General features: G+C 73.8%; 63 protein-coding genes and 5 tRNA genes (1 of these 68 only partly in view). 22 read left to right on the forward strand and 46 right to left on the reverse strand.

The window, feature by feature from the left end; all coding sequences use genetic code 11:
• Positions 1–594 precede the first annotated feature (594 nt).
• The 11 genes from ABTW95_RS15830 to ABTW95_RS15880 form a co-directional block, all read right to left on the reverse strand.
• Positions 595–792 (reverse strand): hypothetical protein, encoded by a 198-nt coding sequence (locus ABTW95_RS15830; RefSeq protein WP_021598747.1) that lies wholly within the window; start codon positions 790–792, stop codon positions 595–597.
• 178 nt (positions 793–970) lie between these two features.
• The gene (locus ABTW95_RS15835; protein ID WP_396445961.1) at positions 971–1,273 is read right to left on the reverse strand and encodes an acylphosphatase; all 303 of its coding nucleotides are present in this window, start codon (positions 1,271–1,273) and stop codon (positions 971–973) included.
• A 14-nt stretch (positions 1,274–1,287) separates the two neighbouring features.
• Positions 1,288–2,166, reverse strand: a complete 879-nt coding sequence (gene mutM / locus ABTW95_RS15840; protein ID WP_396445890.1) for a bifunctional DNA-formamidopyrimidine glycosylase/DNA-(apurinic or apyrimidinic site) lyase — start codon at positions 2,164–2,166, stop codon at positions 1,288–1,290.
• Positions 2,159–2,923, reverse strand: coding sequence for a ribonuclease III (gene rnc, locus ABTW95_RS15845; protein ID WP_396445888.1), 765 nt, complete (start codon positions 2,921–2,923; stop codon positions 2,159–2,161). The genes mutM and rnc overlap by 8 nt, the downstream gene beginning before the upstream one ends.
• A gap of 280 nt (positions 2,924–3,203) precedes the next feature.
• The gene (gene rpmF, locus ABTW95_RS15850; RefSeq protein ID WP_396445886.1) at positions 3,204–3,383 is read right to left on the reverse strand and encodes a 50S ribosomal protein L32; all 180 of its coding nucleotides are present in this window, start codon (positions 3,381–3,383) and stop codon (positions 3,204–3,206) included.
• Position 3,384: 1 nt separating this feature from the next.
• Positions 3,385–4,029, reverse strand: coding sequence for a YceD family protein (locus ABTW95_RS15855; protein ID WP_396445885.1), 645 nt, complete (start codon positions 4,027–4,029; stop codon positions 3,385–3,387).
• 89 nt (positions 4,030–4,118) lie between these two features.
• Complete coding sequence (gene coaD, locus ABTW95_RS15860; RefSeq protein ID WP_396445884.1) at positions 4,119–4,601, reverse strand: pantetheine-phosphate adenylyltransferase; 483 nt, start codon at positions 4,599–4,601, stop codon at positions 4,119–4,121.
• A 132-nt stretch (positions 4,602–4,733) separates the two neighbouring features.
• Positions 4,734–6,185 carry a penicillin-binding transpeptidase domain-containing protein gene (locus ABTW95_RS15865; protein ID WP_396445883.1) on the reverse strand — a complete coding sequence of 484 codons (1,452 nt, stop codon included), beginning with the start codon at positions 6,183–6,185 and terminating at the stop codon, positions 4,734–4,736.
• Between the two features lie 30 nt (positions 6,186–6,215).
• Positions 6,216–6,782, reverse strand: a complete 567-nt coding sequence (gene rsmD, locus ABTW95_RS15870) for a 16S rRNA (guanine(966)-N(2))-methyltransferase RsmD (protein WP_396445882.1) — start codon at positions 6,780–6,782, stop codon at positions 6,216–6,218.
• 180 nt (positions 6,783–6,962) lie between these two features.
• Positions 6,963–9,152 carry an ATP-dependent DNA helicase RecG gene (gene recG / locus ABTW95_RS15875; RefSeq protein WP_396445881.1) on the reverse strand — a complete coding sequence of 730 codons (2,190 nt, stop codon included), beginning with the start codon at positions 9,150–9,152 and terminating at the stop codon, positions 6,963–6,965.
• Positions 9,153–9,185: 33 nt separating this feature from the next.
• On the reverse strand, positions 9,186–10,769 hold the full coding sequence (locus ABTW95_RS15880; protein ID WP_500226631.1) for a DAK2 domain-containing protein: 1,584 nt from the start codon (positions 10,767–10,769) through the stop codon (positions 9,186–9,188).
• 180 nt (positions 10,770–10,949) lie between these two features.
• Between ABTW95_RS15880 and rpmB the strand changes: the two genes are divergently transcribed.
• Positions 10,950–11,144, forward strand: coding sequence for a 50S ribosomal protein L28 (gene rpmB, locus ABTW95_RS15885; RefSeq protein ID WP_030164391.1), 195 nt, complete (start codon positions 10,950–10,952; stop codon positions 11,142–11,144).
• Positions 11,145–11,267: 123 nt separating this feature from the next.
• Here the strand turns inward: rpmB and thiD are convergent, their stop codons facing one another.
• The 3 genes from thiD to ABTW95_RS15900 form a co-directional block, all read right to left on the reverse strand.
• A complete protein-coding gene (thiD, locus tag ABTW95_RS15890) occupies positions 11,268–12,080 on the reverse strand; it encodes a bifunctional hydroxymethylpyrimidine kinase/phosphomethylpyrimidine kinase (protein ID WP_396445878.1) in 813 nt (270 codons plus the stop codon).
• 43 nt (positions 12,081–12,123) lie between these two features.
• Positions 12,124–12,987: a cellulose binding domain-containing protein gene (locus ABTW95_RS15895; RefSeq protein WP_396445877.1), complete on the reverse strand. Its 864-nt coding sequence runs from the start codon at positions 12,985–12,987 to the stop codon at positions 12,124–12,126.
• Positions 12,988–13,088: 101 nt separating this feature from the next.
• Positions 13,089–14,003, reverse strand: coding sequence for a thiamine-phosphate kinase (locus tag ABTW95_RS15900; RefSeq protein WP_500226632.1), 915 nt, complete (start codon positions 14,001–14,003; stop codon positions 13,089–13,091).
• Positions 14,004–14,138: 135 nt separating this feature from the next.
• Here ABTW95_RS15900 and ABTW95_RS15905 point away from each other — a divergent pair, with 135 nt between their 5' ends.
• Together ABTW95_RS15905 and ABTW95_RS15910 are read left to right on the forward strand one after the other, a co-directional pair.
• A complete protein-coding gene (locus tag ABTW95_RS15905; RefSeq protein ID WP_396445875.1) occupies positions 14,139–14,372 on the forward strand; it encodes an Lrp/AsnC ligand binding domain-containing protein in 234 nt (77 codons plus the stop codon).
• A gap of 7 nt (positions 14,373–14,379) precedes the next feature.
• On the forward strand, positions 14,380–14,865 hold the full coding sequence (locus tag ABTW95_RS15910) for a DUF3515 domain-containing protein (RefSeq protein ID WP_396445874.1): 486 nt from the start codon (positions 14,380–14,382) through the stop codon (positions 14,863–14,865).
• On the opposite strand, the gene ABTW95_RS15915 is transcribed toward ABTW95_RS15910, so the two are convergent.
• The 9 genes from ABTW95_RS15915 to ABTW95_RS15955 all read right to left on the reverse strand — a co-directional run bounded on the left by ABTW95_RS15915 (position 14,866) and on the right by ABTW95_RS15955 (position 19,865).
• Complete coding sequence (locus tag ABTW95_RS15915) at positions 14,866–15,417, reverse strand: nuclear transport factor 2-like protein (RefSeq protein WP_500226633.1); 552 nt, start codon at positions 15,415–15,417, stop codon at positions 14,866–14,868.
• Positions 15,417–15,611 (reverse strand): ferredoxin, encoded by a 195-nt coding sequence (locus ABTW95_RS15920; RefSeq protein ID WP_396445872.1) that lies wholly within the window; start codon positions 15,609–15,611, stop codon positions 15,417–15,419. The genes ABTW95_RS15915 and ABTW95_RS15920 overlap by 1 nt, the downstream gene beginning before the upstream one ends.
• Positions 15,608–16,948 (reverse strand): lanosterol 14-alpha demethylase, encoded by a 1,341-nt coding sequence (gene cyp51 / locus ABTW95_RS15925; protein ID WP_396445870.1) that lies wholly within the window; start codon positions 16,946–16,948, stop codon positions 15,608–15,610. The genes ABTW95_RS15920 and cyp51 overlap by 4 nt, the downstream gene beginning before the upstream one ends.
• Complete coding sequence (locus ABTW95_RS15930) at positions 16,945–17,724, reverse strand: SDR family oxidoreductase (RefSeq protein WP_396445869.1); 780 nt, start codon at positions 17,722–17,724, stop codon at positions 16,945–16,947. Before ABTW95_RS15930 ends, cyp51 begins: the two co-directional genes overlap by 4 nt.
• Complete coding sequence (locus ABTW95_RS15935; protein ID WP_500226634.1) at positions 17,725–18,921, reverse strand: cytochrome P450; 1,197 nt, start codon at positions 18,919–18,921, stop codon at positions 17,725–17,727.
• Between the two features lie 10 nt (positions 18,922–18,931).
• On the reverse strand, positions 18,932–19,519 hold the full coding sequence (locus tag ABTW95_RS15940; protein WP_396445867.1) for a TetR/AcrR family transcriptional regulator: 588 nt from the start codon (positions 19,517–19,519) through the stop codon (positions 18,932–18,934).
• A gap of 104 nt (positions 19,520–19,623) precedes the next feature.
• Positions 19,624–19,707 (reverse strand) — tRNA-Tyr (locus ABTW95_RS15945).
• A gap of 6 nt (positions 19,708–19,713) precedes the next feature.
• Positions 19,714–19,786: transfer RNA gene (locus tag ABTW95_RS15950), tRNA-Leu, on the reverse strand.
• Between the two features lie 5 nt (positions 19,787–19,791).
• A tRNA-Leu gene (locus ABTW95_RS15955) sits at positions 19,792–19,865 on the reverse strand.
• 130 nt (positions 19,866–19,995) lie between these two features.
• On the opposite strand from ABTW95_RS15955, the gene ABTW95_RS15960 reads away from it, so the two are divergent.
• The 4 genes from ABTW95_RS15960 to ABTW95_RS15975 are packed head-to-tail and all read left to right on the forward strand — an operon-like array spanning position 19,996 to position 23,438.
• On the forward strand, positions 19,996–21,456 hold the full coding sequence (locus tag ABTW95_RS15960) for an aldehyde dehydrogenase (RefSeq protein WP_500226635.1): 1,461 nt from the start codon (positions 19,996–19,998) through the stop codon (positions 21,454–21,456).
• On the forward strand, positions 21,453–22,187 hold the full coding sequence (locus ABTW95_RS15965; RefSeq protein ID WP_500226636.1) for an SDR family oxidoreductase: 735 nt from the start codon (positions 21,453–21,455) through the stop codon (positions 22,185–22,187). Before ABTW95_RS15960 ends, ABTW95_RS15965 begins: the two co-directional genes overlap by 4 nt.
• On the forward strand, positions 22,184–23,023 hold the full coding sequence (locus ABTW95_RS15970; RefSeq protein ID WP_500226637.1) for an NAD(P)-dependent oxidoreductase: 840 nt from the start codon (positions 22,184–22,186) through the stop codon (positions 23,021–23,023). The genes ABTW95_RS15965 and ABTW95_RS15970 overlap by 4 nt, the downstream gene beginning before the upstream one ends.
• Positions 23,016–23,438 carry a carboxymuconolactone decarboxylase family protein gene (locus tag ABTW95_RS15975; RefSeq protein ID WP_500226638.1) on the forward strand — a complete coding sequence of 141 codons (423 nt, stop codon included), beginning with the start codon at positions 23,016–23,018 and terminating at the stop codon, positions 23,436–23,438. Before ABTW95_RS15970 ends, ABTW95_RS15975 begins: the two co-directional genes overlap by 8 nt.
• Here ABTW95_RS15975 and ABTW95_RS15980 read toward each other — a convergent pair.
• A complete protein-coding gene (locus ABTW95_RS15980; RefSeq protein ID WP_500226639.1) occupies positions 23,435–23,998 on the reverse strand; it encodes an acetamidase/formamidase family protein in 564 nt (187 codons plus the stop codon). The two genes, ABTW95_RS15975 and ABTW95_RS15980, sit on opposite strands and share 4 nt — an antisense overlap.
• A gap of 153 nt (positions 23,999–24,151) precedes the next feature.
• Between ABTW95_RS15980 and ABTW95_RS15985 the strand changes: the two genes are divergently transcribed.
• Positions 24,152–24,436 (forward strand): hypothetical protein, encoded by a 285-nt coding sequence (locus ABTW95_RS15985; protein ID WP_500226640.1) that lies wholly within the window; start codon positions 24,152–24,154, stop codon positions 24,434–24,436.
• A gap of 126 nt (positions 24,437–24,562) precedes the next feature.
• On the opposite strand, the gene ABTW95_RS15990 is transcribed toward ABTW95_RS15985, so the two are convergent.
• The 3 genes from ABTW95_RS15990 to ABTW95_RS16000 all read right to left on the reverse strand — a co-directional run bounded on the left by ABTW95_RS15990 (position 24,563) and on the right by ABTW95_RS16000 (position 27,603).
• On the reverse strand, positions 24,563–25,684 hold the full coding sequence (locus ABTW95_RS15990; protein WP_396445860.1) for a D-alanine--D-alanine ligase family protein: 1,122 nt from the start codon (positions 25,682–25,684) through the stop codon (positions 24,563–24,565).
• Positions 25,685–25,747: 63 nt separating this feature from the next.
• Entirely contained in the window at positions 25,748–26,737 is a 990-nt protein-coding gene (locus tag ABTW95_RS15995; protein WP_396445960.1) for an NAD(P)H-dependent glycerol-3-phosphate dehydrogenase, read from the reverse strand.
• A 17-nt stretch (positions 26,738–26,754) separates the two neighbouring features.
• Positions 26,755–27,603: a lysophospholipid acyltransferase family protein gene (locus ABTW95_RS16000; protein WP_396445859.1), complete on the reverse strand. Its 849-nt coding sequence runs from the start codon at positions 27,601–27,603 to the stop codon at positions 26,755–26,757.
• A 101-nt stretch (positions 27,604–27,704) separates the two neighbouring features.
• Here ABTW95_RS16000 and cofC point away from each other — a divergent pair, with 101 nt between their 5' ends.
• Positions 27,705–28,382, forward strand: coding sequence for a 2-phospho-L-lactate guanylyltransferase (cofC, locus tag ABTW95_RS16005; protein ID WP_396445858.1), 678 nt, complete (start codon positions 27,705–27,707; stop codon positions 28,380–28,382).
• A 10-nt stretch (positions 28,383–28,392) separates the two neighbouring features.
• A complete protein-coding gene (locus tag ABTW95_RS16010) occupies positions 28,393–28,632 on the forward strand; it encodes a hypothetical protein (RefSeq protein ID WP_500226641.1) in 240 nt (79 codons plus the stop codon).
• Between the two features lie 50 nt (positions 28,633–28,682).
• Here the strand turns inward: ABTW95_RS16010 and ABTW95_RS16015 are convergent, their stop codons facing one another.
• The 4 genes from ABTW95_RS16015 to leuC form a co-directional block, all read right to left on the reverse strand.
• Entirely contained in the window at positions 28,683–28,961 is a 279-nt protein-coding gene (locus ABTW95_RS16015) for an HU family DNA-binding protein (protein WP_026403810.1), read from the reverse strand.
• 157 nt (positions 28,962–29,118) lie between these two features.
• A complete protein-coding gene (locus ABTW95_RS16020; RefSeq protein WP_500226642.1) occupies positions 29,119–29,352 on the reverse strand; it encodes an SCO5555 family protein in 234 nt (77 codons plus the stop codon).
• A gap of 101 nt (positions 29,353–29,453) precedes the next feature.
• On the reverse strand, positions 29,454–30,041 hold the full coding sequence (leuD, locus tag ABTW95_RS16025; RefSeq protein WP_396445855.1) for a 3-isopropylmalate dehydratase small subunit: 588 nt from the start codon (positions 30,039–30,041) through the stop codon (positions 29,454–29,456).
• Positions 30,042–30,055: 14 nt separating this feature from the next.
• On the reverse strand, positions 30,056–31,453 hold the full coding sequence (gene leuC / locus ABTW95_RS16030; RefSeq protein ID WP_396445854.1) for a 3-isopropylmalate dehydratase large subunit: 1,398 nt from the start codon (positions 31,451–31,453) through the stop codon (positions 30,056–30,058).
• A 98-nt stretch (positions 31,454–31,551) separates the two neighbouring features.
• Between leuC and ABTW95_RS16035 the strand changes: the two genes are divergently transcribed.
• The 6 genes from ABTW95_RS16035 to ABTW95_RS16060 all read left to right on the forward strand — a co-directional run bounded on the left by ABTW95_RS16035 (position 31,552) and on the right by ABTW95_RS16060 (position 37,454).
• The gene (locus tag ABTW95_RS16035) at positions 31,552–32,271 is read left to right on the forward strand and encodes an IclR family transcriptional regulator (RefSeq protein WP_396445853.1); all 720 of its coding nucleotides are present in this window, start codon (positions 31,552–31,554) and stop codon (positions 32,269–32,271) included.
• 39 nt (positions 32,272–32,310) lie between these two features.
• Positions 32,311–34,671, forward strand: a complete 2,361-nt coding sequence (locus tag ABTW95_RS16040; RefSeq protein WP_500226643.1) for a beta-glucosidase — start codon at positions 32,311–32,313, stop codon at positions 34,669–34,671.
• A 42-nt stretch (positions 34,672–34,713) separates the two neighbouring features.
• Positions 34,714–35,361, forward strand: a complete 648-nt coding sequence (locus ABTW95_RS16045) for a MerR family transcriptional regulator (protein ID WP_396445852.1) — start codon at positions 34,714–34,716, stop codon at positions 35,359–35,361.
• A 98-nt stretch (positions 35,362–35,459) separates the two neighbouring features.
• Positions 35,460–35,846 carry a YidH family protein gene (locus ABTW95_RS16050; protein WP_396445851.1) on the forward strand — a complete coding sequence of 129 codons (387 nt, stop codon included), beginning with the start codon at positions 35,460–35,462 and terminating at the stop codon, positions 35,844–35,846.
• Complete coding sequence (locus ABTW95_RS16055; protein ID WP_396445850.1) at positions 35,843–36,148, forward strand: DUF202 domain-containing protein; 306 nt, start codon at positions 35,843–35,845, stop codon at positions 36,146–36,148. Before ABTW95_RS16050 ends, ABTW95_RS16055 begins: the two co-directional genes overlap by 4 nt.
• A gap of 79 nt (positions 36,149–36,227) precedes the next feature.
• On the forward strand, positions 36,228–37,454 hold the full coding sequence (locus ABTW95_RS16060) for an NAD(P)-binding domain-containing protein (RefSeq protein WP_500226644.1): 1,227 nt from the start codon (positions 36,228–36,230) through the stop codon (positions 37,452–37,454).
• Between the two features lie 17 nt (positions 37,455–37,471).
• Here the strand turns inward: ABTW95_RS16060 and ABTW95_RS16065 are convergent, their stop codons facing one another.
• The gene (locus ABTW95_RS16065; protein ID WP_500226645.1) at positions 37,472–38,383 is read right to left on the reverse strand and encodes a LysR family transcriptional regulator; all 912 of its coding nucleotides are present in this window, start codon (positions 38,381–38,383) and stop codon (positions 37,472–37,474) included.
• A 39-nt stretch (positions 38,384–38,422) separates the two neighbouring features.
• On the opposite strand from ABTW95_RS16065, the gene ABTW95_RS16070 reads away from it, so the two are divergent.
• Both ABTW95_RS16070 and ABTW95_RS16075 read left to right on the forward strand, forming a co-directional pair.
• Positions 38,423–39,244 (forward strand): SAM hydrolase/SAM-dependent halogenase family protein, encoded by an 822-nt coding sequence (locus ABTW95_RS16070; protein ID WP_500226646.1) that lies wholly within the window; start codon positions 38,423–38,425, stop codon positions 39,242–39,244.
• A gap of 5 nt (positions 39,245–39,249) precedes the next feature.
• The gene (locus tag ABTW95_RS16075; RefSeq protein ID WP_500226647.1) at positions 39,250–39,651 is read left to right on the forward strand and encodes an NUDIX hydrolase; all 402 of its coding nucleotides are present in this window, start codon (positions 39,250–39,252) and stop codon (positions 39,649–39,651) included.
• Here ABTW95_RS16075 and ABTW95_RS16080 read toward each other — a convergent pair.
• From ABTW95_RS16080 to ABTW95_RS16120, 9 genes are all read right to left on the reverse strand, one after another.
• The gene (locus ABTW95_RS16080) at positions 39,641–41,014 is read right to left on the reverse strand and encodes an NADH-quinone oxidoreductase subunit N (protein ID WP_500226648.1); all 1,374 of its coding nucleotides are present in this window, start codon (positions 41,012–41,014) and stop codon (positions 39,641–39,643) included. The two genes, ABTW95_RS16075 and ABTW95_RS16080, sit on opposite strands and share 11 nt — an antisense overlap.
• Positions 41,014–42,495: a complex I subunit 4 family protein gene (locus ABTW95_RS16085; protein WP_500226649.1), complete on the reverse strand. Its 1,482-nt coding sequence runs from the start codon at positions 42,493–42,495 to the stop codon at positions 41,014–41,016. Before ABTW95_RS16085 ends, ABTW95_RS16080 begins: the two co-directional genes overlap by 1 nt.
• Before the next feature lie 5 nt (positions 42,496–42,500).
• Positions 42,501–44,117 carry a proton-conducting transporter transmembrane domain-containing protein gene (locus ABTW95_RS16090; RefSeq protein WP_396445844.1) on the reverse strand — a complete coding sequence of 539 codons (1,617 nt, stop codon included), beginning with the start codon at positions 44,115–44,117 and terminating at the stop codon, positions 42,501–42,503.
• Between the two features lie 52 nt (positions 44,118–44,169).
• The gene (gene nuoK / locus ABTW95_RS16095) at positions 44,170–44,475 is read right to left on the reverse strand and encodes an NADH-quinone oxidoreductase subunit NuoK (protein WP_500226650.1); all 306 of its coding nucleotides are present in this window, start codon (positions 44,473–44,475) and stop codon (positions 44,170–44,172) included.
• Positions 44,465–44,971 (reverse strand): NADH-quinone oxidoreductase subunit J, encoded by a 507-nt coding sequence (locus ABTW95_RS16100; protein ID WP_396445842.1) that lies wholly within the window; start codon positions 44,969–44,971, stop codon positions 44,465–44,467. The genes nuoK and ABTW95_RS16100 overlap by 11 nt, the downstream gene beginning before the upstream one ends.
• Positions 44,972–44,984: 13 nt before the next feature.
• Complete coding sequence (locus ABTW95_RS16105) at positions 44,985–45,848, reverse strand: complex I subunit 1 family protein (protein ID WP_500226651.1); 864 nt, start codon at positions 45,846–45,848, stop codon at positions 44,985–44,987.
• Positions 45,841–46,653 (reverse strand): hypothetical protein, encoded by an 813-nt coding sequence (locus ABTW95_RS16110; protein WP_500226652.1) that lies wholly within the window; start codon positions 46,651–46,653, stop codon positions 45,841–45,843. Before ABTW95_RS16110 ends, ABTW95_RS16105 begins: the two co-directional genes overlap by 8 nt.
• Positions 46,644–46,988 (reverse strand): NADH-quinone oxidoreductase subunit A, encoded by a 345-nt coding sequence (locus ABTW95_RS16115; protein WP_396445839.1) that lies wholly within the window; start codon positions 46,986–46,988, stop codon positions 46,644–46,646. The genes ABTW95_RS16110 and ABTW95_RS16115 overlap by 10 nt, the downstream gene beginning before the upstream one ends.
• Before the next feature lie 63 nt (positions 46,989–47,051).
• Positions 47,052–47,360, reverse strand: coding sequence for a hypothetical protein (locus ABTW95_RS16120; protein WP_396445838.1), 309 nt, complete (start codon positions 47,358–47,360; stop codon positions 47,052–47,054).
• Positions 47,361–47,470: 110 nt separating this feature from the next.
• Between ABTW95_RS16120 and ABTW95_RS16125 the strand changes: the two genes are divergently transcribed.
• Both ABTW95_RS16125 and ABTW95_RS16130 read left to right on the forward strand, forming a co-directional pair.
• Positions 47,471–47,686, forward strand: coding sequence for a hypothetical protein (locus ABTW95_RS16125; protein WP_500226653.1), 216 nt, complete (start codon positions 47,471–47,473; stop codon positions 47,684–47,686).
• On the forward strand, positions 47,665–47,913 hold the full coding sequence (locus ABTW95_RS16130) for a response regulator (protein WP_500226654.1): 249 nt from the start codon (positions 47,665–47,667) through the stop codon (positions 47,911–47,913). The genes ABTW95_RS16125 and ABTW95_RS16130 overlap by 22 nt, the downstream gene beginning before the upstream one ends.
• A 15-nt stretch (positions 47,914–47,928) precedes the next feature.
• On the opposite strand, the gene ABTW95_RS16135 is transcribed toward ABTW95_RS16130, so the two are convergent.
• Positions 47,929–48,390 carry a helix-turn-helix domain-containing protein gene (locus tag ABTW95_RS16135; protein WP_396452504.1) on the reverse strand — a complete coding sequence of 154 codons (462 nt, stop codon included), beginning with the start codon at positions 48,388–48,390 and terminating at the stop codon, positions 47,929–47,931.
• Between the two features lie 133 nt (positions 48,391–48,523).
• Between ABTW95_RS16135 and ABTW95_RS16140 the strand changes: the two genes are divergently transcribed.
• A complete protein-coding gene (locus ABTW95_RS16140; RefSeq protein WP_500226655.1) occupies positions 48,524–49,183 on the forward strand; it encodes a hypothetical protein in 660 nt (219 codons plus the stop codon).
• Between the two features lie 99 nt (positions 49,184–49,282).
• The gene (locus ABTW95_RS16145) at positions 49,283–50,113 is read left to right on the forward strand and encodes a DUF6416 domain-containing protein (RefSeq protein WP_500226656.1); all 831 of its coding nucleotides are present in this window, start codon (positions 49,283–49,285) and stop codon (positions 50,111–50,113) included.
• On the opposite strand, the gene ABTW95_RS16150 is transcribed toward ABTW95_RS16145, so the two are convergent.
• The 4 genes from ABTW95_RS16150 to ABTW95_RS16165 form a co-directional block, all read right to left on the reverse strand.
• Positions 50,088–50,729 carry a phosphatase PAP2 family protein gene (locus ABTW95_RS16150; RefSeq protein ID WP_500226657.1) on the reverse strand — a complete coding sequence of 214 codons (642 nt, stop codon included), beginning with the start codon at positions 50,727–50,729 and terminating at the stop codon, positions 50,088–50,090. The genes ABTW95_RS16145 and ABTW95_RS16150 overlap by 26 nt on opposite strands.
• Positions 50,730–50,766: 37 nt before the next feature.
• Entirely contained in the window at positions 50,767–51,789 is a 1,023-nt protein-coding gene (locus ABTW95_RS16155; RefSeq protein ID WP_500226658.1) for an NAD(P)-dependent alcohol dehydrogenase, read from the reverse strand.
• 117 nt (positions 51,790–51,906) lie between these two features.
• Positions 51,907–51,979, reverse strand: a tRNA-Glu gene (locus ABTW95_RS16160).
• Positions 51,980–52,492: 513 nt separating this feature from the next.
• Positions 52,493–52,531 (reverse strand) — tRNA-Glu (locus ABTW95_RS16165); it runs 34 nt beyond the window's last position.

The raw sequence follows: 52,531 nt of genomic DNA on the forward strand, positions 1-52,531 counted from the left end.
GGCGACCCGAAAACGGTCAAACCTTTACCGCATCTTGAACCGGCGGCACTCCCGCCGTCCAACGGACGCTCCGCCACCGCAACTGCGCGGAACGAGCAAATGGCGACGGTCTCCGGAACCGCGGCCAATGCCCGCAGGCTTCTGACCAGCAATTCAGCGCCGGACCGGCAATGGATAAGACCTGTCTGCGACGCCCCATCGGCGACGGTTCGGTTCACTTGGCCGCCGAACGATCCGAGGGGCTCGGACGCCGGCACGCCGCGCCCGCCGCCGGTGCCGAGCGCGACGGAGCGAACGCCTCGGCCGTGGGCGTCGGAGACCCGCCGCCTGTGCGGCGGTGCGCCCGCGGCCGGGCACGTCAGAGGCCCAGCGCCACCATGCGGCGGCGTCTGGGCCTGGTGGGTTCTGAGCCCCGCTCTGCGGCGACCTCAGCGCCGCGATCGCGTCCGGAGGCCGGTGTGATCCTCCGGGAACTTGATCGCGCGGCGGGCGCCGGGCGAGTCACGCGATGCCGGCGAACGCCGCTTTGCCCGCTGATGGGAGGGCCCGCGGGGCCCGACCGCCGAGAGCGAAGCGATACACACAGCGCCGAAGTCAGGTCAGCGCGGGTTCGCGGTCCTTCACCGCGAGGGACATCACATCGTCGTCCGTCGCCGTCGCAAGCGCGTCGTTCTCCGCCTGAAGCCGTACCAGCTCGGCTTCCAGATCACGTACGCGCTGCTGCAGGCGCCGCATCTCCGCGACCATCCGGGGGTCGGGACCGCCGACGTGGCCGAGTAGAGCCTTCGCCATGACTAAGGGTCCTCCACGCTGAGTAACCAGCAGGGATCGCGCACGATTATCAGCTGAAGTCGGTGCGCGTATCGTCTAGAGTCGCACCGGCCAGTGTCCTGGTCAAGACGCACATCACGGGCCGGTAACAACCTTCCTCTACTAGTTTAGCAGGTGCGAACCGGAACGCCCTACCCGGTCAGCGCTCCAGAAAACCGGCGGCCTCGCCGCGCGGCGGGCTCCACCGCTCGGTCACGCCGGTGACCTTGCCCGGGCGCCCGGCGGCGTCGCCGCGGAGCATGCCGAGCAGGCGCAGGCACTTGCCGCGCGGCCCCTCCGCCACGACCTCGACGCGGCCGTCGCTCAGGTTCGTCGCGCTGCCGGCCAGGCCGAGTTCCAGCGCCCGCGACCGCACCCACCAGCGGAACCCGACGCCCTGGACGCGCCCGCGCACCCAGGCCGTGAGCCGCACGATCTCCTCGTCGCCGTCTTCGCCGTCCATCACGCTCCGGAACCCTAGCGGCGGGCGCGCCGGGGGCGCGGCTGGCACACCGGGCAGCTGTAGGACGAGCGGTTCATGAACTCGTCGCGGCGGATCGCCGTCCCGCAGCGCCGGCACGGCTCGCCGCGGCGGCCGTAGACGTCCAGGGAGCGCTCGAAGTAGCCGCTCTCGCCGTTCACGTTGACGTACAGGCTGTCGAAGGACGTGCCGCCGACGGCGAGTGCGGCGCCCATGACGTCCCGCGCGGCCTCCAGCAGGCGCGCGGCCTCGGCCCGGGTCATCGTCTCGGTGGGGCGCGCCCAGTGCAGCCTCGCCCGCCACAGCGCCTCGTCGGCGTAGATGTTGCCGACCCCGCTGATCAGCGACTGGTCGAGCAGCGCGCGCTTGATCCCGGTCCTGCGGCGGCGCAGCGCGCGGAAGAACGCCTCCGCGTCGAAGGCGTCCTCCAGCGGGTCGGCGGCGATGTGCACGATCGGCTCGGGGACGAGCGAACCGGCGGCGAACGCGTCCGGGACGAGGTCGGCGAGCATCAGGTGCCCGAACGTCCGCTGGTCGACGAAGCGCAGGTCGAGGCCGCCGTCCTCGAAGGCCATCCGGACCCGCAGGTGCTTCTCCCGCTCGCGGCCGGGCTCGCCGACGAGCAGCTGCCCGCTCATCCCGAGGTGCGCGAGCAGCGCCTCGGACTTGTCGTCGAGGGGTATCCACAGGTACTTGCCGCGCCGGCGCGGGGCCTGCATCGTGCGGCCGGCGAGGCGGGCGGCGAAGTCGGCCGGGCCTGCCTCGTGGCGGCGCACCGAGCGGGGGTGCAGGACCTCGGCGGACGCGACGGTCCGGCCGGTGGTCCAGCGGTCCAGACCGCGGCGGACGACCTCGACCTCCGGCAGCTCAGGCACCGGTCTGCGCCTCCTGGACGCCGCCGCCCTGCTCCTCGGCCTCCCGCCGCACGACGATCGCCCGGATCTCGTTCCAGGCGGCCTCGGCGGCGTGCTGCTCGGCCTCCTTCTTGCTGCGCCCCTCACCCGACCCGTAGGTCTTCCCGCCGACCCGCACCGACGCGCGGAACGTCTTCTGGTGGTCGGGGCCGCTCTCGGCGACGTGGTACTCGGGGACGCCGAGCTCCTCGACGGCGGTCAGCTCCTGCAGGGAGGTCTTCCAGTCGAGCCCGGCGCCGAGGCCCGCCGACCGGGTGATCAGCGCGTCGAAGAGGCGGTGCACGAGGGCGGACGCCTCGTCCAGGCCGCGGTCCAGGTAGACGGCGCCGATCAGCGCCTCCAGGGTGTCGGCCAGTATCGACGCCTTGTCGCGGCCGCCGGTGCCCTCCTCCCCGCGGCCGAGCCGGATGTGGGCGCCGACGCCGAGACCGCGGGCGACGCCCGCGAGGGCGCGCATGTTGACCACGGCGGCGCGCAGCTTGGCCAGCTGCCCCTCGGGCAGGTCGGGGTGGCCCCGGAACAGGGTGTCGGTGACGACGAGGCCCAGCACCGAGTCGCCGAGGAACTCCAGGCGCTCGTTGGTGGGCAGGCCGCCGTTCTCGTAGGCGTACGACCGGTGCGTCAGCGCGCGTTCCAGCAGTTCGCCGTCCACGTCGACGCCGAGCGCGGCGGTCAGTTCCGCGCGGTCCGGCTGGGGTGCGCTCTTCCTGGCGCTCACGGGCCCTCCTCGCAGGCCGTGCACCGCGCATGGCGCGGTCGCTGGTGCGGCGCGCGGCCGGGAGGCCGGGACGGCGAGGACGCGCGGCGAGGAGGATGTCCGCGAAGACGAGGTGCGCGCCGGTCTGCCTGTTCCCGGCGTGCACCACGGCTCCGGGCGCACTCTCCCACCGGTCACCACGCCGACGTCGCGCCGGGGTGGTCGGGGTGGAACGTCGGTCCCGCACCTCGGGGGGCGGGCCGCGCCGTGCGCGGATCCGCCCCCCGGGATGCGAGAAGACTCAGGCCGACGGGGTGATGACCTGCCGCCGGTCGTAGGTTCCGCATGTCGCGCACGCGGTGTGCGGCAGCTTGTGGTCGCGGCACGTCGGGCACTCGACCAGGTTCGGCGCCGCGGCCTTCCACTGCGCGCGCCGGTGCCGCGTGTTGCTGCGCGACTTCTTCCGCTTGGGGACGGCCACGTCAGCCCTCCTGCTTTCCTTCTCGTCGGTCGAATCCACGGGAGCCGGAGCTCCCGTTCCCCCGTTCGGGGGAGGCCGGCGCCATGCCGCCGGCGAGGTCCTTCAGCGCCGCCCACCGGGGGTCGGCGACGTCGTGGCGGTGCCCCGGCTCGACGTCCGCGAGCCGTGCGCCGCAGTCCGGGCAGAGGCCCGGGCAGTCGTCCCGGCACAGCGGGGACAGCGGCAGCGCGAGCACCACCGAGTCCCGCAGGACCGGTTCGAGGTCGATGAGGTCGCCCTCGAGGCGGAGCTCGTCGTCGTCGGCGTTCCCGCCCGAGCGGGTGTCGTCGTAGACGAAGAGCTCCTGGAAGTCCGCCTCGAAGGACGAGGCGATCGGGTCGAGGCAGCGGGAGCACTCCCCCGTGAGGGAGACCGTCGCCGTGCCGGTGACGAGCACCCCCTCCAGGACCGCTTCGAGCCGGAGGTCCAGCCCGATCGCGGCGCCCTCGGGGACGCCCACCATCTCGACGCCGAAATTCTCCGGTGCCGGCACGGTCAGGCGCTCCTCCCGCGACGACCCGGGTTGCCTGCCCAGAGCTCGGGTGTCGAGCACGAGAGGGGCGTTGGGGTCGAGGCGAGTCAGCGGATTCCTGCTTTCGTGAGGCATGGTGAACGGCGGCCGCCTGTGATGGCCGATGTCCCAGGGTACCGCCCCCGGAGCACTGGCCCAACTCGCGCGCCCCGGCCGGGCGGGGGTCAGCCCTGCCGCTGGAGGCGCTCGACCAGCCGGTCGTGGACGATGTCGGGCACGAGGCCGGAGATGTCCCCGCCGAACTTCACGACCTCCTTCATGAGGCTGGACGACAGGAACGCGTACTCCGGGTTCGTCGCCATGAACAGCGTCTCCACGCCGGCGATCCGGTGGTTCATCTGGGCCATCTGCAGCTCGTACTCGTAGTCGCTGACGGCCCGCAGCCCCCGGACGATGACCGGGATGTCCTGCTCCTTGCAGTAGTCGACGGTCAGCCCGTAGAACGTGTCGACCTTGACGTTGCCGTACTCCCGGGTGACCTCGGTGATCATGTCGGCCCGCTCGTCCACGGTGAACAGGCTCTTCTTGTTCTTGTTGATCAGCACCGCGACGACCACCTCGTCGTACAGACGGGAGGCGCGGCTGATGATGTCGAGATGCCCGTTGGTCACGGGGTCGAACGATCCCGGACAGACGACACGGCGCACGACGCGAACCCCCTCGGTCCCGGTTTCTGACCTGCGGCGGTGAACGTACCAAATCCCATTCGGCCCGGTTTCACCCGGGATCGGCAAACCGCTCCCGGTCCATTCCCGATGCGTTCCCGCCCGGCCCCCGGTTCAGTCGCCCAGCGCGTCGATGATCCTGGCGGCGATCGGGCCGGACTCGATGCCGTAGCCGGGCGCCTCGGTCATCACCGCGACCGCGTACTTCGGGTCGTTCCGCGGCCCGAACCCGATGAACCAGCGGTCGTTGTAGGAGGCGCCCTCGACGTCGGCGGTGCCGGTCTTGCCGCCGAGGACGGACGTGCCCCGCAGCGACTTGCCCGTGCCCCTGTCGACGACGGCCTTCATCATGTCCCGCATCTGCTTCGCCTGGCCGGACGTCAGCGCACGCGACAGGCGCTTCGGCGAGATGGTGTCCACGGTGACGCCGCTCGGGGCGCGCAGCTTGTCGACGATGTGCGGCCGCATGACCTCCCCGCCGTTGAGGACGCCCGCGGCGACCATCGCCATCTGCAGCGGGGTCGCGACCGTGCTGCCCTGCCCGATCGAGCCGAGCGCGCTGAGCACCGGCTGGTCCGTCGTGGGGAACGAGCTCGGCGCGCTCCGCAGTCCCTCGGCGTACTCGATCCGGTCGCCGAACCCGAACCCGGCGGCCTCCTTGCGGACGGCGGCGTTCCCGGGCTCCTCGGCGCCCATGTACGCGAACGTGGTGTTGCACGACTGGGCGTACGCCTCGATCAGCGGGATCCGGCCGAGGTCGCAGGAGCCGCCGATGTCGCCCGCGTCGTTGCTGATCGGCTGCCCTCCCCGCGGCGGCTGGTAGGTGCGCCCCGCCCTGACCCTCGTGTCCGCGCTCGCACCGGCCTCCAGCGCCGACGCCGCGACGATGGTCTTGAACGTGGAGCCGGGCGGGAACAGCTCCCGCGTGGCCTTGTCGAGCAGCGGCTTGAGCTTCTCGCGGTTGAGCCGCTCGAACGCCTTCTCCGCCTTCTCCCCGTCGAGCATCGACACGTCCCCGGGGTCGTAGGACGGCGTCGAGGCCAGCACCAGCACCGCGCCGGTCTCCGCGTCCAGGACCACCGCCGCCCCGCGGCGGGCGCCGCTGGACGCCAGCGCCCGGTAGGCGACGCGCTGCGCCTCGGGGTCGACGGTCGCCTCGACCGTCCCGCCGGGGACGTGCTTGCCGATGAGCTTGTCGACGAGGTTCGTGGTGGCGAGGCGGGGGTCGGTGCCGTCCAGGAAGTGGTTCTCGGCGTCCTCGATGCCGGTCTGGGAGAACACCGAGAAGTAGCCGGTGATCGGCGCGAACACCTTGCCGTCCTTGTACCGGCGCTGGTAGCGGTCGTCGCCGGTCTTCTCCGACCAGGCGAGCCGTTCGCCGTCCGCGGTGATCGGCCCGCGGTCGACCTTGAAGCGGTCCTGCAGCCGGCGCGCGTTGAGCGAATCGTCGCGCAGGTCCTGCGCCTCGAAGCCCTGGACGTAGGTGATGTTCGCCATCAGCCCCACGGCCATCACCAGGGCGACGACCCAGGTACGTCCCACCGCGCGGTCGATCCCGGGCTTCATGCGCATGCGTCTACCCGATCTCCTCTCGTGTCAACGGCCTTCCGCCCGTCCGTACCAGAAAATCGCCTCGCCGTAGCGGCGGTCGCGCTCCGCCTCGTACCCGTCCGGCCACCGCAGCGCGGGCCCGCGCGCCGCCCGCTCCACGACGACCAGGGCGCCGGGCGCGGCCCAGCCCTGGTCGCGCAGGGCCTCCAGGAGGCCGGTGACGGACGCGTCCGCCAGCGCGTACGGCGGGTCGGCGAAGATCAGGTCGTACGGCTCGCCCGGCTTCCTGCGGACGAGCCGCTCGACCTTCTCCGGGCACGGGACGGCGCCGGGCAGCCCGAGCGCCTCGGCGTTCCGCCGGATCACCCGCATCGCGCGCGGATGCGACTCGACCAGCAGCGCGTGCGCGGCGCCGCGGGACAGCGCCTCGAACCCGACCGCGCCCGACCCGGCGTACAGGTCGGCGACGCGCAGCCCGTCCAGCGGGCCGAGGAGGGCCAGGACGGTGGAGAACAGCCCCTCCCTGGCGCGGTCGCTGGTCGGCCTGGTGTCCCGTCCCGGAGGGACGGCCAGCCGCCGCCCGCCCGCGCTGCCCGCGATGACCCTGCTCACCCTCCAAGTATCGGGGCCCTCCCCGGCTCGACGCGCACGGGTCGGCCCCGCCGGCGCCCCGCGCGCGCGTCAGGTGAGCGCGGCGTCAACCTCCGTTCCCGGAGCGGCGCCGACCCCCGCGCGCTCGACCGGACGGTGCGGAACGCCCTGGAATCGCTCAAGGCATAGCGCGTCGGCGGGTCAGCCCTTCTCCAGGAAGTCGGCGCGCTCGTCGTCCAGGAGCGAGGCCAGCACGGTCGCCAGGCCGGGGTGGTCCGCCAGCTCGGGATCGTCCTCGACCAGCGCCGTCGCCTCCTCGCGGGCGTCGCGGATCACGTCCTCGTCGCGCTGCAGGGTCAGCAGCCGCAGGCTGGACGCGCGGCCGGCCTGCGCCGCGCCCAGCACGTCGCCCTCCCGGCGCTGCTCCAGGTCGAGGCGCGACAGCTCGAACCCGTCGGTGGTGGACGCGACGGCGTCCAGCCGCTCGCGGGCCTTGCTGCCGGGCTCGGCCTCGGTGACGAGCAGGCACAGGCCGGGCAGCGACCCGCGCCCGACGCGTCCGCGCAGCTGGTGGAGCTGGGAGACGCCGAACCGGTCCGCGTCCATGATGACCATGACGGTGGCGTTGGGGACGTCCACGCCGACCTCGATGACCGTCGTGGCGAGCAGGACGTCCAGCTCCTTCTCGGTGAAGCGGCGCATCACCGCGTCCTTCTCGTCGGGGTGGAGCTTGCCGTGCAGGACGCCGATGCGCAGGCCGGACAGGAGCTCCTCCAGCTTGGGCAGCACCTCCATGATGCCGAGCGGCGACCTGCGCTCCCCCTCCTCGACGGCCACGGCGTCGCCCTCGTCGCCCTCCTGCTCGCCGATGCGCGGGCACACGATGTAGACCTGCCGGCCCTGCGCGGCCTCCTCCTTGATGCGCTCCCAGATGCGGGCGAAGAACGCGGGCTTCTCGGGCGGCACCACGTGGGTCTGGATCTCCGACCGCCCCGCCGGGAGCTGCCCGAGGACCGAGGTCTCCAGGTCGCCGAAGACGGTCATCGCGACCGTGCGCGGGATCGGCGTCGCCGTCATGACCAGCACGTGGGGGCGCCCGCCGCCGGTCTTCTCGCGCAGCGCGTCCCGCTGCTCGACTCCGAAGCGGTGCTGCTCGTCCACCACGACGAGGCCGAGGTCGGCGAACTGGACGCTCTCCTGCAGCAGCGCGTGGGTGCCGACGACGATCCCGGCCGCGCCGGACGCGGCGTCCAGCAGCGCCTCCTTGCGCGCCCTGGCCCCCTGCGACCCGGTCAGCAGCGCGACGCGGGTCGCGTGCTCGGCGCCGCCGAGCTGCCCCGCCTGCGCGAGGTCGCCGAGCATCCCGGTGATCGACCGGTAGTGCTGCTGCGCGAGCACCTCGGTCGGCGCCAGCAGCGCCGCCTGCCCGCCGCCGTCCACGACCTGCAGCATGGCCCGCAGCGCGACGACCGTCTTGCCGGCTCCGACGTCGCCCTGCAGCAGGCGGTGCATGGGGTGCTCTCCGGACAGGTCCGCGGAGATCTCCTCGCCCACCTCGCGCTGGCCCTTGGTCAGCTCGAAGGGGAGGCGCGCGTCGAACTCCGCCTGGATGCCGCCGAAGACCGGCGGGCGCGGCTTGGCCGGGAGCGCGGCGGCGGCGAGGCGGCGCTGGGCCAGGGCGGCCTGGACGACGAACGCCTCGTCCCACTTGAGGCGCTTGCGGGCGCGGCCCAGCTCGTCCCAGCTCTTCGGGCGGTGGATGCCCTCGTACGCCTCGCGCAGGCCGATCAGGCCGCGGCGGCGCAGGATCGCCGCGGGCATCGGGTCGGCGGGCAGGTCGAGCTGCGACAGGACGGTCGCGACGGACGTGCCGATCGTCTCGATGGGCAGCGTCTTCGTGGACGGGTAGATCGGGATGATCTCATCGGCCCACTCCTGCGCGGCCTGCTCGGCGCTCCGCTCGTGGACGACCTTGTACTGCGGGTGGGTCAGCTGCCGGACGGCGCTCCCGCTGCGCGGCCGGTAGGTGCTGATCTTCCCGGCGAACAGCCCGCGGGTGCCGGGCGACAGCTCCTTCTCCGCCTTGTAGGAGCCCTTGCGGCCGAAGAAGCTCAGCTTGAGCTGCCCCGTCCCGTCGGTGACGGTGATCTCCAGGACGTAGCCGGGGCTGCGGGTCAGGGTGCGGCCCTGCACCTTCACGACCTCGGCCATGACCGTGACGTGCTCGCCGTCCTGCAGCCCGCTCAGCTGGGTCAGCTCGCCGCGGTGGGCGTAGCGGCGCGGGTAGTGGTGCAGCAGGTCGCCCACCGTGCCCAGGCCGAGGCCCTTCTCCAGCGCCTTGGCCGTCTTGTCGCCGAGAACCCTGCGCAACGGCTCGTCGAGGTTCGCCACGCACTCTTTTCTAGCCCATGGGGACGACGGGAATCACTCGACGCCGATGAGCAGGGGGTACCGCTCCTGCCCGCCGTCGTAGACGCCGACCTCCACATCGGGGTGCTCCCGCCGGAGGTGCTCTTCGAGGGCCTCCGCCAGGCCGGGCGGGGCGTGCGCGCCGGCGATCAGCGTGACGAGTTCGCCGCCGCCGGAGAGCATCCGGTCCAGGACGCGGCGGGCCACGTCCGCGACGTCCGCGCCGATCGTCGCGACATCGCCCTCGATGAGGCCGAGGACGTCGCCCGGCTGGCACAGCCCGACGCTCGTCACCGCCTCCTGCGCGGCGATCTCCAGATGGCCGAAGCGCGTCGCGCCGGCGGCCCGGGTCATCTCGATGACGTCCTCGCCGAAGCGGCGCAGCGGGTCGTGCACCGCCAGCGCCGCCATCCCCTGGACCGACGCCTTCGTCGGCACGACCGCGATCCGCGCGCCGCCCTCCCGCGCGCGCTCCGCGGCGGCCTCGGCGAGCGCCAGCACCCCCGGCTCGTTCGGCAGGACGGCCACCTCGTCGCCCGCGGCGAGGATCGCCTCCGCCAGCACCGCGAGCGGCGGCGCCGCGCCCGGCTCCCGGCGGACGACCCGCGCGCCGCACTCCTCGAACAGCGCGGCCAGCCCGTCGGCGGCGGTCACCGCGATCACCGCGCGGCCGATGTGCGGCGCGTGCGGCCCCTCCGGGGCCGCGTGCAGGCAGCCGACCCGGATCCGGTGCGGGCGGCCCGCCGCCATGCCCGCCTCGATCGCGGCGCCGGCGTCGTCCACGTGGACGTGGACGTTCCACAGCCCGTCGCCGCCCACCACGACGAGCGAGTCCCCGAGGCGGTCGAGCGTCTCCCGCAGCGCGTGGACGGCGCCGTCCGGCGCGTCCAGCAGGTACATGACCTCGTAGCCGGGCCCCTGCGGCGCCGGGCGCGCCGGCGCGGCCGCGGGCGTCCCCGCCGCGCGGGCGGGCACCTCGTACCGCTCGGGGTACTCGTCGGTGATCACGGCGGTCAGGGCGTCCAGCACCACGCACAGCCCGGCCGCGCCCGCGTCGACGACGCCGCTGCGGGCGAGCACGTCGAGCTGCCCGGTGGTGCGGCGCAGCGCCCGCCGGGCGCCCGCGGCGGCGGTCCGGCACGCGTCGGCGAGCCCGGATCCCGCGCTCGACGCGGCGGCCTCGGCGACCACGCTCAGGATGGTCCCCTCCACGGGATGCTCGACGGCGCCCCGGGCCAGCCCGGACGCGTGCCGCAGCGCCCCCGCGAACGCCGCGCCGTCCGGCGGCGCCTCCAGCGGGCCGAGGACGTCGGCGAGGCCGCGGAGCACCTGGCTGAGGATCACGCCCGAGTTGCCGCGCGCGCCGAGCAGCGCGCCCTGCGCGAGCGCCCGCCACGTCTCGGCGGGGCCCGCGACGTCCGGCAGCTCGTCCAGCGCGTCCGCCGCCGCGATCACGGTGAGGTGCAGGTTGGTGCCGGTGTCGCCGTCGGGGACGGGGAACACGTTGAGCGCGTCGATCTCGCCCCGGGTGCGGCCGAGCGCCTCCGCCGCCAGCCTGCACCAGCGCCGCACCGCCGCGCCGTCGAGCACCTCGCCCACAGACCCGCTCCCCTGCTCGTCCGGCCGCCGGCGATTCGCCTACCGGCGGGCTGTCGGCTAGTCTGGTCCGCGCGCCTCTTCCCGGGGCGCCCATCAGTGAGCACCCATGATGCCCGGCCCGCCCGCCGGCGGCACCGGGCGGCGCTCCGGCCAGAGCATCGACACCACTTGGAGTTTCCCGTGGCTTCCGTCTGCGACGTCTGCGGCAAGGGACCCGGTTTCGGCATGCGCGTCTCCCACTCGCACCGCCGCACCCCGCGCCGCTGGAACCCCAACATCCAGCGCGTCCGCGCCGTCGTGAACGGCAGCACCAAGCGCATCAACGCCTGCACGTCCTGCATCAAGGCCGGCAAGGTCGTCAAGCCCACGGTCTGACCTCCCGGGCCGCCGCCGGAGCGGCACGCCCCGCTGGACTCCGAGTCGGCTCATCGGTTCGCTCCGATGGGCCGGCTTTCGCATGTCCGGGCCTTCCCCCGCGATCGCGGACGCGCGCGTTGATCAGGAGCGGTGGCGCCAGGCGTGGTCGACCGGGCCGATGCCGGCCCCGAGGGGGAACCCCGCGGCGATCGCGCCCGTCACGTATTCCTTGGCCTTGGCGACGGCCGTCGGCACGTCGTCGCCCAGGGCCAGGTTGGACGCGATGGCGGAGGCCAGGGTGCAGCCGGTGCCGTGGGTGTGGCGGTTGTCGTGCCGGGGGGCCGTGTAGTGGTGCTCGTTCTCCCCGTCGAACAGGAGGTCGGCGGGCTCGCCCGGCAGGTGGCCGCCCTTGATCAGCACCCACTCCGGGCCGAGCGCCTTGACGGCCTCGGCGGCCTCGCGCAGGCCGGCCTCGTCCACGACCTTGACGCCGGTCAGCTGCTCCACCTCGTAGAGGTTGGGCGTGACGACGGTCGCGGCCGGGACGAGGGCCGAGCGGACGGCGTGCACGGCCTCGGGGGCGAGCAGCGAGTCGCCGTGCTTGGAGACGCCCACCGGGTCGACGACGGCCGGCGCGTCCGACGCGGCGATGGCCTCGGCGGCGATTTCCACCAGCACCGTGGACGCGAGCATCCCGGTCTTGATCGCGTGCACGCCGATGTCGGACAGCACCGAGTCGAGCTGCGCGCGCACCGCCTCGGGCGGCAGCTCCCAGTAGCCCTGGACGCCGAGGGAGTTCTGCGCGGTGACGGCGGCGATGACGCTCATTCCGTGGACGCCGTGGGCGAGCATGGTCTTCAGATCGGCCTGGATGCCGGCGCCGCCGCCGGAGTCCGAGCCCGCGATCGTGAGGACGAGGGGCGGGGTCGTGGACGAGGACGGAATACGCGACATACCGCCCACTTTAGGGTGATCCGACCGGCTCGGCGATCCAGCCTCAGACCAGCGCGCAGGGAAGCTTGTTGAGGATGCAGGACGACGGCCGGGACGCGGTGCCGCGCGCGGTGAACACGATGCGGACCTTGTCGCCGGGCGCGATGCCGCTGCGGCCCCGGACGAAGGCGACGCTGCCGGTGCGGACGACGGCGGCGCCGCTGATCGCGGTGACCGAGGCGTTCGGGATCTTGAAGGCGAGCGCCCACGCGGTGACGGGCCGCGGGCCCTTGTTGGCGATGGTGGCGGTGGCCTTGAAACCGCCGGGCGTCCTCGACGCGACCCGGAAGGCGATGATGAGGCCGTCGTCGCGGGCGGCGCCGCGGCCCGCGCGCTCGCCGGGGCCGCGCTGGGAGACCTGGCTGTCGCGCGGGTTGGTGACGGTGTCCCGGGGAGTGCCGCCCGCGAAGTTGAGCGAGATCTGCTGCGTGCTCAGCGCGTAGGAGACGATGCCGACGGCGACGACGAGCGCGACGATCGGCAGCATCGGGAGCGGCAGCATCGAGATGAACTTCGTCCAGCCGCGCCCGTCGGACGGTTCGGTGCGGGGGTCCGGCCGGTCGCGCGGGCGTTCCGGGGGCTTCTCGGGGGCCGGGGCGGCGGAGGGGGCGCCGGGGTAGTCGCCCGGATAGTCGCCGGGGAGCGGGTCGAACCGGTAGCCGCGGGGAGGGCCGTGCTGGCGCTCGGCGGGCGGCGGCGGCCCCGGCCGGGGGCGCTCGTACGACGACACGAACACGCGGTCGTCGGTCGGCCCGGAGAAGGCGTCGTAGGACGGGTCGGCGGGAGCGCCGTAGTACGGACCCTGGGACGCGGGGACGCCCGGCAGGGGTTCGTCGTCCGGGTGCTCGTGCCTCGTGTGTCGTCCCATCCCATCCCTCTTCGATCACAGGATGTATACCAAACCCGTACCAAACCTGCCTACCGGATGCTTCAACGCACTCGGCTGTACGCGGTCCGTGAGGGCGCCGTTCAGACGGCGAAGTGATCCCATGCGCCGGGCGGCGGTTCGCGTCCGTCCACGCGCACCCCCGAACCCGCTGCCACGACGCCGATCCGCGACCAGGACGGCGGCGGCGCGCCGGGGAACGTGCCGGCGAACGCGTGGTCCTCGCCGCCGGTGAGCGCGTGCCGCAGCCCGTCCGGGCCGAGGACGTCCGGGACGGGGACGGCCGCGGAGTCGATCTCGATCCGGACGCCGCTCGCGTCCGCGATGTGCCCGAGGTCCTGGACGAGCCCGTCGCTCACGTCCAGCAGCGCGGTGGCGCCGTGCGCCCGCGCCTCGTCCCCCGCGCCGTAGGGCGGCTCCGGGCGCCGGTGCGCCGCGATCAGCTCTGCGGGCCCGTCGCGCCCCTCGGTGAGCAGGGCGAGCCCGGCGGAGGCGAACCCGAGCCTGCCCCGCACGGCCACGACGTCTCCGGGCCGGGCCCCGGACCGCAGCAGCGGCGCCGCGCCCCCCAGGTCGCCGAGCGCGGTGACCGCGAGCGTGACCTGCGGTGCGGAGACGACGTCGCCGCCGGCGACGGACGCCCCGGCGGCGCGGCACTCGTCCGCGAACCCGTCGTAGAGCCGCTCGGCCCAGCCGGCGCCGGTCTCGGCCGGCGCCGCGAACCCGATGAGGAGGGCGGTCGGCCGCGCGCCCATCGCGACGACGTCGGCGAGGTTCTGCGCGGCGGCCTTGCGTCCGATGTCGTAGGGGCCGGACCAGTCGCGGCGGAAGTGGCGCCCCTCCACCAGCAGGTCGGTGGTCGCGACGACGCGGCCGTCCGGCGCGGCGACCACGGCGGCGTCGTCGCCCGGGCCGAGCCGGACCGCCGGACCCGGCGGCAGCCGCCGCGTCAGCCGGCCGATCAACCCGAACTCGCCAAGCTCGCCGATCGTGCCCATCCGCGCCCGTTCCCCCGTGTTCCGCCTGATCCGCACGCGTCGCGGCGGCACCCGGCACCCCGGGGGCCCCGCGACGGCGCGTAACACGATACGGTGAACCGTCCGACGGTTGATTCTCCGCTTGGGGAGGACGTGATGGTGCAGGCCTACATCCTCATCCAGACCGAAGTCGGTAAGGCCGCCGAGGTGGCGGGCCACATCCGCGGCGTGACCGGCGTCACCTTGGCTGAGGACGTCACGGGGCCTTACGACGTCATCGTCCGGGCGGAGGCGCGCAACGTCGACGAGCTGGGCAAGCTCGTCGTGGCGCAGATCCAGGCGGTCGAAGGCATCACCCGCACCCTCACCTGTCCGATTGTCCACATCTAGAGGGCTCGTGCCGGGAGGTCGTTCCCGCGGGCGGGGCGCGCGGTTCCTCGCGCTGGTCTGGGCGGCGGCGCTGGCCGCGCCGGCGGCGGGGTGCGGCGACGGGGCCGTGCAGGTGCCCGTGCCGAGCCCGGACGCGGCGGGCGCGCGGCTCTGCGCGGGCCTGCGGCTGCCCGAGAAGGTGCACGGCCAGGAGCGCCGCGACACCTCCCCGGACTCGCCGCTGACCGCCGCGTGGGGGTCGCCCCCGATCGCGCTGCGCTGCGGCGTGCCGCGGCCCGCCGCGCTCCGGCCCACGTCGGAGCTGGTGACCATCAACGGGATCGACTGGTTCGGCACGCCCGCCGACCGGCCGGTGACCTGGACGGCGGTGGGACGGCAGGCGTACGTCGAGGTGACGGTGCCGCCGAAGTACAACCCGGCCGGGGACGTGCTGATCGAGCTGGGGCCGTCGATCGAGGCGACGATCCCGGCGAAGCCCGAGGGCCAGATCTGATCACCAGATGGGGACGGGGCTCTCCCCGCGCGGGTAGTAGCCGGGGACCGGCTCGCCGGACGAGGCCCGCTCCAGGCGGCGCTTCATCCCGTCCGACAGCACGTCCGCCTTCATCATCTCGACGAACACCGACGTGACGTTGCCGAGGTCGAACCAGTCGCGCTGCCACGACCACTGCCGGTTCCCCGCGTACCGGAACCAGGACCCGCCGATGCCGGGCACCTCGTAGGGCGTCCCGTCGGGGCGCACGGCGTCGGCGACCTGCTTCCAGAACCCGACGACCTCGCCCTTGACATCGTCGACGAGGATGCTCTGGTACGGGTACGTCCAGCCGTCGAGGCCGCCCATCTCCAGGCCGAGCGCGATGTCGCGGATCTCGTCGCGGCCGACGGCCATGAAGTCCTGGTTCGGGCCGATGTTCCAACCGTAGGTGGCGTCCTCGGTGTAGAGGTCGGCGAGCGGGCGCCAGTCGCCGAGCTCCTCGCACCGGCGGTTCTCCGCCAGCCAGTGCTCCACCATCGCGTCGAGCTCTTCTCGGGGGAAGGACGGCATCACGTCTCCAGCAGTCTGAGGGCCTGGGTGGGGCAGTAGCGGACGGCGGCGGCCACCTCGGCGCGCGCGTCCTCGGGCGGCTCGGGGTCGAGGACGCGCACCTTGCCCTTGCGCGGTACCTCGAAGACGTCGGGGGCCTCCAGCTCGCACATGGCGTGTCCCTGGCACAGGTCCAGGTCGGCCTCGATCCTCACCGGCGCCTCCTGCGGTAGCGGACCGCGCACGGCCGGGCGAGCTGCACGACCATCTTGGAGTGGTCGTTGCGGTAGGTCTCGGGCGGCTGCGCGAACTCGAACTCCCAGTCCCGAAGCAGGACGGAGAAGATGGCCTTGAGCTGCATCATCGCGAAGTTCGCGCCGACGCAGCGGTGCCGTCCGGCGCCGAACGGCACCCACGTCCAGCGGTGCAGGAGGTCCTCCTCGCGGGGCGCGACGTAGCGGTCCGGGTCGAAGGCGTCGGGGTCGGGGAAGTCCTCGGGGATCCGGTTGGAGACGGCGACGCTGCAGCCGACCATGGTGCCTGCGGGGATGCGGTGGCCGAGGACCTCGTGGTCGTTCTTCGCGACCCGCAGCAGCAGGATCAGCGGCGGGTGCAGCCGCAGCGCCTCCTTGATCGCCGACTCCAGCCTGGGGATGGCGCGCAGCGCCTGGAACGACACCTCGCGGCCGTCGGCGTACAGCTCGTCCAGCTCCCTGACGACGCCGTCCAGCACGCCGGGGTGGCGCAGCAGCTCGATGAGCGTCCAGGCGGCGGTGCCGGACGTGGTGTGGTGCCCGGCGAACATCATCGAGATGAACATGCCGGTGACCTGGTCGGCGTCGAACCTCAGCGCGCCGTCCGCGTCCTTCACGGACATCAGCACGTCGAGGAGGTCCCGGTCCTCCTTGGGCGGGTTCGGCTCCCGGCCGTCCATGATCCCCTGGACGAGCTCGACGAGCGCCGCGCGCGCCGCGTCGCGCTTGCGGAAGCTCTCGATGTCGGCGTACGGGTCGACGTAGGCGATCGCGTCGGTGCCGCGCTCCAGGTCGTGGTACAGGTCGGCGAACCGGCGGTCGAGCTGCTCGCGGAACTTGCGCCCGATCAGGCACGCCGACGAGGTGTAGATCGTCAGTTCGGCGAACCAGTCGAGCAGGTCGATCTCGCCCTCGTCGCCCCAGCCGGCGACCATCCGGTCGACCTCGGCGGCGATCGTCGCGGCGTGCCCCTTCATGAACGAGCCCTTGAGCGCCTGGTTGTGCAGGGCCTCCCGGCGCTGCTCGGGGGTGGCGTCGAACACCACGCCCTCCCCGAAGATCGGCGTCATGAACGGGTACGCCTCGGCCTGGTCGAGCTCCTCGTCGGGGGCGCGGAAGAAGAACTCGTTGGCCTCGGCGCCGGACAGCAGCACCACGCGCCGCCCGGCGAGCCGGAACTCGCCGACGTCGCCGCACTCGTCCCGGACGCGGCGCATCAGCCCGATCGGGTCGGTGCGCAGCTCCTCCAGGTGGTCGGGACCGCCCGACACGACGCGCGGCTCCACCAAAGCGGTCATGAATCCTCCAGGGGGGCTTCGGGCTGGACTTCGACGAGCCGGAGATGGGCGCCGCGCGGCGTCGCGACGATCGCGGCGACTGCGGCGGCGACGTCGGACGGGCGCAGGAAGTAGGGGTGGCGGGCGTGGCCCCACTTCACCCAGTCCTCAAGGACGGCGCCGGTGGTGTCCGCGTCCCAGGTCATGCCCATGCCGGTGGCGGTGGGGCCGGGCCGGACGATGGACGCCCGCACGCCCGTCCCCTCCAGCTCCATCTGCATGGTGCGGGCCATGCCCTCCACGCCGTTCTTCGCCGCGGCGTAGGCGCCCGTCCAGGAGCGCGGGGCGGGGACGGTGTCGGACGAGATGAACACGATGTCGCCGCGCCGCCGCGCCACCATCGGCGGGACGAAGTGCGACACGAGGCGGTGCGCGCCGACGAGGTGGACCTGCACCTGCGCGAGGAAGTCGTCCGGGTCGAGTTCGTGGAGGCGCCGCGCGGACAGGTCTCCGGCGCTGGACACCACGATCTCGATCGGGCCGAGCGCGTCGCCGGCCGCCGCCGCGAACGCCTTGACCGAGTCGGAGTCGCTCACGTCCAGCGGGTGCGCGAACGCCTCTCCCCCGCCCGCGCGGATCGTCGCGGCCAGCTCCGCGCATCTCCCGGCGCGCCGCGCGCCGAGCGCCACCGGGTGCCCGGCCGCCGCCAGGGCCGTCGCGGTGGCCGCGCCGATGCCGGACGACGCGCCCGCCACCACGGCCGGGCGCCGCTCCGGGTGGGGGTCGAACCTGGGCATCTACCGCACCTCCACGCTGACGGGCAGGGCCGCGAACCCGCGGACGTTCACCGAGTGCACCCGCTCGGCGTTCGCGAAGTCGACCTCGTAGGAGGCGACGTTCCGCACGAACTCGGTCAGCGCGATGCGGGCCTCCAGCCGGGCCAGGTTCGCGCCGAGGCAGAAGTGCCGCCCGCCGCCGAAGCTGACGAGCTGCGAGGTGTCGCGGTCGAGGTCGTAGGCGTCGGCCTCGGGGAACACGCGCGGGTCGCGGTTGGCCGAGCCGACCAGCAGCAGCACGCGGTCGCCCGCGGGGACCCGCACCCCGTGCAGCTCGACGCCCTCGGCGACCCTGCGGGCCAGCATCTGGCTGGAGGTGTCGTAGCGGAGCGTCTCCTCCACCCAGTCGTCCACCCGCGCCGGGTCGCGCAGCGGCTTGGCCGCCTGGGCGGGGTTCCGCGCGCCCCAGTACAGCGCGTTGGCGAGCAGCTTCGTCGTGGTCTCGTTGCCGGCGACGACCATCAGGAACAGGAACGCGATGATCTCGGTGTCGTCCAGCCGGTCGCCGTCGATCTCGGCGTCCAGCAGCGCCGACGTCAGGTCGCCGGTCGGCTTGCGGCGGCGCTCGGCGACCATGTCCTGGTAGTAGCCGACCAGGGTGAGCGCCGCGTCCATCCCGGCGGGCGGGACGTCGTTCAGCCCCTCCTCCCGGTGGACGACGGTGTCGGCGAGCCGGCGCACCTCCGCCCGGTCGGCCTCGGGGACGCCCATCATCTCGGAGATGACGTCCATGGGCAGCAGCCCGGCGAAGTCGGCGACGAAGTCGAACTCCCCCTTTTCCAGGGCGGGCTCAAGATGGCGCAGGGTCAGCCGGCGGATGTCGTCCGCCATCTCCTTGACGCGCCTCGGCGTGAAGCCCTTCGACACGAGCGCGCGCATCCGCGTGTGCCGCGGCGGGTCGAGGGCCAGGAACGACATCGTCCGGTGCGCGTGCGGCCCCCAGGCGCTCGGCTCCACCGAGACGCCGTGGGAGCTGGAGAACGTCGCGTGGTCCCGGAACGCCGCCGCGACGTCGGCGTGCCGGGACAGCGCCCAGAAGCCGATCTCGTCGTTGCGGTAGAGGGGCGCCTCCTCGCGGAGGCGCGCGTAGAGGGGGTAGGGGTCCTCGTGGACGGCGTAGTCGAACGGGCTGTAGGAGACCTGCGCGGCAGGGTCCACGGCCGTCACCTCACTCCGGGGGGTCGGGCAGGATGAGCTCCGCCATCTCGGCGAGCCGGTCGGCCATGCGGGCGTAGGACGTGTAGCCCATGCCCGCGTGCACGAGCGCGCCGGTGTAGGCCAGCTCCAGCGCGCCGAGGATCTTGGGGTCGTCGTGCTCGCGGAGCGCGGCCCGCAGCCGCTCGCGGATCGCGACGCCGATCCGCATCCGCAGCTCGCGGACGTCGGGGTCGGTGCCGAGCAGCGCGGTGGTGCACGCCGCCGCCAGCTCCGGCTCGTCCGACACCAGCAGGGCGATGTCGCGGAGCGTCTCCACCACGCGGTCGAGCAGCGTGCCGTCCGCCTCGACCGGGGGCAGCGCGCTGAGCCGCCGCCAGAACACCTCGGTGATCAGGTGGTTCTTGGACGCGAAGTAGGTGTAGGCGGTCGCGGGGGCCACGCCGGCGCGCTTGGCCACGTTGCGGACGGTCAGTCCCTCGTAGCCGGTCTCGCCGACCTCCACCACGGCGGCGTCGGTCAGCCGCCGCACCGTGTCGGCCTGCCGCTCGGTGAGGCGGCGGCGGGTGGGCTCGGTCGTCAGCCGCTCATTACCGGACACGTGTCCAGACATTAGTTCAGCAACACGCGCCGCGCAACAGCCGGCCCCGGTCAGGGCGCCGGGTCGACCCGGACGCCGTCCGCCTGGCCGGGGGCGCTGCAAGGTGGGGCGGGTGGGATTCGAACCCACTCAGCGCGAGGCGCCTGGGTTACAGCCAGGCCCGACTCTCCGAGCGTCGGCGCCGCCCCGTGTCGTACCTCCGGAGGGATTCGAACCCCCAGCGCACAGCACCTCATGCTGCCGTCTCTGCCGTTGGACTACGGAGGTGTGCGTGCGGCCCCCGGGATTCGAACCCGGAGCGTCCACTTCCTGAGAGTGGTCCCTCTGCCGGTTGGGGTAGAGCCGCGCGGGATCGCGTGGGAGGTGTCGCCCGCGGTGACGTGCTCCACGGTGCCACCGGCGGCAAAAGGGGTGCAACGGGTTTTCCGGGCGCCGGGTCTTGCGCTCCGGCGTGCCCTGAACTGTAGTCTGGACAGGTGTCCAGAACTACCGATCGCTTGCTGCTGCTGGACGGGCGGCTCGTCCCCGGGACGGGCGGCGCCTTCGAGACGATCAATCCCGCGACCGAGGAGGTGCTCGGCACCGCCGCCGACGCCACCGCCGCCGACATGGACCGCGCGATCGGCGCGGCGCGGCGCGCCTTCGACGAGACCGGCTGGGCCGCGGACCACGCGTTCCGGGTCCGGTGCCTGCGCCAGCTCCGGGACGGGTTGCGGCGGCGCTCCGGCGAGCTGCGCGAGCTCACCGTCCAGGAGGTGGGCGCGCCCCGGTTCCTGACGTTCGGGGCGCAGCTGGACGCGCCCGTCGAAGATCTGGGGTGGTTCGCCGACCTCGCCGAGTCCTACGAGTGGGAACGGGACCTCGGGCGGGCCGAGCCCATGGGGATGCCCAGCGATCGGAGGATCCTCCGGGAGGCGGCGGGCGTCGTCGGCGCCATCACGCCGTGGAACTTCCCGCACCAGATCAACCTGGCGAAGCTGGGGCCGGCGCTGGCGGCGGGGAACACGGTGGTGCTGAAGCCGGCGCCCGACACCCCGTGGTGCGCGGCCGTGCTCGGCGAGGTCATCGCCGAGGAGACCGACATCCCGGCCGGCGTCGTCAACATCGTGACGTCGTCCGACCACGGGCTGGGCGCCCAGCTGGCGCGGGACCCGCGCGTCGACCTGGTGTCGTTCACCGGCTCCACCGCGACGGGGCGGAACGTGATGGCGAGCGCCGCCGCCACCCTCAAGAGGGTCTTCCTCGAACTGGGCGGCAAGTCCGCGTTCGTGGTGCTGGACGACGCCGACCTGCGCGCCGCCTGCTCGTACGCGGCGTTCTCCGGCGTCGCGCACGCCGGGCAGGGCTGCGCGATCACGACGCGGATCCTCGTCCCGCGCGACCGCTACGACGAGGCCGCCGAGATCACGGCGGGCACGCTGAGCAGGCTCGGCACCGGCGACCCCGGCGACGACCGGACGGTCTGCGGCCCGGTCATCTCCGCCGAGCAGCGCGAGCGGATCGAGGGCTACCTGGAGCTGGCCGTCAAGGAGGGCGGGTCGTTCGCGTGCGGCGGCGGGCGCCCGCGGGACCGCGACCGGGGCTTCTGGATCGAGCCCACGCTGATCACCGGGCTGTCGAACGACGCCCGCGCGGCGCGCGAGGAGATCTTCGGGCCGGTGCTGGTGCTGCTGCCGCACGACGGCGACGACGACGCGGTGCGGATCGCGAACGACTCGCCGTACGGCCTGTCGGGCGCGGTGCACGGCGGCGACGCCGAGCGGGCGCGCGCCGTGGCGCGGCGGCTGCGCACCGGGACGGTCAGCGTGAACGGCGGCATCTGGTACGGCGCGGACGTCCCGTTCGGCGGCTACAAGCAGTCGGGCATCGGCCGCGAGATGGGCGTGGCCGGGTTCGAGGAGTACCTGGAGACCAAGGCGATCGCGGAGGGCGCATGAGGTTCGAGGGGAAGGTCGCGGTGGTCACCGGGGCCGCGCAGGGCATCGGCGAAGCGTACGCGCGGGCGCTCGCAGCCGAGGGCGCGCACGTGGTCGTCGCGGACGTGGACGAGCGCGGCCAGGACGTCGCCGACGACGTCAAGGGCCTGTTCGTCCGGACGGACGTCTCCGACCCGGCGTCCGTGGAGGCCATGGCGGCGGCCGCGAAGGAGTGGTTCGGCGGGATCGACCACCTCGTCAACAACGCCGCCGTCTTCGGGACGATGAAGCTGGACTTCCTCTTCACCGTCGACTGGGACTACTACAAGAAGTTCATGTCCGTGAACATGGACGGCGCGCTGCTGTGCACCCGCGCCTGCCTCCCGTCCATGCAGGAGCGCGGGGGCGGTTCCATCGTGAACCAGTCGTCCACGGCCGCCTGGCAGTACTCCGGCTTCTACGGGCTGGCCAAGGTCGGCGTCAACGGGCTCACGCAGCAGCTCGCGCACGAGCTGGGCGGCATGAACATCCGGGTGAACGCGATCGCGCCCGGCCCGATCGACACCCCGGCCAACCGCGCGGTCGTCCCCGGCGGCATGTCGCAGAAGATCGTCCAGGACAAGATGGCGCTGAAGCGGATGGGCACCCCCGAGGACCTCGTCGGCGCGTGCCTGTTCCTGCTGTCGGACGACGCCGCATGGATCACCGGCCAGATCGTCAACGTGGACGGCGGCGAGGTGTTCCGCTCATGACCGTCGGATTCATCGGGCTCGGCCAGATGGGCGCCCCCATGGCGGGGCACCTCGCCGGGCGGGGGCTGGTGGTGTACGACGCGCGCCCGGAGGCGATGGCGCCGCTGGTGGAGGCGGGCGCGCGGGCGGCGCGGAGCGTCGCGGACGTCGCCGCGCACGCCGAGCTCGTCTCGGTCATGGTGCGGGACGACGCCCAGGTGAACGAGGTGGGCGACGAGGTGCTCGCGAGCGCCCGTCCCGGCACGGTCCTCGCCGTCCACTCCACCATCCGCGCGAAGACCGCCGAGGACCTCGCGGCGCGGGCGAAGCGGTACGACATCGAGGTGGTGGACGCGCCGGTCAGCGGCGGGTTCATGGGCGCGAACGCGGGCAGCCTCGCGGTGATGGTCGGCGGGACGGACGAGGCGTTCGAGCGCTGCCGCGAGCCGTTCGCCGCCTGGGCGGGGCTCGTCCTGCACATGGGGCCGGTCGGCGCGGGCACCCGCGCGAAGCTGGCCCGCAACATGCTGCACTTCGTCTCGTTCACGGCCGCCGCCGAGGCGCAGCGGCTGGCGGAGGCGTCGGGAGTGTCGCTGCGGAAGCTGGGCCGGGTCGTGCGGCACACCGACGCGATCACCGGCGGCGCCGGCTCGATCATGCTGCGCCCGACGACCGCGCCGCTGCGGCCGGACGACGACCTCTACGACATCCTGCGCCACACCCGCGACCTGGGCGAGAAGGACCTGACCCTCGCCCTGGAGCTGGCGGACGAGCTGGGCGTCGACGTGCCGCTCGCCCGCATCGCCCGGGAACGCTTCGGCCCCGGCCTCGGCCTGGCGGGAGACACCGATGACTGAGGGCGCGGACGGACCGCGCGAGCGGCGCGAACGCGGTCTGGAGATGATGCGGCAGGTCTACGGCTGGGAGATCGGGGACGCGCCCGGCGACTTCTTCGGCATCACCGTCGACCACCTCTTCGGCGACATCTGGACCCGTCCGGGCCTCACCCTGCGGGACCGGCGCCTCCTGCTCATCGGCGTGCTCGCCGGCCAGGGGCTCAACGACGTCCTCGACATCCAGATCCCGGCGGCGCTGGCCAACGGGGAGGTGTCGCCGGACGAGCTGCGCGAGATCGGCATCTTCCTCACCCACTACATCGGCTGGCCGCTCGGCTCCCGACTCAGCGTCCAGATCGACACCCTGATCGCCGCGCACGAGAAGCGGAAGGGCGGGCGGCCGGAGGACGGGCGGCCGGAGGGCGAGGGCGGCTAGCAGGGGCTCGGCATCAGCATCGGGCCGGTCACCCCGAACCGCTCGGTCCCCCGGCGGGTGAGGTGGACGCGCAGGTCGATCCAGCCCGGCCGCCCGGCGCCGGCGCAGCCGACGCTGCCGCGCGCGGGAAAGTGCAGGTCGCCGGCGGACAGCTTGGCGCCGCGCACCCGCACCGGCAGCAGCACGCGCGACCCGGCGGTGAGCCGGGCGATGCGGCAGCCGCCGACGTCGCGGTCCCGCGCGCCGCCGGGCACCGCCACGGGTGCGGACGGCGCGCAGCCGATGACCCCGGGATGCCCGCCGGCGTCGCGCAGGCCGCCCGGCCGCCCGACGCCGAGCACGTCCACGACGACGACGTCGCCCGGTTCCGCGCCGACGACGACGAGGGGGCCGCACAGCAGGACCCGGGTGCCGCCGGCCTCGCGGCCGGGGCACTCCAGCCGGACCGACCCGCCGGTGATGACCTCGGCGACGCCGGGGATCTCGGGGTGCCAGTGGTCGTGGCCGCGGACCGGCCGCGTCCTGTCGTCGTCGAGGTCGAATACGGCGGCTGACGTCATCGGGAGCGATCCTCTCGGCTGGACGGCGATGGCTCGATCGTGCCAACCGGCTGTTACCGGGCGGTTTCAGCGGTCCGACGTCCGCGTTAGCCCGGCATCACCGCGAATGCGGCACCCGCGGAACCGGGTGGGCGGTGCGCGCGTCCAACGTCCATGCGTGGTCGTCTCTCCGCACCGGCCGCGACGGTTCTGCTGCTGGCCGGGATCGCCGGATGCTCCGGATCGTCCGGTCCCGGAGACCGGCCGAGCCGGGCGCCCGCGGCGCGGCTCATCGCGTACGGCGGCTGCGACGCCCTCCTTGAGGACCTGCGCAGCGCCACGGCCGAGAAGGTCGGCCCCACCGGATTCGAGGGCCTCCCCGTCCTGCCCGGTGACCAGGTGTGGGCGCTGGGCGGCATCCCGGCCTGTACCCGGGCAACGCCGTCACCCGTTCCCTGATCGTGGGCGACACCCTCTGGACGACCTCGGAGGCGGGCGCGTACGCGACCGACGCGTCCACCCTCAAGGGCGGCGACTGGCTCCCGTTCGACTAGCCGCGCCGCCCGCCCGGCGCGGCCGGTCCGGCTAGCGCAGGCCGGTCGGGCGCTTCAGCGCCGTCTGGATGAGCCGGTCGACCAGCGCCGGGTAGTCCAGCCCGGTCGCCGCCCACATCTGCGGGAACGCCGACGCCGGGGTGAAGCCCGGCATGGTGTTGATCTCGTTGAGGATCCAGCGGCCGTCAGGGGTGTGGAAGAAGTCGACGCGGGCGAGGCCCTCGCAGTCGAGGGCCTCGAACGCCTGCACGGCGACGCGGCGGACCTCCTCGATCGCCGCGGGCGGCAGGTCCGGCGGGATGGCCAGCCGGGTGGTGCCGTCGAGGTACTTGGTCTCGAAGTCGTAGAAGTCGTGGCCGCCCGCCATCAGCACCTCGGCGGGCAGGCTCGCCTCGGCCGGGCCGTCGTCCTCGCCCTGGAGGACGCCGCACTCGATCTCGCGTCCCTCGACGGCGGCCTCGACGATCACCTTCGGGTCGTGCTCGCGGGCCGCCTCGACCGCCGCCTCCAGGTCGGCCTCAGCGGTGACGCGGGTGATGCCCATGCTCGATCCGGCGCGGGCCGGCTTGACGAAGACCGGGGTGCCGTCGGCGAGCCCCAGCTCCTTGATCTCGTCGATCTTGCGCTTGCGCTCGCGCCGCCACTCCCGGTCGCCGACCAGGACGTACGGGCCGACGGGCAGGCCGCGCGCCTGCCAGACGAGCTTCATGTACCCCTTGTCCATGCCGACGGCGCTCGCCAGCACCCCGGCGCCGACGTACCGGACGCCCGCGAGGTCGAGGAGGCCCTGGATGGTGCCGTCCTCCCCGTAGGGGCCGTGCAGCAGCGGCAGGACGACGTCGACCTCGGCGAGCGTCTCGGGGATCTCACCCGGCTGGACGACCATCAGCCCGCGGCTGCCGGGGTCGAACGGAAGCGCGAGGACGCCGCCGCCGCCGGTCACCTCGGGCAGCCGGCCGTCCTCGATCGCGAGCCGCAGGTCGGCGGGCGGGAGCACCCAGCGGCCGTCGCGGGCGATGCCGATCGGCACCACCTCGTACCGGTCCCGGTCGATGGCGGCCATGACGGCGCCGGCGGTCACGCACGAGATCGCGTGCTCGGAGCTGCGCCCGCCGAAGACCACGGCCACGCGGATCTTAGAAACCTGGGACATGACGTCCGACCCTACCGTTGATCAGCCCGCGCGGGCCATGAGCGAACCGGGCGCGGCCGCACATCACACCCCGTACCGCTCGGGCTTCGGGGAGCGCGAGATGAGCGAGACGGCCGCCTCCTTGATCGGCATGCCGTGGTGCAGGACGGCGGTGACCGCCTCGGTGATCGGCATCTCCACGCCGTGCTTGCGGGCGAGCTCCAGCACCGCCTCGGACGACTTGACGCCCTCGGCGGTCTGCTTGGTGGCGGCGATGACCTCGTCCAGCGTCATGCCGCGGCCGAGGTTCTCGCCGAACGTCCGGTTCCGCGACAGCGGCGAGATGCACGTCCCGACGAGGTCGCCCATCCCGGCGAGGCCCGCGAAGGTGTGCTCGTCGGCGCCGAGCGCGGCGCCCAGCCGGGCGATCTCGGCGAGCCCGCGGGTGATGAGCAGGGCCTGGGTGCTGGCGCCGAACCCGAGCCCGACCGACATGCCGACGCACAGCGCGACGATGTTCTTCACCGCGCCGCCCAGCTCGCAGCCGACCATGTCGGTGGAGGTGTAGACGCGGAAGTAGGGGGTCATCGTCGCGGCCTGGAGGCGCTGCGCGACGGACTCGTCCACGCACGCGGCGACGGCGGCGCCCGGCTCCCCGCTCGCGATCTCCCGGGCCAGGTTGGGGCCGCAGAACACGCCGACGCGCTCCTCCGGGACGCCGGCGACCTCGCGGATGACCTCCGACATCCGCAGCGACGTGCCGATCTCGACGCCCTTCATCAGGCTGACGAGCACCGCGTCCGGCGGCAGGTGCGGCAGCCACTCGCGGAGGTTCTGCCGGAGCGTCTGCGCGGGGACGGCCAGCGCGACGAAGTCGGCGCCCTTCAGCGCCTCCGCCGGGTCCAGCGTCGCGCGCACGCCCACCGGCAGCGTGACGCCGGGCAGGTAGTCGGGGTTCTCGTGCCGCTCGTTGACCGCCTCGACGACCTCGGGCCGGCGGCCCCACAGGACCGCCTCGCCGCCGGCGTCGCGCAGCAGCTTGGTGAACGTCGTCCCCCAGGAGCCGGCGCCCATCACCGCGGTACGGAAGGTCACGAGCCGGCCGCCTTCCGCTTCGCGGCGGACCCGGCCTCCGGCGCGGGCGGCCCCGGCGGCTCCGGGACCGGGGCCGTGACCGCGCGGGCCGCGCGGCGGCGCTCCTCCAGCACCCGGTGGTGGTCGTAGCGCTCCGCGGGCGGCTCCTCGCCGCGCAGCTCGGCGAGCAGGTTCGTGATCGCGTCCATGATGTCGTCGGTCGCGGCCCGCAGCGTCTCCCGGCTGAGCGGCAGCCCCTCGTACCTGGACAGGTCGACGGGCGGCCCGGCGATCACCTTCATCGTCTTGCGGGGCAGCGGGTGGAACCCCTTCTTCAGGCTCCCCGCGAGGCCCGTCTGCTCGCCCTTCTTGTACGGCATCAGCTCGTGCGCGCCCCAGCTCGCCACCGGGACGACCTTGGCGCCCGTCTTCAGCGCCATCCGCGCGACGCCCGTCTGGCCGGTCATCGGCCACAGCTCCGGGTCGCGGGTGCAGCTGCCCTCCGGGTAGAACATCAGGCATTCGCCGTCGACCAGCGCCTTCTCCGCGTCCTTGAGGGCGAGTGCCGCGTCGGCGCGGTCGCGGTACACGGGGATCTGGCCGGTGCCGCGCAGCACGGTGCCGATGAACTTCACGTCGAACAGCGTGGACTTGGCCAGGTAGACGGGGTAGCGGCCCGCCTCGTAGACGAAGTGGGCGAGCGCGAGGGGGTCGGACTCGGAGATGTGGTTGGCGGCGATGATGACGCCGCCCTTCTTCGGGACGTTGCCCCGGCCCCGCCAGTCCCGTTTCAGGAGCCCGAAAAGCAGCGGGCGCAGGATGACGATCGTGAGCTTCCGCCAGCCCGGCGAGTACCCGTGGCTCATGCCCGTCCCCTCCTCATTCCGTCCCCTCCTCGGTTCATCCCCCGGATGAACATGGGGTGTCCTCAAGTGTCGCGGTTGCGTGCGCATAGTGTCGAGTTGCCATGTCTACAACAGCTCGGCCCGCCGCTGCGCACGGCGGGCCTCATCTCCACTGGTCGCTCGTCGTCCCGGTCAAGGTCCTGGCCAGGGCGAAGACCCGCATGGCCGCGGCGGCGGGCCCGCACCGGGAGGCGCTCGCGCGCGCGGTCGCGGCCGACACGGTCGCCGCGGCGCTGCGCTGCGACCGGGTCCGCGACGTGATCGTTGTCACCGACGATCCCCTTCCGGCGGCCGACCTCGCCGCCCTCGGCGCCCGCGTGGTGCCGGACGTGCCGGACGCCGGGCTGAACCCGGCCCTGGTGTACGGCGCCGGCCGGGGCCGGGAGGCGTCCCCGGATGCCGGCGTCGGCGCCCTCTCCGCGGACCTGCCCGCGCTGCGCCCGGACGAACTCGCCCGCGTGCTCGACGCGGCCGCGGCCGTGCCCGAGGCGTTCGTCCCGGACGCGGCGGGCGTCGGCACGACCCTGTACACCGTCCGGCCGGGGGTGCCGTTCGCGCCCGCGTTCGGCGGCGGGTCCCGCGAGGCGCACCGCGCCCGCGGCGCGGCGGAGATCCTCCTGCCCGGCACCGACAGCGTACGCCGCGACGTCGACACCCCGGACGACCTCCGCGCCGCCCTCGCGCTCGGCGCCGGCCCCCGCACCGCCGAGGTCGCGGCCCGGCTGCCGTCGTTGGCCTAGAGTTCCGCTCATGCAGGGGACGGTGAAGGCGTTCGACGCGGAGACCCGGTCGGGCAGCGTGCTGCTCGACGACGGGACGAAGCTGGCGTTCGACGCGGACGCGTTCGCGGCGGGCGGGCTGCGCCTGCTGCGGTTCGGCCAGCGGGTGAACCTCGCCCTCGACGGCGACCGCGTCCGCGCGATCACGCTGTCGACGTTCCCGCTGCCGTCCGGAACGCGCCGCCGTCCCGAGGGCCGCGGGCCGTCCTGAACGCGTCAGCGCCCGGAACCCTGACGGTCCCGGGCGCTGTCGCGGTGAGGCTACTTCTTGCCGGCCACCAGGTTCTTGAAGTCGGCGCCGGCCTTGAACTTCGGCACGGACGTCGCGGGAACCTCGATGGTCTTGCCCGTTGCGGGGTTGCGGGCCGTACGGGCAGGCCGGTCGGCCTTCTCGAACGAACCGAACCCGGTGATCGCGACCTTGTCGCCCTTGGCGACGGCGGTCTGGATCGCCTCCAGGATCGCGTCGACGGCCTCGGCTGCGGCCTTCTTGCTGCCCAGCCGGTCAGAGATGGCGTCGACCAGCTCACGCTTGTTCATGGGTTACTCCTCTGTTCCCCCCTTGCCCGACCGAAACTAAGGGACCTGCTGCATGGACACAATCACCTGCACGCAGAAGTTGGCGTGTCGCTGGCGTTTTTGTCGGCCTCGCCCCCGTCTCGCCGGGTGACCGGACCGGATCCGGTCACTGCGCACGCTAACCGACGCCGGGCCCGTCTTGGAAATCGGCGAGGAACGCCTCCAGCCTGCGGGCCGCCAGCGCGGCGTCCCGTTTCGCCAGATCGGTGATCGCCAGCAGGTGCCGGATGAGCCGCTGCCGCGTCTCCGGCGGGAGCGGCGCGACGGCCTTGTGAGCGTCACGCAACTGGTGCGCGAGCAGCGTCAACGCGGGATCGTCCCACTCGGGCCCACTCCACGGGACCGCGCCCAATTCCGTTCCCCCAAACGCTCGGCGAGCATGGCACGAGGGAAATTGTCCCTGGTGCCCATGCTCGCCGGTGCGTCCGGGGGTGTCTTCGGCGCCGCCGCGGGTCAGACCGTGGTCGGCAACCAGGGGCGGCGGGACTCCTCGTAGGCGCCGATGTCCTCGGCGTGGCGGAGGGTCAGGCCGATGTCGTCGAGGCCCTCCATGAGGCGCCAGCGGGTGTAGTCGTCGATGTCGAAGGAGGCGACGACGCCGTCGTAGCGGACCTCGCGCTCACCGAGGTCGACGGTGATCTCCAGAGAGGGGTCCTTCTCGACGCGGCTCTGGAGGTCCTCGACCTGCTCGCCGGTCAGGATGACGGGGAGCAGGCCCATCTTGGTGGAGTTGTTGCGGAAGATGTCGCCGAAGCGCGGCGCGATGACGACGCGGAAGCCGTACTGCTGCAGCGCCCAGACTGCGTGCTCGCGGGACGAGCCGGTGCCGAAGTCGGGGCCGGCGACCAGGATGCCGGCGCCCTCGTACTGGGGCTGGTTCAGGACGAAGCCGGGGTCCTCGCGCCAGGCGGAGAACAGGCCCTTGTCGAAGCCGGTCCGGCTGACCTGCTTGAGCCAGACGGCGGGGATGATCTGGTCGGTGTCGACGTTGCTGCGGCGCAGCGGGACCGCGCGCCCGGTGTAGGTGGTGAACGCTTCCATCGTGGTTCCTTGGCTCAGAGGTCGGCGGGGGCGGTCAGGCGGCCGGTGACGGCGGTGGCGGCGGCGACGGCGGGCGACACCAGGTGGGTGCGGCCGCCGGGCCCCTGCCGGCCCTCGAAGTTGCGGTTGGACGTGGAGGCGCTGCGCTCGCCGGGCGTGAGCTTGTCCGGGTTCATCGCCAGGCACATCGAGCACCCGGCCTCGCGCCACTCGGCTCCGGAGGCCGCGATGACCCGGTCGAGGCCCTCCTCCTCGGCCTGCTTCTTGACCTTCATGGAGCCGGGGACGACCAGCATGCGGACGCCGTCGGCGACCCGGCGGCCCTCCAGGACGGAGGCGACCGCGCGGAGGTCCTCGATGCGGCCGTTGGTGCAGGAGCCGACGAAGACGGTGTCGACCTCGATGTCGCGGAGCGGCATCCCGGCGGTGAGGCCCATGTACTCCAGCGCGCGCTCGGCGGCCTGGCGCTGGACGGGGTCGGCGAACGACGCCGGGTCGGGCACGGACTCGCCGAGCGGCAGGCCCTGCCCCGGGTTGGTGCCCCAGGTGACGAACGGCGTCAGCTCGGCCGCGTCGATCACGACCTCCTTGTCGAAGACCGCGTCGTCGTCGGTGCGCAGGGACGTCCAGTACTCGACGGCCCTGTCCCAGTCCTCGCCCTGCGGGGCGTGGGGGCGGCCCTTGAGATAGGCGAACGTCGTCTCGTCCGGCGCGATCATCCCGGCGCGGGCGCCGGCCTCGATGGACATGTTGCAGACCGTCATGCGGCCTTCCATCGACAGGGACCGGATCGCCTCGCCGCGGTACTCGATGATGTGGCCCTGGCCGCCGCCGGTGCCGATCCGAGCGATGACCGCGAGGATGAGGTCCTTGGCGGTGACGCCCTCGGGCAGCTCGCCGTCCACGGTGACGGCCATCGTCTTCGGCTGCACCTGCGGCAGCGTCTGCGTGGCGAGGACGTGCTCGACCTCGCTGGTGCCGATGCCGAACGCGAGCGCGCCGAACGCGCCGTGCGTGGAGGTGTGCGAGTCGCCGCAGACGACCGTCATGCCCGGCTGGGTCAGGCCGAGCTGCGGGCCGATGACGTGCACGATGCCCTGCCCGTCGTCGCCCATCGGGTGCAGCCGGATCCCGAAGTCGGAGCAGTTCTTGCGCAGCGTCTCGACCTGGGTGCGCGACACCGGGTCGGCGATGGGCTTGAGCAGGTCCGTGGTCGGGACGTTGTGGTCCTCGGTGGCGATCGTCAGGTCGGGGCGGCGGACCTTGCGGCCGGCCATCCGCAGTCCGTCGAACGCCTGCGGGCTCGTCACCTCGTGCACGAGGTGCAGGTCGATGTAGAGGAGGTCGGGCTCACCCTCGGCGCGACGCACGACGTGCGCGTCGTAGACCTTCTCGGCCAGTGTTCGGCCCATCACTCCCACCTCACCTGATGGTCTGCGGCGCTCCGTCGCGCCGTGGTCTCGGTCACCTCGACTTGCAATCTCATATTACGAGACGTCAATATCAAGACATGGACAACTCTAGCGGAGTCGGCGTACTTGACAAAGCCGTTCTCGTGCTGAACGCGCTGGAGGCCGGCCCGGCCTCCCTGGCCCAGCTCGTCCAGACGACCGGGCTCGCCCGCCCCACGGCCCACCGGCTGGCCGTCGCGCTGGAGCACCACCGCCTCGTGCACCGCGACACCCAGGGCCGCTTCATCCTCGGGCCGCGGCTCGCCGAGCTGGCCGTCGCCGCCGGGGAGGACCGCCTCCTCGCGATCGCCCAGCCCATCCTCGCGCAGCTGCGCGACCTCACCGGGGAGAGCGCCTCGCTGTTCCGCCGCCAGGGGGACGTCCGGGTCTGCGTCGCCGCCGCCGAGCGGACCAGCGGCCTGCGCGACACCGTCCCGGTCGGGGCGGCGCTGCCGATGACGGCGGGCTCGGCCGCGCAGATCCTGCTCGCGTGGGAGGAGCCCGACCGGCTGCACCGGGGGCTGCGCAACGCCAAGTTCGATGCGACCACGCTCGCGTCCGTCCGGCGGCGGGGCTGGGCGCAGAGCGTGGCCGAGCGCGAGCAGGGCGTCGGGTCCGTGTCCGCCCCCATCCGCGGCGCGGGCGGCCGGGTGATCGCCGCCGTCTCGGTGTCCGGCCCCCTGGAGCGGCTGACCCGCTCCCCCGGCCGCCTGCACGCCGGCCCCGTCGCCGCCGCCGCCGAGAAGATCTCCGAGGGGATGCGCCGCACCGCATCCTGAACCCCCGGCCTCCCGGCCTCCGGAACGTAGAGTCGGCGGATGGACGAATCCGGCCTCCGCCGACGGCTCGCGGAACTCAGCCTTGAGGAGAAGGTCCACCTGCTCACCGGCGACGGGTTCTGGACCCTGCGGCCCATCCCCCGGATCGGGCTGCGGGGTCTCGTCATGTCGGACGGGCCGTCCGGCGTCCGGGGCACCACCTGGGACGAGCGGCGCACGAGCCTGCTGTTCCCGAACCCGACGGCGCTGGCCGCGACGTGGGATCCGGCGCTCGCCGAGCGGATCGGGCGGCTGAACGGCGCCCAGGCGCGCGACAGGGGCGTGCACGTCCAGCTCGCCCCGACGGTCAACCTGCACCGGACGCCGCTCGGCGGCCGGCACTTCGAGAACTACTCCGAGGATCCGCTGCTCACGGCCCGCATCGGCGCGGCGTTCGTGCGGGGCGTCCAGTCGGCGGGCGTGGCGGCCGCGGTGAAGCACTTCGTCGGCAACGACTCCGAGACCGCGCGCATGTCCTACGACGCGCGCATCGGCGGGGAGGCCCTGGACGAGCTGTACCTGCGCCCGTTCGAGGAGGCGGTGAAGGCGGGCGCGTGGGCGGTGATGGCCGCGTACAACAAGGTCAACGGCACGCCCATGACGGAGCACCGCGAACTGCTGACGGGCGTGCTGAAGGAGCGCTGGGGGTTCGACGGCGTCGTCGTCTCGGACTGGACGGCGATCCGCTCGACCGAGGAGAGCGCCCGCGCGGGGATGGACGTGGAGATGCCCGGCCTCCCCGCGAGCCCGTGGCGGGGCAGGCTCGTCGAAGCCGTCCGGGCGGGGAGGGTCGCCGAGGAATCGATCGACGACAAGGCGCTGCGCGTCCTGCGGCTGGCCGCGCGGGTGGGGGCGCTCGACGGGTTCCCCGCGCCGCCGCCGGTGACGACGCCCCCGGACGCCCGCGCCCAGGTGCGCGAGGCCGCCGCCCGGGCCGCGGTGCTGCTGCGGAACGAGAACGGCGCCCTGCCGCTGGACGCCCCGCGCCGGCTCGCCGTGATCGGCCCCAACGCGGTCCGGTTCAGCGCGCAGGGCGGCGGCAGCGCGCACGTCGCCCCCGAGCACGTGGTCACCCCCGTCGAGGGGCTGCGCCGGGCGCTCGGCGGCGGCACGGAGCTGGTCGTCCGGCCCGGCGTCTACCCGCATCCGCGGCTGGCCCCGCTTCCGCTCGCGCTGACGACCGACCCTGAGACCGGTGAACGCGGTGTGCGGCTGGAGTTCTTCGACGCCGGCGGCGGGCTGGTCGAGTCGCAGCACCGCCGGGCGGCGGACTTCGTCTTCCTCGGCGGGATCCCGAAGGGCACCGCCCGGATCGTCGCCCGGACCCGGGTGACCCCCGCCGAGGACGGCGTCCACACGTTCGCGATCGCGGGCGCCGGCGAATCCGAGCTGGTCGTGGGCCGGACCCGGGCCGCGGTGACGCTTGCGCCCGAGCACGGGGATCCAGTGGAGGCGCTGCTGCGCCCGCCGGAGCACCGCGTCGAGGCGGAGCTGGCGGCGGGCGAGACGGTCCCGGTAGAGCTGCACCGCGTCCACGTGCCCGGAGGCTTCGCCACGGCCTTCGGCATCGGCTACCGCGAGCCGCACCCGGCGGAGGACGACGCGCTCGCCGCCGCCGTCGCCGCGGCCCGCGACGCGGACGCCGCCGTCGTGGTCGTCGGGACGAACGACGACGTGGAGAGCGAGGGCTTCGACCGGACGTCCCTCGCCCTCCCCGGCCGCCAGGACGAGCTGGTCTCCGCCGTGGCCGCCGCCAACCCGCGCACGATCGCGGTGGTGAACGCGGGCGCGCCCGTGCTGATGCCCTGGCGGGACGAGGTCGCCGCCGTCCTGTGGGCGTGGCTGCCCGGCCAGGAGGGCGGCGACGCGATCGCCGACGTGCTCACCGGCGCGGCCGAGCCCGGCGGGCGGCTGCCCACCACGTTCCCCGCGTCGCACGACGGGGTCCTGTCGCCGGTCCCCGCCGGGGACGGGACGCTGGACTACGCCGAGGGCACGGCGATCGGCTACCGGCACTACACGCCCGGCCAGGTGGCGTACCCGTTCGGGCACGGCCTGGGGTACACGACGTGGGAGTACGAGTCGCTCACGGCCTCCGGAGGCGTCGCGGAGGTGACCGTCCGCAACACCGGGAGCCGGGCGGGGCGCGAGGTAGTCCAGTGCTACGCCGACGCCGGCGGGGCGGTCCGCCTCGCGGGGTTCGCCGTCGCGGAGGCGGCGCCCGGGGAGGCGGTCACGGTCCGCATCGCGCTGGACGAGCGGCTCCCCGTCCCGTGCACGCTCCGGGCCGCCCGATCGCTCACCGGCCCGGGGATCGGCACGCGCCTTGGAACCAGTACAACTCGGACGGACATTGGATAGTGCCGGTATCCAATCCCCCGGCCTCGCTACCGTTGGCCTCCGGTGGAGGGGGTTTCGACGGTGCAGATCTCCGAGCTCAGCGATCGGAGCGGGCTGACGGTCCAGACGATCAAGTTCTACATCCGGGAGGGCCTGCTCCCGAAGGGCTCGGCGGTGAGCGCGACCCGCGCGGAGTACGACGCGCGCCACCTGGAGCGGCTCCGGCTGATCAGCGCGCTGCGCGAGGTCGGCGACCTGCCGGTGGCGGCGATCCAGCAGATCATCGCGGCCCTCGACGACGACCGGGTCAGCCTCCACGACCTGTTCGCCACCGTCCAGCACGCGATCGGCCCGCACGTCGCCGCGCCGCACGACCCGCACTGGCGCGCCGCCCGCGAGGACGTCGACGCCCTCATGCGCGAGCTGGGCTGGACGGTCGGCCCGGACGCCCCCGCCCGCGACCTGCTCGCGCACACGTTCGTCGCGCTGCGCCGCCTCGGCTACCCCATCACCCTCAAGGACCTGCGCCCCTACGTACGGGCCGCGGCCGGGGTCGCCGAGCACGAGATCGGCCGGGTCGCCGACGGCGTCCCGCGCGGCCGGGCCGTCCACTCGCTGCTCGTCTCGACCGTCCTCTACGAGCAGGTCCTCACGGCCCTGCACCGGCTCGCCCAGGAGAACGCCTCGGCCCGCCGCTTCGGCGCCCGCTGACCCGCCCGCCCATCCGGCATTTCCCAGATAATCCATCGGAATTGATATTCAGGGCCGGGCAATAGCGCATTCATTTCCGTCGCCTAATATTCATCGTGATGACCGCGACAGAACCCACGGGCTCCGGCGGCAGGTGGACCGACCGCCTGCTCGCGGACGGCAGCGACCCCGACCCCCGCTTCACGCTCGCGAACGAGCGCACGTTCCTGGCCTGGATCCGGACGGCGCTGGCGCTGGTCGCGGGCGGCATCGCCCTCGCGCTCGCCGACGACTTCGTCGAGACGGTGCTGCGGCACGTCCTCGCGACGGTCTTCGCCGCGGCCGGGGCGCTCGTCGCGGCGCTGGCGTTCCGCCGCTGGCTGCGCACCGAGCGCGCGCTGCGCCGCGAGGAGCCCCTCCCGCCGCCCGCGCTCGCGCCGGTCATGGCCTACGGCGTCGCGGTCGCCTCGATCGCCCTGCTGGTCGCGATCCTGGTCGCGCGGTGAGGCCCGGGGACCGGGGGGCGCAGCCGGAGCGGACGGCGCTCGCCTGGTCGCGCACCGCGCTCGCCCTCATCGTCGCCGGGCTGCTGTGCGTGCGGTTCGCGCCGTCGGCGCCCGGCGCGGCCGTCGCGGCGGCGGTCGTCTGCGGCGGCGCCGGACTGCTGCTGCGCCGCAGCCGGGCGAGCCTGCACGCCCGGCGGCGCCGCCCGGCCTCCGGGGGCGCGGCCGACCCGGTCTCCGTCCTGCTGGCGACCGGGCTGGCGATGCTGCTGGCCGTCGTCGCGCTGCTCTTCACCGTCCCCTGAGCCATGCTGGGCGCGCATGGCTGCCCTGCGAAGTCTTCGCTGGTGTCATGGCGGCGCGGCACTTAACGTCGATTCCGCCATGACAAGAATCGCTTTTCTCGGACTCGGCCGGATGGGCCTGCCCATGGCCGGGCGGCTGCTGGCCGCCGGTCACGACGTGTCCGTATGGAACAGGACCTCCGCCAAGGCCGCGCCGCTGGCGGGGGCCGGCGCCGCCGCCGGCGCCACGCCCGCCGAGGCCGCCGCGGGCCGCGACCTGGTGATCACCATGCTCGCCGACGCGGGCGCGGTCGAGGACGTGCTGTTCGGCCCCGGCGGGGCCGCCGCCGCGCTGGAGCCGGGCGCCGTGATCGCCGACATGTCGACGATCGGCCCGGCCGCCGTGCACCGGATCCGGAACCGGCTGCCCGAGGGCGTCGGGTACGTGGACGCGCCGGTCTCCGGCAGCGTCCCGCAGGCGGAGGCGGGCGAGCTGGTGATCCTCGCGGGCGCCGCGGACGCCGACCTGGCCCGCTGCGCGGACGCCTTCGCGGCGCTCGGCACCGTCCGGCACGCCGGGCCGCCGGGCGCGGGAGCGGCGCTCAAGGTGGTGGTGAACAGCGTGCTCGTCGGGAACTTCGCCGTCCTCGGCGAGGCGCTGGCCGTCGCCGACCGGCTCGGCGTCGACGCCGCCTTGGCCCTGGACGCCCTGTCCCGCACCAGCCCGCAGGCCCGGCGGCTGCTGGACGGCCCCGGCCCGCCGCGCTTCACCCTCGCCCTCGCCGCCAAGGACCTCGCCCTCGCGCTCGGCGGGACGGGCCGCGGCGGCGTGCTGTCCGCCGTCGCGGCCCGGACGGAGAGCGCGCTCGCCGCCGGGCTGGCCGGCCACGACCTCACCGCACTCGCAGACCACACCAGGAGAACCGCACAGATGCGCGTCACGCTCGGCAACCCGGCGACCGTCCCGGCGCCGCCGAACCCCGCCTACTCCCACACCGCGTACGTCACACAGGGCCCGATGCTGTACGTGTCGGGGCAGATCGCCCTGGACGAGAACGGCAAGGTGGACGCCCCCGGCGACATGACCCGCCAGTCGGAGGTCGTCATGTCGCTGCTCGAACGCATCCTCGCCGCACACGGCGCGGGCTTCGCCGACGTCGTCAACATCCGCACGTTCCTCACCGACATGGACCTGCGCGCCGAGTACGGGGCCGTCCGGAGCCGGTACTTCACCGGCGCTCCGCCGACCAGCACGACCGTGGAGGTGCCCCGTCTGTTCCACCCGGACGCGCTGATCGAGGTGGAGATCGTCGCCGCCGTTCCGTGACGCGAAGGCCGTGACGGTCAGGGCCGCAGTTCCCCGGCCGCGTCCCGCAGGTCCGCCAGGAACGCGGTGACGGCCGGGGACCTGCGCGCGTGCCGCCCGACCGCCGCGTAGACGGAGCGGCGCGGCCGGCCGGACGCGACCGCGCGCAGCACGACGCCGTCCCGGGCCAGCGCGGACGCCGCCACCGCGGGCACGAGCGTGACCCCGAACCCCTCCGCGACGAGGCCCAGCTTGGAGATCCACTCGGCGACCCGCAGCGGTGTCTGCGGGACGAACCCGGCGTCCTCGCACCGGGCGCGCAGCGCGGCGATCGCCTCCGGGTCGTCGGCGACGATCCACGGCTCGTCCGCCAGCTCGCCCAGGGGGACGCGGTCCCGCCCGGCCAGCCGGTGGCCGCTCGGCAGCGCGACGAGGAGCGCGTCGTCCAGCAGGGTCACCAGGTCCTCGGCGTCGATCGACGGGTGCTTGTGCGTGCTGACCAGGGCGATGTCGAGATCGCCGGCGTCCAGCATCGGCAGCAGCCGCTCGGTCGTCCCCTCGCGCAGCACCGGCCGCACCCCCGGATGGCGGGCCCGGAACCGGGCGAGGGCGCGCGGCACGAGCGCGGCGTTGGCGGTGGGGAAGGCCCCGAGCCGCAGCGTCCCGGTGTCGAGGCGGCGCAGCCCGTCGAGGGCGCGGGCGGTGTCGGCGAGCCGGTCCAGGAGGGCGCGCGCGTGCGGCAGCAGGTACTCCCCCGCCGGCGTCGGGCGGACGCCGCGGGCGCCGCGCGCGAACAGCTCCACGCCGCAGACGTCCTCCAGCGCCGCGATCTGCCGCAACACCGCCGACTGCGTGTACCCCCCGGCGGCGGCGGCCGCGGTGAACGAGCCGAGGTCGGCTACGGCGACGAACGTCCGCAGCAGCACGGGGTCGAGGGCTTCGGCGCGCACCCGTGAAGGATACGGGCGGTCCTCGGTAGGCTCGGGCCCATGCCCGAGACCCGCCCGTTCGTCAGCCTGGCGACCGATTTCGGGGCCGCGTACACGGCGATCTGCGCGGGCGTGATCCACACGATCGCCCCGGCGGCGAGAGTCCTGGTGCTGAGCGACGAGATCACGCCGTTCGACGTCCGGGAGGGCGCGATGCTGCTCCGGCAGGCGCTCCCGTACCTGCCGGTGGGCGTGCACACGGGGATCGTGGACCCCGGCGTCGGGACGCCGCGCCGGCCCGTCGCGATCGAGACCGGCCGCGGGGACGTGCTGGTCGGTCCCGACAACGGCCTGCTGGTCCCGGCGGCCGAGAAGCTGGGCGGCGTCGTCCGCGCGCACGCGCTGGAGAACCCCGCCTACCGGCTGCCGGAGGTGTCGGCCTCCTTCCACGGCCGCGACGTGTTCGCGCCGGCCGCCGCGCACGTCGCGAACGGCGCCGCCGCGGCCGATCTCGGCGCCCCGGTCGAGCCGCTGCCGCTGGACGTCCCGCCGCCCGCGATCGAGGACGGGGCGCTCACGGCCCCCGTCCTCTACACCGACCGCTTCGGCAGCCTGGTCCTCGGCGCCGACCCGGCCGACCTGGCCGCCGCGTTCGGCGAGCTGGCGCCGGGGACCCCGCTGACCGCCTCCTGGTCCGCCGGCGGGGAGGCGGGCACCGTGCGGCTCACGTTCGAGGAGACCTTCGGCGGCGTGGCCCCGGGTGAGCCGCTGCTGTGGGTCGACTCGTCCGGCTGGCTGGGCCTCGCCGTCAACCAGGGCTCGGCCGCCGAGTCGCTCGGCCTCGCCGGCGCGGGCTCCCTCACGCTGCGAAGGGCGGGCTGACCGCCGTGGCGTTCCTCGACGTGGTCGCCTGGGTCCAGGTGTCCGGCGGCCGGATGCTCGCGGTCCGGTCCCGGGGCCGCGACCTGCTGTACCTGCCCGGCGGCAAGCGGGAGCCCGGGGAGGACGACTGGTCGGCGCTGTCCCGCGAGGTCCGCGAGGAACTCGCCCTGGAGCTGGACCGGGCGTCCTTCCGGGAGCTGGGCGTCATCTGGGCGCCCGCCCACGACCAGCCCGACTTCGCCCGGGTGCGGATGGCCTGCTTCACCGCCGCCTACGCGGGCGCCATGACCGCGGCCGGCGAGGTGGACGAGTACGTCTACGTGGGCCGCGGCGACCGGCACCTGCTCGCGCCCGCCGCCGGGGCCGCCCTCGACCTCGCCGAATCGCGCGGCCTGCTCACGTCGTGAGCGCGAGGCCGCTGCCGATCCCGAGGGCCAGGGTGAACAGGGCGGCGGCGACCGCGACGGCGGAGGCGCCGCGCGCGGGGCGCGGCCGTCCGTCCGCCCCGCGGAACAGCGGGACGATCCAACGCAGGTAGTAGAACACGCTCGCGACCGTGTTCACGGCCGCGACGGCGGCGAGCCAGGCGTAGCCGCCGTCCAGGGCCGCGCCGAGCATCAGGACCTTCCCGACGAACACGGCGGTCGGCGGGGTGCCGACGAAGCCGAGCAGGCAGACGACGAGCGACAGCCCGAGCAGCGGGGAGCCGCGCATCAGCCCGGCGTAGCCGGCGAGGCCGTCCCGCCCGCGGGCGAGCACGACCGCGAACGCGCCGAGGTTCGTCACCGCGTAGGCCGGGACGTAGTACAGCAGCGCGGGCTCGGCCAGGTCGGTGCGGCCGGCCATCGCGACGGGGACGAGCAGGAAGCCGGCCTGCCCGACGGTCGAGTACGCCAGCAGCCGCCGCACGTTGTCCTGCCCGAACGCGGCCAGGTTGCCGAGCGTCATCGTCGCGGCGGCGACCACGGCGACGAGCGCGGGCCAGGACGTCCCGGGCGGCAGCGCCTCGGCGCCGAACCGGTAGAGGGCGGCGAACGCCCCGATCTTCGGGACGGTCGTGACGAACGCGGCGATCGCGGGCGGGGCGCCCTCGGTCACGTCCGGGACCCAGAAATGCCCCGGCACGGCGCCCGCCTTGAACAGCAGCCCGGCGAGCAGCGCGACCGTCCCGGCCGCGACCGCCGCCGGAGGCGCCCCGGCCAGCCCGGCCCGCAGGGCCGGGTACGCGGTGCCGCGCCCCACCCCGGACAGGACCGTCACCCCGGCGAGCATGAACACGCCGAGCAGCGCGCTCATGAGGTAGTACTTCAGCGCCGCCTCGGTGCCGGGCGCGTCCTTGCCGAACCCGGCGAGCGCGTAGGCGGGGATGCTCGCCAGCAGGTAGGCGGCGACCAGCACCAGCAGATCGGACGCGGCGCCCAGCACGACCGTCCCGAGCGCCGACAGCAGGATCAGGACGTAGTGCTCGCTCTCCCGGGGATGGCCGCGCACCTGCCCGGCCGCCAGGGCCAGCACGCCGAGGGTCGCGCCGAGCACGGCGATCCGGGTGACGTGCGTGATCGGGTCGACCATGAACGCGTCGAACACCGCCAGGTCGGTGCGGGCCGCCGCCGCGCCGGCGGCGGCCAGCCCCGCGGCGAGCCCCGCCGCGCAGACCACCGCGACGCGCCACTGCCGCTCCCGGGGCAGGAACAGCCCGCCGACCAGCCCGAGCACGGCGGCGATCAGCACGCACAGCTCGGGTGCGAGGTCGGCGGGGTTCTCGTTCATCAGCGCCCCACGAGTGCGGTCACGGCGGCCGACAGCGGTTCGATCGTGTCGAGCAGGCCGCGCGGCGCGACGCCGATGAGCAGCGACAGGAGCAGCAGCGGCAGGAGCGCGGCCAGCTCGGGCCGCCGCACGTCGGTGACCCGCCCGGTCAGCTCGCCGGGCGGCCCGAGCACGGCCCGGTGCAGGACGCGCAGGAACAGCGCCGCCGTGATCAGGATCCCGGTGATGGCGAGCGCGCCGGCCACGGCGGCGGCGGCCGTGCCGCTGCCGATCGTCCCGGCGAAGATCTGGAACTCGGCGATGAACCCGGACAGTCCGGGCAGCCCGAGCGACGCGAACGCCGCGACCGCGGTCAGCCCGGCGAAGGCGGGCGCGCGGCCCGCGATGCCGCCGAACCGGCCGAGGCCGTAGCTCCCGGCCCGGTCGTACAGGACGCCGCACAGCAGGAACAGCGCACCCGTGATGAGCCCGTGGCTGACCATCTGCGTGACCGCGCCGGTGACGGCGAGCCGCCGCGCGGCGGCGTCGCCGGACGCGTACCCGGCCGCGCCCAGCGCCAGGACGACGTACCCCATGTGGTTCACGGACGTGTACGCGACGAGCCGCTTGACGTCGTCCTGCGCGAGCGCGACCAGCGCCCCGTACAGGACGCCGACCAGCCCGACGATCAGGACGACGAGCGCGTAGCGGCGCCAGGCGTCCGGCAGCATCGGCATCGCGATCCGGACGAACCCGTAGGCGCCCATCTTCAGCATGACGCCGGCGAGGATCGCCGACCCGGCGGCGGGCGCGTCGGTGTGCGCGGGCGGCAGCCAGGTGTGGAAGGGGACGACGGGCGTCTTGATGCCGAGGCCGATCCCGACGGCGAGCAGCGTCAGCCCGGCCGGCCCCCCGTGCAGCGGCGGATCGCGGGTGAGCTCGACCATGTCGAACGTGTTGGGGTCGGCGCCGAGGTAGAGCCCGATGAAGCCGAGCAGCAGTACCAGCGACCCCAGGAACGTGTACAGGAAGAACTTCAGCGCCGACCGTGACCGGTCGCCGTGCCCCCACAGCAGGATCACGAAGTACATGCCGACGATCGACAGGTCGAAGAACACGAAGAACAGCAGGAGGTCGAGGGCGGCGAAGAGCCCCAGGCACACGGTCTCCAGGAAGAGGAACAGCACCGCGAACGCCCGCGGCCGCCGCGCCTGGCGCAGCGAGTACACCGCGCAGGCGGCGAACAGCACGGCGGTCAGCGCGAGGAGCGGCAGCGACAGGCCGTCCACGCCGACGTGGTAGCCGGCCCCGACGGACGGGATCCACCGCGTGCTCGTCTCGTACGACGTCCCGGCGCCCGTCCCGTGGGAGACCCACATCCACGTGACGAGCGCGACCTCGGCGAGGGCGACGGCGATCCACGTCCACGGCACCGCGCGGCGCGGGACGGCCGGCAGCGCGACCGCGGCGGCGGCCGGCAGGAAGATCGCGACGGTCAGCATGGGGGTCACCCGGCCAGGAGGGCGACGGCGACGAGCACCGCGAGCACCACCGCGGCCTGGGCGAAGTAGACGTGGACCTGGCCGGTCTGCGGGTACCGGGCCAGCGCGCCGAGACCGCGGGCGGCGCGGCCGATCGCGGATACCGCGCCGTCCACGCGGATCTCGGCCCGGCGTCCGGTCAGGCCCGCCGCCCGCCGGCCGCCCCGCGCGACGCCCCGGACGGCGCCGTCCACGATCCGGTCGTCGAACCGCGCGAGCGCCCGCGCGGCCGCGAACGCGGGGCGCACCACCACGGCGACGGCGGCCCGCTCCAGGTACAGCCACTCCGCCGCCCACGCGGGAGCCGGAACCCGCCGGGCGGCGCCCACCGCAGCGACCGCGACCACCGCCAGGGCCCCGGACAGGACGAGCAGCCGGGCATCGGCCCCGCCGCCGTCCGGCGCCCCGAGCATCCGGTTCCAGGCTCCGGCCACCGCCGGGAGGCCCAGCACGCCGAGGACGCCCGACGCGACGGCCAGTACGACCAGTGGAACCTGCCCCAGGACGGGCACCCGCACGGCCGCGCCCTCGGCGGGACGGAACACCGCGAACAGGGCCTTCGCCGCGTATGCGGCCGACAGCACCGACGCCGCGAGCCCGACCGCGAGCAGCCCCGCGGGGAGGCCGGCGAGCACCGCGTCCTTCGTCACCCACAGCGACAGCGGCGGGACGCCCGCCAGCGCGAGCGCCCCCGCCCCGAACGCGGCCCCGGCGACCCGGTGCCGCCGGGCCGCGCCCCGCAGCCCGTCCAGCCGCTCTGTCCCGAGGGCGCTCAGCCACGCACCCGCGCACAGGAACAGCAGGCTCTTCACCGCCGCGTGCGCGACCAGCTGGGCCGTCCCGCCGCTCACCGAACCGGCCCCCGCCCCGAGCACCATGAAGCCGATCTGCGAGCACGTGGACGCGGCGAGAAGCTGCTTGAGGTCGCGCTGCGCGAGCGCGACGGCGCCCAGGACCAGGGCGGTGGCCGCGCCCGCCCAGGACACCAGCGCCTCCGCCCATCCCGTGGCCGCCAGCAGCGGGTGGACGCGCATCAGCAGGTACGCGCCGGCGGCGACCATGGTCGCCGAATGCAGCAGGGCCGACACCGGGCTCGGCCCCGCCATCGCCCGCGCCAGCCAGAACGAGAACGGGAGCTGCGCCGACTTCCCCAGCGCGGACACCACGATCCCGGCCGCGACCAGGTCCCGCCAGGGGCCGTCCGCCCGCGCCAGCGCGTCGAGCCGCAGCGAGCCCGCTCCGGCGAGCGCGAACCCGGCGGCGGCGTAGAGCCCCATGTCGGCGGCCCGCGTGGTCAGGAACGCGACGCCCGCCGACCGGACCCGGTCCGCGTCCGGCCACACGTAGGCGATCAGCGCGTACGACATCGCGCCCATGACCTCCCAGCCCATCAGCAGCATGAGCAGGTCGGTCGCGGTGACGGTGACCGCCATCGCCGCCGCGAACAGCAGCATCAGCCCGTGGAAGCGGGCGCCGTACCGCTCCCCGGCGGCGAAGAGGAGGACGGCCGCGAGGACGGCGGCCAGGGTCACCAGCAGCACGGCGGACAGCCCGTCCACCGCCGGCCCGGCCAGCCGGATCATCCGGCCGCCCCCCGCCCGGGGGCGGCCGCCCGCACCGCCCCGCCCGCGCCGCTCATCCCTTGAGCTCCCCCGCGTCGTCGGTCGTGTCGACCTCCCGGGCGCGGAACAGCGCGGTGACCACGGCGAAGCCCATCGCCATCTCCAGCGCCATCGCGGTGATCGCGACGAGGATGAGGACCTGCCCGTCCGGCATGGCGGGCGACACCCAGTACCAGAACCCGGCCGCCGCGACCACCACGCCGTTGATCATGAGTTCGAGGCCCATCATCAGCATCACGATCGACTGCTGGGACAGCGCCCCGAACAGGCCGACGCAGAACAGGGCGGCGGCGAGCAGCAGGAACGCCTCAAGCGTCATGGCCGTACCGCCCCCGGTGCGTCGCCAGCACCACGGTCGCGATCATGGTGGCCAGGATCGCGATGCCGATCACCATCATGACCGGCATCTTCGGCCCCATGATCGACTCGCCGAGCGCGAACGCGGGATCGCGGGGCGGGCGGCCCGCGCGCTCGGGCCACGGGATCGCGACGATCCCGGCCGCGAGCGCCGCGAACACCGCGCCCGAGATGGCGAGCGCGCCGCGCCTGTTGTGCAGCATCGACATCGGCATCAGCCCGGCCGGGTTCATCATGTACATGATCATGAACACCGCCATCACCAGCATCTCCATGATCATCATCAGGATGACCAGGACGCCGAGGTAGTGCAGGCCGACGAGCAGCAGCTCGCCCCCGACGCACAGGAAGGACGCGAGCAGCGAGAACGTCGCCCGCGCCATCGAGTCCACGGTGAAGACGGCGATGCCGGACCCGACCGCGGCGGCGGCGAGCACCCAGAACGCGGCGGCCTGCACGGCTCCCCCTCCTTCAGACGACGACGATCCCGACGACGAGCATCTGCAGCAGCACGGCCGGGATCAGCACCGTCCACGCCGCCGTCATGAACCGGTCCATGCGCAGCGTCGGCACCCGCCCCCGCGTCCACACGAGGAGGGCGAGGACGGCGCACGCCTTCACCAGCGACCACACCCGGTCCGGCAGCAGCGGCCCCGCGCCGCCCCCGAGGAACAGCGGGACGGCGGCGGCCGACGCCACCGTGAGCAGCCCGTACCGCCCCGCCAGGAAGACGAGCCGGTCGGGCCCGGACAGTTCGGCCGCCGCTCCCCCGGCCAGGTCGCCGCCCACCGGATGGCCGAACGGCCCCCAGAACGCCATCGCCGCCGCCGAGACCAGGTACACGGCGAACGCGACCGGCATCCAGACCGCGAACCACAGCCCGTCCTGCGCCGCCGCGATGACCCGCAGGTCCAGCGAGTGCGCGCCCAGCGCGGCGGTGATCAGCGCGAACATGTGCGGCAGCTCGTAGGCGAGGCCCTGCGCGAGGTACCGGTAGCCGCCGGCCAGCGCGTACGCGGAGTTGACGCCCCATCCCGCCAGCCACACCGACCCCCATGCGACGACCTCCATCGCGTTGAACCAGACGACGCCGACGTCCGACCCGACCGCCGCCCGGCCGCCGAGCGGCACGACCAGCGCCGCGAGCGCCGCCGCCACCGGCAGCGAGACGACGCCGATCTTCGTCAGCGGCCGGTCGGACGCGGGCGTCACGCGCCGCTGCAGGGTCAGCAGCCGCACGGCCTCCTGGAACGGCGCCGCGGGACGCCCGGCGAAGGCCCCGCTCAGCACCGCCGCCGCGACCGCGAGCACGCCCAGCGCGACGACCTCAACCATCGATCGCCCCGAGGTCGGGATCGAAGCTCGCCACGATCAGCCGCGCCTCGGCGAGCCCGGCCCCCTCCAGAAGCGACGGCAGAGCTTCGAGCGGCTCCGGCGGCCTCCCTTCCGCCCCCTCGATCTCGCGGAGCCACCCCTCGACCCGCGCCCGCACGCCGCCGACGCCGCGCGTCATCCACCGCAGGGCGGGCGACCGCCGGACCCTCCGGACGAACGCCCCCGGCCGCGCCCCCGCCGCGCCCGCCAGGACCTCGTCGCGGAGCACGGCGGCCCGCTCCCCCGCCGCCTCCCACCCGGCGATGCGCAGGAACCGCGAGAGGCTGTCGAGCCGGGCCGGGACCCGTCTGCCGTCCGTCCAGAACGTCCCGTCCGCACGATCGACGACGGAGACCTCCGCCGCCTGGACGACGTCCCCCTGCAATGTCAGATCGACGCGCAGCCCGGCGGGCCAGTACGGCAGCACCGGGCCGAGCGGCACGTGCAGGACGTCCAGCCGCAGGCCGTCCCGGTCGTCCCCCCGGCCGGCCATCTCCGCGTCGAGCCGCAGCGCGGGCCGCTCGCCGCCTCCCCCGTCGCCGTCCAGCCCCCGGACGCGCGGCTCGGGCATGTCCCGCCACACGGTCTCGATGGCCTCCGCCAGCGCCGGCCCCGGTGTCCCGCAGACGACGAGCATGCCCGTCTCCGCGGGGGACAGCGCGGGCCGCCACCGGCGCCGCCGCAGCTCGGCCTCCACCGCGAGCCTGTCCGGCGTCCCGTCGGCCGCGGACACGACGAACGGGCGCGGGTCGCCTCTCAGGCCCATCCCAGCGCCCCCTCCCGCCACGCGTAGAGGACGCCGACCAGCAGCAGCGCCAGGAAGGCGAACATCTCCACCACGGCCTTCACGCCCACGGACGCGACGACGAGCGCCCACGGGTACATGAAGACCATCTCCATGTCGAAGGCGAGGAACACCATCGACACCGCGTACCAGCGCACGTGGAACCGGGACAGCGCGTGCTCGGCCGGGCGGGCCCCCGACAGGAACGGCCCGGCCTCGAACGCCCGCGGCGCGACCGCGAACGACACCGCGTACACGGCGGCGACGGCCGCCCCGACCAGCCCGAGCACCGACAGGACCACGGCGTAGGGCGGCATGGCGGCTCCCGATCGGACGGCTAGTCCGCCTTTACCTGATCACGACGCCCCCGAAACATCTCCTCAGCCCGAGATGTCCACCCCCTCCCGCCGCGCGGCGGCGCGCCGGCGGCGCAGCCTCGCCCCGAGGGTGACCAGGCCCAGCCCGACCGCGTAGATGGCGGCGTTGACCGCCGCGTAGCTCCACGGGACGGCGTCGGCGTCCTTCCCGAACGCCCCGGTTTCGCCGCCGACCCACGCCCTGGTCAGGGTCATGGTCTGGAAGGTGAAGACGAACGAGTGGACGGCGACGTAGGCGAGGTAGGCGGCGACCCGGTCCCGGACCAGGTAGCCGAGCGGGAGGGGCACCAGCAGCATGACGATGAGTTCCATGCCGCTCAGCGTGGACGTCCCGGCGGATCCGCACATCCAGGCGGGCCCTGGAGAAGAAGCACGTGCTGGCACGGATGCGCGAACGCCCTGCCACGCCGCATGATGGCGGGATGCCCGTCCGCGCCGGCACCGCGCTGCGCCCCCGCGTGGCCCTGCCCGCCGGCGTGTTCGTCCTCGGTGCCGCGCTGCAGGTCGCGCTGTCGGCGCGTCCGGAGCAGGGCGACCCCGCGCCGGTGCTCGCGGCGACGCGGACGCGCTGGAGGCCGCCGTCGCGGACCACCGGCCGGACCTCGCCGTCATCGACGTGCGGATGCCCCCGGAGATGACCGACGACGGCGCCCGCGCCGCGCGGCGGCTGCGGCAGACCACGCCGGGCCTGCCGATGATCCTGCTGTCGCAGCATGTGGAGACGCGGCACTCCGTGGCGCTGGTCTCCTCCGGCGGCTTCGGCTACCCGCTCAAGGACCGGGTGCTGCGCATCGACGACTTCCTGGACGCCGCGTGCTGGCCGTGCTCGCCTACGTATCGCGCTGAGGTTCGCGTGTCGTGCTAGGGCTTGCGTGTCGTGCTAGGGCTTGCGTTCGCGGTCGGCCGCGGCGGCGGCGAGGATCATCTCGTCGACGACCCAGCGGGCGCGCGGCGACAGGTCGACCAGCGCGCGCAGCACCTCCGGGCGGATGATGCCCTGCTCGACGTCCCGCTGCAGCGCTTTGATCGTCAGGTCGTCGCCGATCGGCGCGGACTCCCCGGCGAAGCCGAAGAACCCGATCGGCACGCCGAAGAAGGTGGCGAGCGCGGTCAGCGTCTTGAGCTGCGGGTTCTCCTGCCGTCCGGTGCGCAGTTTCCAGACGGTGGTGGAGGAGATGTCCTCCCCGGTGGCGCGCGAGATGGCCGCGGCCGTCTCGACGTTGTTGCGCGGCGGCTCCGCGTCCGCCGGCCACAGGTTGCGGATCAGCCACTCGACCTTCTCGGCCAGTGACGCCCCCGGCGAGATCCCGCCCACCTGCTCACGCATCATGCCCCTCCCCATGTCAGTGATTTTAGTTGACCACATCCGAGCTCATCAGCCAAGGACATGCACCCGGTGGAAGGGCGTGCCGGGCGGCCCGCTCGGTAAAGGGGTGGTCAGGGCGCTCTGATTCCCCATAGAGTTCAGCGTCTTTTTGGACGGCACCGAGGGAGAACGGCGAGTGGATTCCGCACGGATTGACGGCTCCAGCGAAGCGACCCTCCGCGTCCGTTATCGGGATTACGGCATATGGTGGAATGTGCTGCTCATCGTCGTGATCCTCGGCAGCCGGTTCTTCGGGGCGGCGTCCTTCGCCTCCTCTTTCTCATCTGTCGTCTGGGTGGCGGGAACGCTTTTGTTCCTCGTCAGCGGGCTGGTGATGGCGCTGCGGACCCGGCGCGGCCTGACGCTGGACGCCGACGGCATCACCTGGCACCAAGTCGAACTGTTCATTCCCTGGTCCCAGGTGACCGAGGTGGACGTCGACACCAACGTCAAGGGCTCGGGAAAGCCGAACCTGATCGTGCGGACGGCCGAACCGGCCGAAGCTCTGGAGGGGCGGCGGGGGCTGGCCAGATTCGTCATCCGGGCGAGCACGGATCAGTACGGCGGGCCGATCGCCGTGAAGGCCCACCTTCTCGCGGTTCCCGCCGATGCCGTCACCGCCGCCGCGGACCGGTTGCGGCGGTCGGCCGGAGACGTCCGCGACACCCGGCGGGACCGCGCGGCCGGCGCCGCCGACTTCTGGGACACCGCCGGACTCGCCGGGCTCGTCGCCTCGCTGGCCGCGATCGTCATCCCCGCCCTCTTCTAGGCAGGCCGCCTTTTGCCACATCCCGGATTCCCGGGCGGTGCGAGCCGGGCGTCCGCCAGCATGGGCGGCGGCACCCCCTGGTCAAGGAGATTCCCGTTCATGTACCTCAGCGACGACGATCCGCGGTGGCGGCAGCGCAGCGGCGGTTCAGGCCACTACGACCCCGAATGGGTGCCGGGCGATGAGGACCGGGCGCTTCGCTATTGGGAGGCGCTGGACGGCAAGGGCCGCGACATCCTGCGCTACCTCATCCGGCACCCGGGCCGCGAAATCCATCACACGGAACTGGTGAAGGAACTCCGCCTCGATCCGGAAGGGACGAAGAATCCGGCGAACGTGATGGCCGGCTCCCTCACGAGCATGGGCGAGGGGAACAAGGCGGCGGGCCGCCGCTATCCCTTCTCGTGGTGGGAGGGGGACGGCGGCGCCTCATACGGTGTCAAGCCGGAGACCGCCCGCATTTTCGATATCGCGCTGAAGGCCGCCCATGTCATGGAATCTTGCGGCGAACTGGTCGCATTGACCGCGTCCGCCGAAGAGGTGGGGCCGCTCGTCCAGCGCCTGGACGACGTACTCGACGGTGCGGACGTGCGAATGGTGCTGGGCTCCGCATGCACGACCGCGCTCAAGGCCGTCCAGCAGTTCGTCGCCGCTCTGCAGCTCCCCTACCCGGCCGCCCGGGGCTGGACGGAGTTCCTTGAGCATCTCGGCGAGCGCCCGGCCTCGCTGCGGCAATGCATCGTCGTCACCGACGCCTGCCGGCTGCTCAAGCACGAGGACTACGACGTGTGGCGCGAGCTCACCGGGACCCTCCGCGGCGGGCCGTACTGCCTCGGCGGCGGCTGGTTCACGCTGGCCCTCGTCGACGACGAGTACTCGTGGCAGAAGTGGACGCACGGACCCCTCAGCGAGGTACGTCCCCACGATTGAACGGCGCCGCGGCGATGAGTCCGGCGAGCAGGACGGGCCCCAGGGCGAGACTGAACAGCACGTCGGTGAGCCAATGCTCGTCCGCCACCGTCAAGGCGACGGCGGCGGCGGTCCCGGTGACGAGGGCGATGTCGCGCCGCCGGCGCTGCGGCAGGCGGCACCGGACCTCGGGCAGTGCGACGACCAGCAGTTCGAGGATCACCCAGTCCAGGACGAACGCGTTGAGCGTGTGCCCCGACGGATAGGCCGTCCCGTAGGTGAACAGCGTGTCGGTCCCGCCGGCGGGAAACCGCCGGGGTACGGCTGCCTTCAACCCGGACTGCAGCAGCGACAGCAGCACGACGATGGCCAGACTCATGGCCGGGTACCGCAGCGAACGGCGGCGGACCGCCGCGGCGGCGGACAGCGGCGCGATGATCGCCACCAGGACGCCGCGCTGACCGAGCTTGGTGATCGTGTGCACGGCGGCCAGGGTCCCGTCCCGGACGTGCGCGTCGCAGAACTCGTGGATGATCCAGTCGAGCCGCCGGAGCGGGCCGTCGAGCAGCACGTCGGCGGTGACCAGCACCATGACCGCGAACAGCAGCGCGTACCAGCCCCTCGACCCCCACCGCACGCGTGCGGCATTCCCCGTCCGCGGGGTTCCCCACACGTCAGGGGGTGAGGATGGCGCGCCCCCGGACCCGTCCGGCGTCCAGGTCGTCGATCGCGGACTGGAAGTCGTCCAGCCCGTAATTCTTCGTGTGCAGCGTCACCGCGCCGCGGGCGGCGAGGGCCATCAGGTCGCACAGGTCGTTGTAGGACCCGACGAGGTTCCCGATGATGTTGATCTCCGCGGAGATGATGTCGATCGTGGGGACGTCGATGTTCTCCCCGTACCCCACGACGTGGTAGTCGCCGGCCCGCCGCAGCATCCGCAGCCCTTCCGCGGTCGTGCCGCCCTCGCCGACGAAGTCGACGACGACCTCCGCGCCGCCACCGGTGAGGTCGAGCACCTTCCCGACGTGCTCCCCGTCGGCGACGACTCCGTGGTCCGCGCCGATCTCGGACGCCAGCTCCACGGCGTCCGCCTTGCGGTCGACGACGATGAGCTCGGCCGGGCTGATCGCCTTGAGCACCTGCACGCCGATGTGCCCGAGCCCGCCGGCCCCGATCACCACGCACCGGTCCCGCGGTGTCAGCCGCCGCGCCGCCTTCGCCGCCGCGTGGTAGGCGGTGAGCCCGGCGTCGGCGAACGCCGCCACGTCCGCGGGCTCCAGCGACTCGTCGAGTTTCACGACGCTCCGCGCGGACGTCTTCAGGTAGTCCGCGTACCCGCCGTCGGAGTCGATGCCGGGGAACCTGCTGTTCTCGCAGTGGACGTCGTCCCCGGACCGGCAGGCCCGGCACAGCCCGCACGTGACGAGGGGATGCAGGATCACCTTGTCGCCCTCGGCGACGTTCGTCACCGCCGGCCCGACGGCCTCGACCCACCCGGCGTTCTCGTGCCCGATCGTGTAGGGCAGTTCGACGCCGGACTTCTCGGCCCACTGCCCTTCGAGGATGTGCAGATCCGTCCGGCACACCCCGGCTCCGCCGATCCGGACGACGACGTCCAGCGGCCCGTCCACCCCGGGGATCGGAACGTCCGCCATCCGCAGATCCTGGCCGTATCCGACGACCTGCACAGCTCGCATCAGGTGCTCCTCGTGGACGGGGATTCGTCGACGGAGCCCATACCCACGAACGGCGGGCCTGTTCGGCGCTTCGGCCGCAAAACAAAAACCGCAGATCCCAGGATCTGCGGCCGCGTGTACCCCCGAGCGGATTCGAACCGCCGTTACCGCCTTGAGAGGGCGGCGTCCTAGGCCACTAGACGACGGGGGCCGGACATCCGAGCGATCTCCGCCCGGACCTCGCCAAGCCTACCGGACTCCCACCCCCACCTCGAACCAGTTTCGCCCCCGCCCACGACCGCCGAGCAGCCCACCCCAGGCACCACTGACCGCCGATGGTTCCGCGCGTGACATGGTCCATGCCCGGCCCCACGAAAAAAGCCGCTGGCGCGCACAGCCGACGAGTCGGATATCAAGGCATGGTCTTGCACCCAAAGGCTGCTGCAACGATCTCCGTGCGCGCCTGGATGCGGGTGAAGTCTCTTGGACGTCGCACCCAAAGACTCTGCGCGTACGCCCCAGCCAAAGGTTCGGGCGAAGCCCGAACACCGGGGGTTCCAGGGGGTCGCCCCCTGGAAAGACACTGCGGGCCAAGGCGAAGGTGCCGGAAGGCACCGAGCAGGGGAGCCCGCCATCGGGGGTTCCAGGGGGTCGCCCCCCTGGGAAGACACTGCGGGCCAGAGCGAAGGTGCCCGAAGGGCACCGAGCAGGGGAGCCCGCCACGTACCCCCGAGCGGATTCGAACCGCCGTTACCGCCTTGAG

It is taken from the genome of Spirillospora sp. NPDC127506, from assembly GCF_040302145.1.
Classification (GTDB): Bacteria; Actinomycetota; Actinomycetes; order Streptosporangiales; family Streptosporangiaceae; genus Spirillospora.

What these genes read in the sequence shown, in the direction of transcription:
- ABTW95_RS15830 (WP_021598747.1), bottom strand. Translation starts at nt 792, where the DNA reads ATGGCGAAGGCTCTACTCGGCCACGTCGGCGGTCCCGACCCCCGGATG.
- ABTW95_RS15835 (WP_396445961.1), bottom strand. Translation starts at nt 1,273, where the DNA reads ATGGACGGCGAAGACGGCGACGAGGAGATCGTGCGGCTCACGGCCTGG.
- ABTW95_RS15855 (WP_396445885.1), bottom strand. Translation starts at nt 4,029, where the DNA reads ATGCCTCACGAAAGCAGGAATCCGCTGACTCGCCTCGACCCCAACGCC.
- ABTW95_RS15865 (WP_396445883.1), bottom strand. Translation starts at nt 6,185, where the DNA reads ATGAAGCCCGGGATCGACCGCGCGGTGGGACGTACCTGGGTCGTCGCC.
- thiD (WP_396445878.1), bottom strand. Translation starts at nt 12,080, where the DNA reads ATGTCGCGTATTCCGTCCTCGTCCACGACCCCGCCCCTCGTCCTCACG.
- ABTW95_RS15895 (WP_396445877.1), bottom strand. Translation starts at nt 12,987, where the DNA reads ATGGGACGACACACGAGGCACGAGCACCCGGACGACGAACCCCTGCCG.
- ABTW95_RS15900 (WP_500226632.1), bottom strand. Translation starts at nt 14,003, where the DNA reads ATGGGCACGATCGGCGAGCTTGGCGAGTTCGGGTTGATCGGCCGGCTG.
- ABTW95_RS15905 (WP_396445875.1), top strand. Translation starts at nt 14,139, where the DNA reads ATGGTGCAGGCCTACATCCTCATCCAGACCGAAGTCGGTAAGGCCGCC.
- ABTW95_RS15915 (WP_500226633.1), bottom strand. Translation starts at nt 15,417, where the DNA reads ATGCCGTCCTTCCCCCGAGAAGAGCTCGACGCGATGGTGGAGCACTGG.
- cyp51 (WP_396445870.1), bottom strand. Translation starts at nt 16,948, where the DNA reads ATGACCGCTTTGGTGGAGCCGCGCGTCGTGTCGGGCGGTCCCGACCAC.
- ABTW95_RS15930 (WP_396445869.1), bottom strand. Translation starts at nt 17,724, where the DNA reads ATGCCCAGGTTCGACCCCCACCCGGAGCGGCGCCCGGCCGTGGTGGCG.
- ABTW95_RS15965 (WP_500226636.1), top strand. Translation starts at nt 21,453, where the DNA reads ATGAGGTTCGAGGGGAAGGTCGCGGTGGTCACCGGGGCCGCGCAGGGC.
- ABTW95_RS15970 (WP_500226637.1), top strand. Translation starts at nt 22,184, where the DNA reads ATGACCGTCGGATTCATCGGGCTCGGCCAGATGGGCGCCCCCATGGCG.
- ABTW95_RS15975 (WP_500226638.1), top strand. Translation starts at nt 23,016, where the DNA reads ATGACTGAGGGCGCGGACGGACCGCGCGAGCGGCGCGAACGCGGTCTG.
- ABTW95_RS15980 (WP_500226639.1), bottom strand. Translation starts at nt 23,998, where the DNA reads ATGACGTCAGCCGCCGTATTCGACCTCGACGACGACAGGACGCGGCCG.
- ABTW95_RS15985 (WP_500226640.1), top strand. Translation starts at nt 24,152, where the DNA reads ATGCGTGGTCGTCTCTCCGCACCGGCCGCGACGGTTCTGCTGCTGGCC.
- ABTW95_RS15990 (WP_396445860.1), bottom strand. Translation starts at nt 25,684, where the DNA reads ATGTCCCAGGTTTCTAAGATCCGCGTGGCCGTGGTCTTCGGCGGGCGC.
- ABTW95_RS15995 (WP_396445960.1), bottom strand. Translation starts at nt 26,737, where the DNA reads ATGGGCGCCGGCTCCTGGGGGACGACGTTCACCAAGCTGCTGCGCGAC.
- ABTW95_RS16000 (WP_396445859.1), bottom strand. Translation starts at nt 27,603, where the DNA reads ATGAGCCACGGGTACTCGCCGGGCTGGCGGAAGCTCACGATCGTCATC.
- cofC (WP_396445858.1), top strand. Translation starts at nt 27,705, where the DNA reads ATGTCTACAACAGCTCGGCCCGCCGCTGCGCACGGCGGGCCTCATCTC.
- ABTW95_RS16010 (WP_500226641.1), top strand. Translation starts at nt 28,393, where the DNA reads ATGCAGGGGACGGTGAAGGCGTTCGACGCGGAGACCCGGTCGGGCAGC.
- ABTW95_RS16015 (WP_026403810.1), bottom strand. Translation starts at nt 28,961, where the DNA reads ATGAACAAGCGTGAGCTGGTCGACGCCATCTCTGACCGGCTGGGCAGC.
- leuD (WP_396445855.1), bottom strand. Translation starts at nt 30,041, where the DNA reads ATGGAAGCGTTCACCACCTACACCGGGCGCGCGGTCCCGCTGCGCCGC.
- leuC (WP_396445854.1), bottom strand. Translation starts at nt 31,453, where the DNA reads ATGGGCCGAACACTGGCCGAGAAGGTCTACGACGCGCACGTCGTGCGT.
- ABTW95_RS16035 (WP_396445853.1), top strand. Translation starts at nt 31,552, where the DNA reads ATGGACAACTCTAGCGGAGTCGGCGTACTTGACAAAGCCGTTCTCGTG.
- ABTW95_RS16040 (WP_500226643.1), top strand. Translation starts at nt 32,311, where the DNA reads ATGGACGAATCCGGCCTCCGCCGACGGCTCGCGGAACTCAGCCTTGAG.
- ABTW95_RS16050 (WP_396445851.1), top strand. Translation starts at nt 35,460, where the DNA reads ATGACCGCGACAGAACCCACGGGCTCCGGCGGCAGGTGGACCGACCGC.
- ABTW95_RS16060 (WP_500226644.1), top strand. Translation starts at nt 36,228, where the DNA reads ATGACAAGAATCGCTTTTCTCGGACTCGGCCGGATGGGCCTGCCCATG.
- ABTW95_RS16070 (WP_500226646.1), top strand. Translation starts at nt 38,423, where the DNA reads ATGCCCGAGACCCGCCCGTTCGTCAGCCTGGCGACCGATTTCGGGGCC.
- ABTW95_RS16080 (WP_500226648.1), bottom strand. Translation starts at nt 41,014, where the DNA reads ATGAACGAGAACCCCGCCGACCTCGCACCCGAGCTGTGCGTGCTGATC.
- ABTW95_RS16085 (WP_500226649.1), bottom strand. Translation starts at nt 42,495, where the DNA reads ATGCTGACCGTCGCGATCTTCCTGCCGGCCGCCGCCGCGGTCGCGCTG.
- ABTW95_RS16090 (WP_396445844.1), bottom strand. Translation starts at nt 44,117, where the DNA reads ATGATCCGGCTGGCCGGGCCGGCGGTGGACGGGCTGTCCGCCGTGCTG.
- nuoK (WP_500226650.1), bottom strand. Translation starts at nt 44,475, where the DNA reads ATGACGCTTGAGGCGTTCCTGCTGCTCGCCGCCGCCCTGTTCTGCGTC.
- ABTW95_RS16105 (WP_500226651.1), bottom strand. Translation starts at nt 45,848, where the DNA reads ATGGTTGAGGTCGTCGCGCTGGGCGTGCTCGCGGTCGCGGCGGCGGTG.
- ABTW95_RS16110 (WP_500226652.1), bottom strand. Translation starts at nt 46,653, where the DNA reads ATGGGCCTGAGAGGCGACCCGCGCCCGTTCGTCGTGTCCGCGGCCGAC.
- ABTW95_RS16115 (WP_396445839.1), bottom strand. Translation starts at nt 46,988, where the DNA reads ATGCCGCCCTACGCCGTGGTCCTGTCGGTGCTCGGGCTGGTCGGGGCG.
- ABTW95_RS16120 (WP_396445838.1), bottom strand. Translation starts at nt 47,360, where the DNA reads ATGGAACTCATCGTCATGCTGCTGGTGCCCCTCCCGCTCGGCTACCTG.
- ABTW95_RS16125 (WP_500226653.1), top strand. Translation starts at nt 47,471, where the DNA reads ATGCCCGTCCGCGCCGGCACCGCGCTGCGCCCCCGCGTGGCCCTGCCC.
- ABTW95_RS16135 (WP_396452504.1), bottom strand. Translation starts at nt 48,390, where the DNA reads ATGGGGAGGGGCATGATGCGTGAGCAGGTGGGCGGGATCTCGCCGGGG.
- ABTW95_RS16145 (WP_500226656.1), top strand. Translation starts at nt 49,283, where the DNA reads ATGTACCTCAGCGACGACGATCCGCGGTGGCGGCAGCGCAGCGGCGGT.
- ABTW95_RS16155 (WP_500226658.1), bottom strand. Translation starts at nt 51,789, where the DNA reads ATGCGAGCTGTGCAGGTCGTCGGATACGGCCAGGATCTGCGGATGGCG.